The organism is Prevotella sp. C561 (assembly GCF_000224595.1).
GTDB lineage: Bacteria > Bacteroidota > Bacteroidia > Bacteroidales > Bacteroidaceae > Prevotella > Prevotella jejuni.
Genome location: NZ_JH114144.1, coordinates 126,593 through 184,263 on the forward strand (window position 1 = coordinate 126,593; position 57,671 = coordinate 184,263).

At 44.0% G+C, this 57,671-nt stretch carries 37 protein-coding genes (1 of these 37 cut by a window edge); 27 read left to right on the forward strand and 10 right to left on the reverse strand.

Features of this window, described 5'->3' with window-relative positions; genetic code table 11:
• Positions 1 to 317 precede the first annotated feature (317 nt).
• The 8 genes from HMPREF0666_RS07185 (at position 318) to HMPREF0666_RS07225 (ending at position 15,552) form a co-directional block, all read left to right on the forward strand.
• A complete protein-coding gene (locus tag HMPREF0666_RS07185) occupies positions 318 to 542 on the forward strand; it encodes a hypothetical protein (RefSeq protein WP_009011723.1) in 225 nt (74 codons plus the stop codon).
• 36 nt (positions 543 to 578) lie between these two features.
• A complete protein-coding gene (locus tag HMPREF0666_RS07190; protein ID WP_009011724.1) occupies positions 579 to 2,192 on the forward strand; it encodes a hypothetical protein in 1,614 nt (537 codons plus the stop codon).
• A 1,028-nt stretch (positions 2,193 to 3,220) separates the two neighbouring features.
• The gene (locus HMPREF0666_RS07200) at positions 3,221 to 6,487 is read left to right on the forward strand and encodes a SusC/RagA family TonB-linked outer membrane protein (RefSeq protein WP_009011726.1); all 3,267 of its coding nucleotides are present in this window, start codon (positions 3,221 to 3,223) and stop codon (positions 6,485 to 6,487) included.
• A 67-nt stretch (positions 6,488 to 6,554) separates the two neighbouring features.
• A complete protein-coding gene (locus HMPREF0666_RS07205) occupies positions 6,555 to 8,009 on the forward strand; it encodes a RagB/SusD family nutrient uptake outer membrane protein (RefSeq protein ID WP_009011727.1) in 1,455 nt (484 codons plus the stop codon).
• 21 nt (positions 8,010 to 8,030) lie between these two features.
• Entirely contained in the window at positions 8,031 to 8,747 is a 717-nt protein-coding gene (locus HMPREF0666_RS07210; protein WP_009011728.1) for a DUF4843 domain-containing protein, read from the forward strand.
• 139 nt (positions 8,748 to 8,886) lie between these two features.
• Positions 8,887 to 10,323 (forward strand): PKD-like family lipoprotein, encoded by a 1,437-nt coding sequence (locus HMPREF0666_RS07215; protein WP_009011729.1) that lies wholly within the window; start codon positions 8,887 to 8,889, stop codon positions 10,321 to 10,323.
• A gap of 52 nt (positions 10,324 to 10,375) precedes the next feature.
• Entirely contained in the window at positions 10,376 to 12,919 is a 2,544-nt protein-coding gene (locus HMPREF0666_RS07220; RefSeq protein WP_042856161.1) for a zinc-dependent metalloprotease, read from the forward strand.
• Positions 12,916 to 15,552, forward strand: a complete 2,637-nt coding sequence (locus HMPREF0666_RS07225) for a zinc-dependent metalloprotease (protein ID WP_009011731.1) — start codon at positions 12,916 to 12,918, stop codon at positions 15,550 to 15,552. Before HMPREF0666_RS07220 ends, HMPREF0666_RS07225 begins: the two co-directional genes overlap by 4 nt.
• 520 nt (positions 15,553 to 16,072) lie before the next feature.
• Here the strand turns inward: HMPREF0666_RS07225 and HMPREF0666_RS07230 are convergent.
• The 3 genes from HMPREF0666_RS07230 to HMPREF0666_RS07240 are packed head-to-tail and all read right to left on the reverse strand — an operon-like array spanning position 16,073 to position 16,968.
• Positions 16,073 to 16,384 (reverse strand): hypothetical protein, encoded by a 312-nt coding sequence (locus tag HMPREF0666_RS07230; RefSeq protein WP_009011732.1) that lies wholly within the window; start codon positions 16,382 to 16,384, stop codon positions 16,073 to 16,075.
• Between the two features lie 4 nt (positions 16,385 to 16,388).
• A complete protein-coding gene (locus tag HMPREF0666_RS07235) occupies positions 16,389 to 16,742 on the reverse strand; it encodes a phage holin family protein (protein WP_009011733.1) in 354 nt (117 codons plus the stop codon).
• Positions 16,743 to 16,752: 10 nt separating this feature from the next.
• Positions 16,753 to 16,968, reverse strand: a complete 216-nt coding sequence (locus HMPREF0666_RS07240) for a YtxH domain-containing protein (RefSeq protein WP_009011734.1) — start codon at positions 16,966 to 16,968, stop codon at positions 16,753 to 16,755.
• 227 nt (positions 16,969 to 17,195) lie between these two features.
• On the opposite strand from HMPREF0666_RS07240, the gene HMPREF0666_RS07245 reads away from it, so the two are divergent.
• From HMPREF0666_RS07245 to thrS, 5 genes are all read left to right on the forward strand, one after another.
• A complete protein-coding gene (locus HMPREF0666_RS07245) occupies positions 17,196 to 17,690 on the forward strand; it encodes an SPOR domain-containing protein (RefSeq protein ID WP_009011735.1) in 495 nt (164 codons plus the stop codon).
• Positions 17,691 to 18,110, forward strand: coding sequence for a Holliday junction resolvase RuvX (ruvX, locus tag HMPREF0666_RS07250; RefSeq protein ID WP_009011736.1), 420 nt, complete (start codon positions 17,691 to 17,693; stop codon positions 18,108 to 18,110).
• Between the two features lie 426 nt (positions 18,111 to 18,536).
• A complete protein-coding gene (def, locus tag HMPREF0666_RS07255) occupies positions 18,537 to 19,097 on the forward strand; it encodes a peptide deformylase (RefSeq protein ID WP_009011737.1) in 561 nt (186 codons plus the stop codon).
• Between the two features lie 2 nt (positions 19,098 to 19,099).
• Positions 19,100 to 19,735 (forward strand): tetratricopeptide repeat protein, encoded by a 636-nt coding sequence (locus tag HMPREF0666_RS07260; protein ID WP_009011738.1) that lies wholly within the window; start codon positions 19,100 to 19,102, stop codon positions 19,733 to 19,735.
• A 167-nt stretch (positions 19,736 to 19,902) separates the two neighbouring features.
• Positions 19,903 to 21,852, forward strand: a complete 1,950-nt coding sequence (gene thrS, locus HMPREF0666_RS07265; protein ID WP_009011739.1) for a threonine--tRNA ligase — start codon at positions 19,903 to 19,905, stop codon at positions 21,850 to 21,852.
• 1,043 nt (positions 21,853 to 22,895) lie between these two features.
• Here the strand turns inward: thrS and HMPREF0666_RS07270 are convergent.
• The 4 genes from HMPREF0666_RS07270 to HMPREF0666_RS07285 form a co-directional block, all read right to left on the reverse strand.
• Positions 22,896 to 24,476, reverse strand: a complete 1,581-nt coding sequence (locus HMPREF0666_RS07270; RefSeq protein WP_009011740.1) for a hypothetical protein — start codon at positions 24,474 to 24,476, stop codon at positions 22,896 to 22,898.
• Between the two features lie 45 nt (positions 24,477 to 24,521).
• The gene (locus HMPREF0666_RS07275) at positions 24,522 to 24,725 is read right to left on the reverse strand and encodes a hypothetical protein (protein ID WP_009011741.1); all 204 of its coding nucleotides are present in this window, start codon (positions 24,723 to 24,725) and stop codon (positions 24,522 to 24,524) included.
• 248 nt (positions 24,726 to 24,973) lie between these two features.
• On the reverse strand, positions 24,974 to 25,987 hold the full coding sequence (locus tag HMPREF0666_RS07280; RefSeq protein ID WP_009011742.1) for an iron ABC transporter permease: 1,014 nt from the start codon (positions 25,985 to 25,987) through the stop codon (positions 24,974 to 24,976).
• Between the two features lie 16 nt (positions 25,988 to 26,003).
• A complete protein-coding gene (locus tag HMPREF0666_RS07285) occupies positions 26,004 to 27,116 on the reverse strand; it encodes an ABC transporter substrate-binding protein (protein WP_009011743.1) in 1,113 nt (370 codons plus the stop codon).
• A gap of 127 nt (positions 27,117 to 27,243) precedes the next feature.
• Between HMPREF0666_RS07285 and HMPREF0666_RS07290 the strand changes: the two genes are divergently transcribed.
• The 5 genes from HMPREF0666_RS07290 to HMPREF0666_RS07310 all read left to right on the forward strand — a co-directional run bounded on the left by HMPREF0666_RS07290 (position 27,244) and on the right by HMPREF0666_RS07310 (position 36,799).
• Positions 27,244 to 28,707: a DASS family sodium-coupled anion symporter gene (locus HMPREF0666_RS07290; RefSeq protein WP_009011745.1), complete on the forward strand. Its 1,464-nt coding sequence runs from the start codon at positions 27,244 to 27,246 to the stop codon at positions 28,705 to 28,707.
• Positions 28,708 to 28,752: 45 nt separating this feature from the next.
• Complete coding sequence (locus tag HMPREF0666_RS07295; protein WP_009011746.1) at positions 28,753 to 29,451, forward strand: hypothetical protein; 699 nt, start codon at positions 28,753 to 28,755, stop codon at positions 29,449 to 29,451.
• Between the two features lie 1,319 nt (positions 29,452 to 30,770).
• The gene (locus HMPREF0666_RS07300) at positions 30,771 to 31,217 is read left to right on the forward strand and encodes a YhcH/YjgK/YiaL family protein (protein ID WP_009011747.1); all 447 of its coding nucleotides are present in this window, start codon (positions 30,771 to 30,773) and stop codon (positions 31,215 to 31,217) included.
• Positions 31,218 to 32,176: 959 nt separating this feature from the next.
• On the forward strand, positions 32,177 to 33,877 hold the full coding sequence (locus HMPREF0666_RS07305) for a thiol-activated cytolysin family protein (protein WP_009011748.1): 1,701 nt from the start codon (positions 32,177 to 32,179) through the stop codon (positions 33,875 to 33,877).
• Positions 33,878 to 33,973: 96 nt separating this feature from the next.
• Positions 33,974 to 36,799, forward strand: a complete 2,826-nt coding sequence (locus HMPREF0666_RS07310) for a C10 family peptidase (RefSeq protein ID WP_009011749.1) — start codon at positions 33,974 to 33,976, stop codon at positions 36,797 to 36,799.
• Positions 36,800 to 38,313: 1,514 nt separating this feature from the next.
• Here the strand turns inward: HMPREF0666_RS07310 and HMPREF0666_RS07315 are convergent.
• Positions 38,314 to 40,809 (reverse strand): TonB-dependent receptor, encoded by a 2,496-nt coding sequence (locus HMPREF0666_RS07315; RefSeq protein ID WP_009011750.1) that lies wholly within the window; start codon positions 40,807 to 40,809, stop codon positions 38,314 to 38,316.
• Positions 40,810 to 41,729: 920 nt separating this feature from the next.
• On the opposite strand from HMPREF0666_RS07315, the gene HMPREF0666_RS07320 reads away from it, so the two are divergent.
• The 3 genes from HMPREF0666_RS07320 to metA all read left to right on the forward strand — a co-directional run bounded on the left by HMPREF0666_RS07320 (position 41,730) and on the right by metA (position 47,846).
• Complete coding sequence (locus HMPREF0666_RS07320; protein WP_009011751.1) at positions 41,730 to 43,724, forward strand: ABC-F family ATP-binding cassette domain-containing protein; 1,995 nt, start codon at positions 41,730 to 41,732, stop codon at positions 43,722 to 43,724.
• An 815-nt stretch (positions 43,725 to 44,539) separates the two neighbouring features.
• The gene (locus tag HMPREF0666_RS07325) at positions 44,540 to 46,573 is read left to right on the forward strand and encodes a M13 family metallopeptidase (RefSeq protein ID WP_042856141.1); all 2,034 of its coding nucleotides are present in this window, start codon (positions 44,540 to 44,542) and stop codon (positions 46,571 to 46,573) included.
• A 382-nt stretch (positions 46,574 to 46,955) separates the two neighbouring features.
• Entirely contained in the window at positions 46,956 to 47,846 is an 891-nt protein-coding gene (gene metA, locus HMPREF0666_RS07330; protein ID WP_009011753.1) for a homoserine O-succinyltransferase, read from the forward strand.
• A 46-nt stretch (positions 47,847 to 47,892) separates the two neighbouring features.
• Here metA and HMPREF0666_RS07335 read toward each other — a convergent pair whose 3' ends face one another.
• Positions 47,893 to 48,201, reverse strand: coding sequence for a hypothetical protein (locus HMPREF0666_RS07335; protein WP_042856144.1), 309 nt, complete (start codon positions 48,199 to 48,201; stop codon positions 47,893 to 47,895).
• Here HMPREF0666_RS07335 and HMPREF0666_RS07340 point away from each other — a divergent pair.
• From HMPREF0666_RS07340 to HMPREF0666_RS07365, 6 genes are all read left to right on the forward strand, one after another.
• Positions 48,192 to 50,288, forward strand: a complete 2,097-nt coding sequence (locus HMPREF0666_RS07340) for a U32 family peptidase (RefSeq protein WP_042856145.1) — start codon at positions 48,192 to 48,194, stop codon at positions 50,286 to 50,288. The genes HMPREF0666_RS07335 and HMPREF0666_RS07340 overlap by 10 nt on opposite strands.
• Positions 50,289 to 50,414: 126 nt before the next feature.
• Positions 50,415 to 51,485, forward strand: a complete 1,071-nt coding sequence (locus HMPREF0666_RS07345; protein WP_042856147.1) for a zinc ribbon domain-containing protein — start codon at positions 50,415 to 50,417, stop codon at positions 51,483 to 51,485.
• A 691-nt stretch (positions 51,486 to 52,176) separates the two neighbouring features.
• Positions 52,177 to 52,857: a translation initiation factor IF-3 gene (gene infC, locus HMPREF0666_RS07350; protein WP_009011757.1), complete on the forward strand. Its 681-nt coding sequence runs from the start codon at positions 52,177 to 52,179 to the stop codon at positions 52,855 to 52,857.
• A 125-nt stretch (positions 52,858 to 52,982) separates the two neighbouring features.
• Complete coding sequence (rpmI, locus tag HMPREF0666_RS07355) at positions 52,983 to 53,180, forward strand: 50S ribosomal protein L35 (protein WP_004360280.1); 198 nt, start codon at positions 52,983 to 52,985, stop codon at positions 53,178 to 53,180.
• A 36-nt stretch (positions 53,181 to 53,216) separates the two neighbouring features.
• Positions 53,217 to 53,561, forward strand: coding sequence for a 50S ribosomal protein L20 (gene rplT, locus HMPREF0666_RS07360; protein ID WP_004383393.1), 345 nt, complete (start codon positions 53,217 to 53,219; stop codon positions 53,559 to 53,561).
• 1,971 nt (positions 53,562 to 55,532) lie between these two features.
• Positions 55,533 to 56,885: a sodium:alanine symporter family protein gene (locus HMPREF0666_RS07365; RefSeq protein WP_009011758.1), complete on the forward strand. Its 1,353-nt coding sequence runs from the start codon at positions 55,533 to 55,535 to the stop codon at positions 56,883 to 56,885.
• 603 nt (positions 56,886 to 57,488) lie between these two features.
• Here HMPREF0666_RS07365 and HMPREF0666_RS07370 read toward each other — a convergent pair.
• A protein-coding gene (locus tag HMPREF0666_RS07370) for an Lrp/AsnC family transcriptional regulator (protein WP_009011759.1) crosses the window boundary here: on the reverse strand, positions 57,489 to 57,671 show its 3' end. The gene runs 294 nt beyond the window's last position; 183 of the gene's 477 nt are visible here — the last part of the coding sequence; the start codon falls outside the window, past its right edge; it ends in the stop codon at positions 57,489 to 57,491.

Sequence of the window (57,671 nt, forward strand, 5' to 3'; positions counted from 1 at the left end):
AACTAAATTAGTTGTACTCTCTCTCTCTCTCTCTCTCTCTCTCTCATATAGGCCAGGCCTAACCTCCCCACTTCTTTCTTCATACGCGTGCGCGCGAGGAGCGCCGTGTGAACCCATGTAGACAAAGGAATTGTAGTGATTTCCCTTTGTCTTTTTTCGTGTGTTGTTTGCTTGATGTCTAACAATGATATAAGCAAACATCTTCCCTTGTTTTTGATAAGGATGGTGAGTACTTTGAGACAGGAATAGCACAGAACTCAAGTAAGACAGATTAAGCAGAGTAACGATAAGATATTATTAATTCAAATATTAAAAAAATGAATAAAGAAAGATGGGCTTACGTTAAGCCCGAATGTGAAGCGACTACATGTCAGACAGAATGTCATCTTCTCGATGCAAGCGGTAATGCTGGAACAATTGGAGGAGGTCCAACTTATGGTGAGGCAAAACGCCAAATACCTTGGGACGATGAAGAGGAAGAAGAGGAACCAGTAGAGGCAGTCTCTTTCTCAAGTAAAAGAGAGTTAAGTAACAGGTTCTAAATTGACACGCATACTAAAATTAAAAGAATGAAAACAATGAAGAATAAAACGGCTATCAGTTCGATGGTGCAGACGGCTTGCTATGCTTTTGCTGCCGTATTGCTTACAGCAAGTTGTGCTAACGACGACACAACACAGAACGAGAAAGAACAGAAGACGGAGGTTCCTGCTGGTACAACTGCTTTCAATGGCTTCTCTCAGCAGGGTAGTGCTACTCGTACAGCAATTGTCAATCATACCAAGGGGGCTGGTGCATCAGTCAATTGGAGCAATACTGACAAGATTTGGGTAAAGGATAATGCTGGTACATGGAATCAGAGTAACGCTGTTGCTTTCGCTACTTCAAACAAGGCACAGGGTACTTTTGCATTGAATGGTACTTATAGTCAGGCAACGCATGATGTTGTTTATACGAATAAGACTATTGCTGCTGGTGCACAGCCACAGGTAGAAATCAAGTCTGCGCAGACACAGTCAGCACCAAACAACTTTGACCATGCTGGTGAGTCAGGTGATTGTGGTATTGCCTCTGCAGCAAAGAATGGTAATGACTATACCTTCACACTTAATCACAAGGCAGCTTATCTCTGCTTAATCCCTCGTTCAAGCAATCCTTATGTGAACCGCAGTAAACTTATTAAAGTTGAAATCACGGCAGAAGATGATATCGCTGGTACTTATACCATCGGTGCTAATGGCGCTCTTACCCTTGCTTCTGGTGGTTCAAAGACTATTACCGTTACAACAGGCTCAGGCTTTGCTATCGACAATTCTTCTGACGACATGAGCAAGAACGCCACTTATGTTGTTGTTGCTCCAGGTAACCATAAGTTCCGTATCCGCTATTGGTTGAAGAATACAACAGACCACCCAGATGAAACAACTGCTGGCGTTATGACTCCTATTGAAGGAACTATTACAAGATATGTAGATATCAATTGTGTTGCAGGTATAATGACTGATGTTACCGCAAATCTAACATTGAAAAATTATGATGGACGCAACTACTATATGTGGGATGCACAGAATAATTACTGGTCTGGACATGAATGGAATAGTGCTGACCCTTGGCAGCCAACACTAACATCACAGCTTGCAAATTCAAATTACCCACAAGATGGTGATGTTTTTGGACGATATTTTAATAAATATTTCCCTGGTGCAAACATAAGGTATGATGCAACAACTCCGCTTTTCCAATCTTTACCAAATGCAAATGAATTGTCATGGTATTGCATAAAGGGAGAACCACGTTGGGATCAATATGAATTATGGACAACGATGAATCATCTTTATCAAGGTGGAATGTGGTTTAAGAAAAAGTCTGTTTTACAAGCAGAAGGTAATTATGATGTTAATGTTTCTGCGGATAGGGTAACAGATTTACGTGTTGCATATAAATACTATAATATAGTCCCTACTCAGACGCTTCCATCTGTAACTGATATAAATAATTACTTTTATCTTCCAGCCTCAGGAGGATATTACTATGGTAAATTGGAGCGTTTAGGCTGGGCGGGTGATAACTGGTCTTCAAATACTTATCCATTAGATAACAGTGGTGCATACCATTTGTATTTTGTAAGTAATAATGTGTATGTAGATAGTAATCGCCGCCATTATGGATTTACTGTCAATAAATTTGAATAAAATGTCTTACATGTTTTAGGACTATGTCCTGGATCTTCGGTAATTTAATTTTCGTTTTCTTGCCTCCTAACGTTCCTGTAGCGTTCAGGGGGCAAGTTTTTGTTATGTGGTATGAGTTGGTGATATCCAAAAGACTGATAGTGATAGACAAGGTTACTCTCGTCTTACAGTATTAAATAGGCTATAGAAATCTGTTACTCCGCCAAAAGGCGTTAACTCTGTTACTTTGTCTTCCCGTACCCTGTCTAAAATCCGTTCACCTTGTTACCCTGTCTCTTGCATACCCTGTCCTCGGTTAATACCGTCTTAACGATGCTATTCAGTCAAAACAAAGTTTCCTGTCATTTCTGTCAGCCTTGGTCTCCACATAACTCTTTAGTATACAGTAGGATTACACGAAATGTTAAAAGTGACAGCAAATAAGAATAAAACTTTTTCTTGTAGTAATGTGTAATAAATCCAGACTTGCATTGAAGGCTTTCTGCTCTATGCTCGAGAGAACTGAGAATAAATAGTTATGTTATTAGGGCAATAGATTACTTCTCCAGTCTTAGCTTGGTTATATACTTCTGTTACTCCAGTCAAAAGCGTTCACTTTGTTACTCTGTCTCCTTTATACCCTGTCTAAAATCGTTCACTTTGTTACCCTGTCTCCCCATATCCAGTCTAAAGCTGTTCAGCTTGTTACCCTGTCTTCCCATATCCTGTCTAAAATCGTTCACCTTGTTACTCTGTCTTTCTATACCCTGTCTAAAGCCGTTTATTCTGTCTTTTGTGTATTTTGTCCTTGTGTCCTGTGAGAGATTAACGGTAATACTCACGTACATGTATCACTTTTACTACAAAGTGCTGTAATATCATTCGAAATGTCGGATAATACACATAATTATTTGCAAGGTTTTTAATTTTTATGTATTTTTGCAAATTCGCTGTTAAAAAAGCGAGTAATGAAACCTTATTCTCACAATAAGCAATATTATTCTTTTTACTCACGAGAGTAAATCTAAACATTAAAGTACCAGAGAGAAATGAGAAAAGAAATGCAAAAAAGTAATCTTGTATTGCGTCTTTGGGCAGTACTGGCTCTGATGTTAATGCTTAGTATAGGGTCAACCGTCTCGGCACAAACGCAGGATGTCGATAAGATGGTAGTGACGCTGTCTATGAAGCAAACAGAATTAAAGACCTTCTTAGACGAGGTGTCTAAGCAAACGGGGTTGCAGTTTGATGTGGCTCCCGACCTCTTGTCTCAAGCGGAGAAAGTAAGCATTGAGGCGCAGGGACAGCCTGTTCGTGCCGTTTTAGGGCAAGTGTTCAATAAGTCAGGCTTCAGTTATAGTATTGAAGGCAACAATGTCAAACTTAGTCGTAAACCTACGCAGGAGAAGCGAAAGGGAGTGTATGGGCAGATAACCGATAAAGACGGTCTGCCTCTACCAGGTGTAACCATCCGAATGAAAGGTTTTAATGGTGGTTATATAACGAATTTAGATGGTCAGTATGAGATAAATACCGACCAGCCAGAGGTTACGCTCACCTTTAATTATATAGGATATAAACCTTTAGAGAAAAAGGTGAAGAACGGAACGGCAGGTAATTTCACCATGCAAGAAGACGTTGGTGAGTTAGGCGAAGTCGTTGTAACAGGTTTTGCTACAAAGAACAGAAATAGCTTTACGGGCTCACAAGTATCTATAAAGAAGGACGAGCTCTTGTCAGTGGGTACAAAGAATGTGCTTACAAGTTTGGCTAACTTTGTGCCAGGTCTTAGTGTGTTAGAAGACAACCTCGGCGGATCTGACCCAAATAAGATAGCTGATATCAATATTCGTGGACGCGCTACCTTTTCTGGTCAAGCCAACTTACCTGTATTCGTCGTTGACGGTTCGCAGGTAAAGGTAGACTATGTCAATGACATGGATATGAACGATATAGAGTCGATAACCGTACTCAAAGATGCCTCTGCCTCTGCCCTCTATGGTGCGAAGGCTTCTGCTGGTGTTATCGTTATCACAACAAAGGCGCTCAAGGGAGGTAAGTTGAGATTTAATTACAGCGGTACTATGCGTTTGTCAACCCCTGATTTGAGTGATTATAAGTTGCTGTCAGCATCACAAAAGCTTGAGTATGAGCGTTTAGCAGGTCTTTATACAGCAACCGACTTAGCTGAACTATATACATTACAAAACAAGTACGCATACTATTACAATCAGATTCAAGACGGTGTAACAACCGATTGGATTAAGAAACCATTGCGTAATGCGCTTTCTTCACAGCACAGTTTAAGTATTGATGGTGGTGACGAGCATGCACGTTATAATTTAGGTGTACGTTATGGAGACGAAGAAGGTGTAATGAAAGGTTCGAGTCGTGAGCGTTTGTCAACGAATTTCAAACTCTCCTATAACCTTTCTGGTAAGTTCTTTATCAGTAACACGGCTACCATCTCATCAGTGAAATCAAATCAATCACCATACGGTGACTTCTCTGATTGGGTGAAGCAGAATCCATACGAGTATCCATACGATGAATATGGAGCATTGAAACCAAAGTTGAACTACGACCTCTCTAACCCACTATATGAAGCGTCTTTAGGCAGTTTCAACAAAGGTAACACGCTTGATGTGTTAAACACAACTACATTACAGGTGTGGTTAGGCGAGAAATTCAGAATTGATGGCGATTTCTCTATACAAAAGACAAAATACGAGGGACGTAACTTTGTGTCACCTTTCTCAGCAGATCAGATTAAGAATGTGGCTGATGTGTCACGTAGGGGACGTCTGACAGAGACCTTCACCAGTACAACGACCTATCAAGGTAAGTTGATGGTGTCATACAACAACTACATATTTAGTAAGTTATTCCTCACAGCGATGGCCGGTACATCCATTGAGTCAAACTCAGTCGATGGTAGTATGTATGGTTCAGTAGGTTATTATTCAGATAATGTAGCCCACCCATTGTTGGCAGGCAACTATCCAACGGGTAAACCAGGTGGTGTTGACAATAAGTATAATGGTGCAGGTTTCTTCGTGAACCTCAACTCTATATGGGATAACCGTTATTTCTTAGATGTCATCTATCGTTATGAAGGATCGTCTAAGTTTGGTAAGAACTCACGTTTTGCACCTTTCTGGAGTGTGGGAACAGGATGGAATATTCACAATGAGAAGTTCCTTAAGGGTTCGCCATTTCAGCTGTTAAAACTCCGTGCAAGTGTGGGTTACCTTGGTAACATCTCCTTTGAGCCATATCAGGCGTTGACTATGTACACCAGCTTGGCAGGACTTAACTATATAAAAGGTATTGGTGCCATCCCAATGGGTATTGGAAACAAGAACCTTAAATGGGAGAGAACGCTCAGTGCGAACGTCGGTCTTGACCTCACAATGTTTAAGGGTCGTTGGGATTTCTCAGCTGATGTCTATAGAAAGAACACAGACAACCTATTGCTCGATATCACTAAGGCCCCATCATTGGGTATTACTACCTCCCGTGAGAATGTAGGAGAGGTAGAAAACCATGGTTTCGAGTTCCAGACACGTGTTATTCCTATCAAGAACAAGGACTGGGAGTGGTCGTTAAGTCTTAATTATGCTTACAACAAGAATAAGATTAAGAAGATCAGTAATGCTCTTCGTGAACAAAACGAGAAGAACCAAGCAAAGGGCGGTGTGGTCCCATTGCCTATCTATGAAGAAGGTCAGTCGTTGACCGCATTGAAGGTAGTCTCTTCAGCAGGTATCGACCCTATTACGGGTGATGAAGTCTTCATTAAGCGTGACGGTAGTCTTACATTCGTCTACGACCCTAACGATAAGGTCGTATATGGCGACACCACACCATTCGGTATGGGCTCAATCGGTTCTTACCTTACCTATAAGCAATTCTCAATGGGAATGTCTATGCGTTATTCCTTCGGTGGAGCTGTTTACAATCAGACATTGGCAACAAAGGTAGAGGGTGCCGACCCACGCTATAATGCTGACGAACGTGTATTTAGCAGCAGATGGAAAGAAGTAGGTCAGCAGGCTAAGTACAAGCGTATCAGCGATTCAAGTGTACCAATGCAGACCTCTCGATTTGTTGAGACAAATAATTATATCACGTTGAGCAGTCTCTCACTTGCCTACGAGGTACCATTGACATTGATACAAAGATATGGACTTAAGCGTTTACATCTTGAGATGTTGGCCAACGACCTCTTCTATCTCTCATCAGTAAAACGTGAGCGCGGATTAAGTTATCCATACGAACGTAGTGTAGAGTTATCAGTTAGACTTGGATTTTAAGCCGGTAGATAGCAGACACATTAATATAATGTAGAAAGACTATTAGGTAACAATAATAAAAAAGAAGATGAAGAAAATAACATATTACCCTAAACTGTTGATAAGTGCTGTGATGGTGCTGTTGGTGGTATCATGCAGTGACTTTATCAATGTTCAACCAGCAGGACAAGTCGATGAGGATGAGCAATTCTCATCAATCCGTGGTTTCCGTAATACGATGTATGGTGCTTATGGTAGCATGGCAACGTCAGACTTATATGGAGGAAACTTAGGCTTTGGTTTTGTTGACCAATTAGGACAAATGTTTGGTTACGATAACTCGTCAGAGACAAGCTACTTCGTAGGTCAATACGATTATATGCGTAGTGATGTACGTACTATTGTTGATGCCATTTGGGCAAAGCAATATCAAGCAATAGCATACGTCAATAATATAATTTATCATACAGAGAATGCTAAGTTTGAGCATGCAGAGCTGCCTTTGATGCGTGGTGAGTGCTATGGTTTACGTGCTTTTATGCACTTCGACCTCGTTCGTCTTTTTGCTGAAGACTATGGTCAAAGCAATGAGGCAACACGTGGTATTCCATACTCAACGACTTTCGACCTCAACAATAAGCAATTATTGACTTTGCATAAAACGTATGAAGCGATATTGTCCGACCTTGATAAAGCAGAAGAACTCCTCAAGAATGATAATGTAGTAAATGTTGAGACAACAGCTACCAGCGATTATCTAAAGGGACGTGCAGTGTTCTTTAATAAGTATGCTGTGGCCGCTACGAAGGCAAGAGTCTATTATTCTATGGGCGACGAGGCTAATGCAGCTAAGTATGCTAAGCAAGTAATCGACGCAACCAATAACTTCTCGCTGAAGAAATATAGTTCATTGAGCGATGTAAAACGCTTCCCAGCAGCAGGAGAGCTGATATTCGGCTTGTATAATAACACCCTTTCAAGCACTATCTCCACCCTTTTCCTGTCACAAACAGCACGTGGAACATTTACAGAAGGACGTAGAGACCTTGAGAATCTGTATGAGACATCAGCCTTCTCAGCCACAAGTACCGACCTACGCTATACAGCTTATTACAGACAGAATACCACATCAGACGGTTTGAAAAGCTACTCTTTTGTGAGATTCTTAGAGAGCGATGCGCAGGTAAGCAGTAATCCTTTACAAGGTTTGACACTCATCCGTCTGCCAGAGATGTATTATATCTTAAGTGAATGTACATACGATAGCGATAAGACAGAGGCTGTTAGACTACTCAATGAGGTAAGGAAGAGCCGTGGCTTGGAGGATGTTGACAGTGCTAAGGTAGCAACAAGAGAGGCTTTCAATAAGGAGATGTTGCGTGAGCGCATGCGTGAGATGCCTGGTGAAGGACAAACGTTCTATGCGTTGAAGCACTACAACAAACCATTTACCGACTTTAGAGGTATTACCACACGTCAGCCATCTAATTCCATCTTCGTCTTGCCTTGGCCAGATACGGAGAAAGAGTTCGGAGGACAGTAAGTAATTAAACACTTTATGAAGATGAAAAAAGCAATAAGAAATATACTACTTGTTTGCACTGGTGTGACCATGTTTGCAGCGTGCAGCAACGTTGACTATGATGGTGAGCACAGTTCTGACGGTATGTTTGAACCGACAAACCAAGTTCGTTTCTATTATGCACAGCCAGGCGATACCACTGTGAACTATTCATTTGGAGTGAAGCCTGTTGATACACTTACGCATGTCGTCTACCTCCCTGTGCAGCTCGTTGGTAATCTTTCTGCAGAGTCGCAAGCCTTCAGCGTAGAGGTAGGTAAAGGGACAACAGCTATTGCTGGAAAGCATTACACACTGAATGCTGACACCTTACATTTCGCTCCTAATGCCTATCGCACCTATGTCCCTGTGACGCTGATACGTGCTAACTTATCAGAAGATAAGGACGACTCAATCCGCTTAGTATTAAACTTAGTTGGAAAGGGGACGCTGGGTACACGACTCACCAAGAGTAACACGGTAAAGATAACCTTTAATAATGTACTTTCAAAGCCAGACTTCTGGGTGGTAATGGAGAGTTATTGGGGGTTAGGACCATTTACCAAAAACAAGTATCGTAAGCTCCTTTCGTATTATGATAGCAATGAGGCAACTATCAGAGATATCATTGAAGGCTCTGATGTTACGGCACAAGGCTATCTCTATCAGCATGTGCAAGAGGTTGTTGCCTATTTCGCAGCTCATCCAGATGAGCTATAAGGATAGGGTAGGAGACACTACTTGTGTTAAGGTCTGTCCTTTTATGTCATCATAAGGTTTATCAATAACCTTCGTGTGGATAACCTAAGACATACCTTATAATAATAGAATAATGGTAAACAGATAAATAAGCAATAAGATGATAAAGAAATATTTATATCTTCTCTTGGCACTCCCATTAGTGGTATTGTCATTTCAGTCATGCATAAAAGACGATTCTTACGGTCCTTCTGGCAATTCGTCAAAGTTATCATTGGCACAGGACTTACAGGAGAAATATACGCTCAATAGATGGGATACATTGAAGATCTCGCCTAATGTCGTACAGACAAATGAGCAAAAGAAAGTTGACTATGAATGGGAGATAAATGGTAAGGTCGTATCGACTGATGCCTCTCTTAAATATGTATGTAAGGACTTTGGCTCTTTTCCATGCCGATTAAAGGTGAGCAATGGAGACAATATTCAATATTACGAGTTCGGTCTTAACGTACAATACTCTTATGTTGACGGTCTTTACATATTAGCAAGTAATGGCGGAAAGACAATCGTCTCTTATCTGCCAGAGGCTGGTAGTACCAAGACTTTTGACTTAGACGTGCTGCAAAAGAACAATCCAAGCATTGATTTCACAGGCGAACCTAAGGGAATTGACTATGCTTTGGCTCGTGATAACAAGACTCCACTCTTGTTTGTAGCGGTGGGTAGTCCAAGTACTATTTATGAGTTTGATGGAAATCTGATGGTTAAGCGCTTCACAACTAACTGTACAGGCGACGTTTCATACCTTAGGAAGAGTGCCTTGACCTATCCTAAGTCAATGCTGACAATGGTTGATCATATTCCGAACCGATTGACACTCTCTGAGACAACACCCTTCAACTTAGGTAAGTCAATAAAGGATGCTTTAGGTTCAGACATCTCCTTGGCTGATGCTGCCACAGCTTGGAAGCAACAAGACCTACGTTATGTACAAGGCTACGTAATGTTTGATAATGCCGAAGGACGATTGGTAGCACAGAAGGTGCAAGCTACTGGTAAGGTACCTGTTGAGCTATTAAAAGGTAAGTTTACAGGTGAGACACTGGTTGGCATGGGCGCTGTAGACAACGAGCGTAACATCGTTTTGCTCACATGGAATGCTGCATCATCAAAGTTTAAGTGTTACTACATCTTCCCAGGTTTCTATCCTTCTACCGCTACAAAGGTTGAGGCTGCCGTTGTTAAAGACGAGGCTGTCGTACCAGCAACAGCAGGTTTGACCACACAGTCAGTAGTACGTGTGTCAGCAGAAAAGAACTTAGTTTACTATTCTGCAGGTAATAAGCTGTATGCTTATAATGTCTTGTCTGGTGGTAACTTCCCTCAGAATGCCTTGACAACATTTGGTGATGCAGGCGAGACCATCGCTGACATGCTTATCTCAGAAGGGAGCAATAAGCTTTATGTTGCCACAAACGCAGCTACAGGACAGCTTGTAGGAAGTATCTACTGCTACGATTTGAATGAAAACAAGCTACTCTGGCAGAAGAAGAATATTACCGGACGAATCAAGAGCATTACATACAGACAATAATGAAAGTGGCATGTAAGATGACTACATGCCACATTCAAACTATAATTCCAACATGAAAACAAACAATCTAATAGCTACCATACGCACAATAGGAATAGCCTTATTACTATTGTGCGTTAATGTTAAGACCTTTGCCGATGATAAGAAAGGCGACGAAGACAAGAAGGCTAAGAAGGAGACTAAATACGATAAACTATTCAAAGACAAGAAGAAAGAGACCGCAAGTAGTAAGTTTATCACTGTACATAAGTGTGATGGGAAACTCTACTTGGAGGTTCCTGTCAAATACTTGCATAAAGAGATGTTGTTAGGAGGTGGTATCTCTTCTACCACCGACCCAACTTATCTGACCATCGGTACCAAGAGCTTCACCCCTCTCCACTTCTTTTTTGAGGTACAAGACAGTAGTCTTGTGATGAAGACGCCTAACAGTGTCGTTTATTCAGATGGTAGTGCAAGTGCCGAGATGCAAGAGGCCTTGAAGATTAGCTACCGTGATCCAGTCTTGATGGGATTTAAGATAGCGGCTTACAACAACGACAGTACGGCTCTTGTAATTGATGTAACCGACCTCTTAGCACGCCCTAACAGTATGTTACCTGTTATCCCAAAGAAGTCGGGCGACTTGGCATTGAGCGCTTCACCTAAGAGTGAGATGTCTTTTGTCAGAGCAATTAAGAGCTTCGACAATAACATTGTTGTGAATGTTGATTTCAACTATCTACTCACAGCATCACTCATGTCCTTACCTGTAGCCAGTGAGATTCCGACAACCGTAGGAGTTACCTATAGTTTAGCATTGTTGCCAGATAGTAAGATGCGTCAGCGTATAACAGATTCGCGAGTAGGTATAGCATCCGTTTCAAAGCTCACCTTTAATAATAATATTGCTAAAAGTAAGCAGACCTTCATAGCACAACGTTGGAACCTTGTACCGCAGAGTATTAAGGCTTACGAGCAGGGAAAGCTCTCTAAACCAGTGAAGTCTATATGCTTTTATATCGATGATGCCTTCCCTGTAGAATGGAAGAATGCGATAAAGCAAGGGGTGGAGCTATGGAATAAAGCCTTCGAACAAGCGGGTTATCAAAAGGCTATTGAGGCCTTAGACTTCCCTAAGAATGATCGTAACTTTGATGCAGACGATATTGCTTATTCCTGTATTCGCTATGTGCCAAGTACTTCTGACAAGGTTAGCTCTTCTTTCTTGGCCAATCCACAGACAGGAGAGATTATCAATGCGTCGGTCTTTGTTCCGGCTAATGTAGGTAATCAGATTTATCGTTGGCTGTTCTTAGGATCAGCAGCATCCGATGCCTCCATGCGTACCTCCCATCTTCCACAAGACAAGTTCAACCAAGGATTGAAGTATCTTGTCGCACGTGAGGTGGGTAGAAGTCTTGGTTTGCTCGATAATATAGGGGCTTCTTATTCTTATCCAGTCGATTCTCTCCGTAACAGCACATTCACTCGTGCAAACAATCTTGCGGCTTCTATCATGGCTAACACACCTTTTAACTATGTTGCTCAACCGAGCGATAAGGGTGTTGTCTATATGCCCGAGAATATCGGACAGTATGACAAGCATGCTATTGAATGGGCTTATCGTTACTTTGACCCAGCAAAGACAAGTTTAAGCGAAGAGACCTCTACACTCGAAAAGATGGTAGATAAGCGTGTACAAAATCCTCGTTATCGTTTCTTCCGTACCTCTTCTTTGATTTGGGACCCACGTGTTCAGGAGGGGGCATTGGGTAATGACGCCATTAAAGCAAGTGAATACGGATTGCGTAACATGCAAATTGTTGAGAACAACCTTTATAACTGGGTGAAAGACGATGATGATAGTCGAATTAAAGAGAACCTGTATCTGACAATCTCTCAGCAGAGATACGCCTTCTTCAAGCGTGTACTAAGTAATGTCGGAGGTATCTTCCTGAACGACATGAAAGTCTCTTCGGGTGTTCCTCGCTATGAGGTCGTACCTAAGGCACGTCAGCGTCAGGCGATGTTATGGTGCTTAAACCAGGCAAAACACTTTAAGCAATATGCCAACCCAAGCTTTGAACGTAAGGGTTTCATGGCTATAAGCTATTATGACCAGCTGTTAGAGTTTATTGGCTATGACCTCTTTGGCGTTCGTACACGCTTGGCTGTAGCGTCACACCTGTCTGCACAGAGTTATAGTCAGAAGGAATACTTCGACGACCTCTTCTCTTCTCTCTTCCAGAGTGCACAATTATGCAAAGCACCATCACAGGAAGAGCGTGTGCTGCAACGTGCTTATCTTACTTATTCACGTGCGGTGATTGACAAAGCTAACAAACAAGGCGGCAACGGACCAGCAGCTCTTCAGTCTACAATGGTTACTGGTAATCAGACTAATAGTGCAGCCTTTGGTAATCCTACAGCATCACTCGCACCAACAGTGGATGCGGCCTTATTAGATGGTTCGGCTATCTATTTCTACACCTCACTGTTGAAGTTGAAGCCAATGTTAGAGGCGTGTGTCAAAGCAAAGCTCTCTCCTGAGGCACACTCACATTATTCTATGTTACTCTTTAAGGTGAATAAAGCTTTGGAGGATGGTCAATGAAATATTCATTAATAGCTAATAAGTTAATGCGTCGCATATTATTACTTCTACTTCTCTTCTCTATGGCAGCCACATCGGGGTCGGCTTTCCCGTTGATGAAACGTAAGAAGAAGGCACAGAGCAGTCAGACCGAAAAGAAATCAGCCTACGAACAGGCCCTTACTGAGCAACTAACGGAGTCAGTACGGGGTAGTTTCGTTTCGTTCCATAAGACAGATGGACGCTTGTTGATGGAGCTTCCGAAAGAGTCGTTGGGTCGTGACATGCTTATTGGCGTCACTATCTCGTCTGTCTCCAATCCAAAGATGGGCGACTTAGGCTTTAAGAACTCCAATTTAGTGCATGTACGCTTCATTGAGAAAGATAGTTCTGTGGTGATGCAGGTCGTCAACACCGATTTGTATGTGCCTAAGGACCAACCTTCAGCAAAGCTTGCTGCAAGATTGAATTACGATAATCTTGATTTCTTTTCATTCCCTATAAAGGCGCATAACGACTCCACTGGGGCTGTACTCTTCGATGCTTCGTCGTTTGTCCTCAAAGAGAACCGCTTCTTCCCAGTAATTGCTAAGAACGTGGGGTCGTACTCTGTGAACGCTTCGCTTAAAGAGAACCTTACGAGAGTGACGAAGTTAAAGGTGTTTGATACGAATGCCTGTGTCGGAATGGACAGACATTACATCATTAGCCTGTCTGGTAAAAAGGGCTCACCTATCACTAACTATCCTGTAACCATAGGCGTAAACTTCACGTTAGCACTGTTGCCTAACGACTTGATGACACCTCGTTTGAGTGATACACGTGTGGGGATGTTCCTAATGAATAAGGATGTCCTTAAGAAAGATGGGTCTGTTGATAAGGCAACATTCGTCAAGCGTTGGCGCCTTATACCGAAGGATACGACAGCTTACTTTGCTGGTGAACTATGCGAACCGACTAAGCCTATCGTCTATTATGTCGAGAACACGTTCCCTCCTCTTTGGAAACAAGCTATTAAAGCAGGTGTTCTATGGTGGAATAAGGCCTTCGAGAAGATTGGTTTTAAGAATGTTATGCAGGTGGCAGACTTCCCTACGAACGACCCTAATTTCGACCCAGATGACTTTAAGTATTCATGTATCAGATACCTACCTACAGATGTCGAGAATGCTATGGGACCTTCTTGGACCGATCCACGGACGGGAGAAGTGATCAACGCTACCGTACTTGTCTATAATGACGTTGTTAATACGATTAATAACTGGCGGTTTGTACAAACGGCACAGATTGACCCTCGTGCTCGAGGAGCACAAATGCCTGATAGTATAATAGAGGAGACATTGGAATACATCATTGCGCACGAGGTGGGTCACACGCTTGGTTTCATGCATAATATGGCGGCATCGGCGGCACTCCCTACCGACTCCTTGCGTTCTGTGGCCTTCACACAGCAGTATGGTACAACGGCTTCTATCATGGATTATGCTCGTTTCAATTACGTAGCACAACCTTCTGACCATGGCGTTAAACTTACTCCTCCACGTCTTGGGGTCTATGACTACTATGCTGTTGAGTGGGCTTATAAACTTTTCCCAGGCTCAAAGGGCTTCGAGGATGACGCTAAGCAGCTGCGCTTGTTGGCTGATAAGCATGAAGGCAACCCCTTCTATCGTTATGGCCTACAGCAGACGGGTACGAAGTATGACCCCTCAGCCATCGAGGAAGACCTTGGTGACGACCCTGTGAAGTCGTCTACTTATGGTATGCAGAACCTTAGGATGATTCTCAAGAACCTCGACCACTGGATTGGCGATGAGGATGGCGATAGCAGAAAAGCTGAGTTATACAATGAGATCTTGTCCCAAGCCATGCATTATGTGCGTAATGTCAGTGTCAACGTACCTGGTATCTATCTCTATCAGACAAGTGAGAAGTCGGGCTTGCCTCGCTATAAGGTTGTACCAAAGGCTAAACAAAAGGAGTCTGTGCAATGGCTTCTGAAGCAGGCCCGTACGTTTGCGACATTAGGTAACGATACGATTGAGAAGAAACTACCATTCGGAGCCAACAAGCCTTTTAAGATTTTAGCTCGTGATGTGCAGTCGCTTGCTATGATGGCAACGTCAAAGCTCGCTATTTCTTATTATCTTGACTCTACCTCTTATTCGCCAATTGAATATATGGAGGATGTTTATCAAGATGTCTTTGGTAAGACGATTGCAGGGAAGGAAGACCTCACTGTGGCCGACCTCTCCATGCAGCGTCTCTATGTCGACCTATTACAAGAGGGCGTCTCTGACATGAAGCAAGCACCTAATGTGCATAATCTTCAGTCGGGCGTGGTGTCGATTAATAATATTATTACCAATCTGTTACAGCAGAAAAAGGCTGACGAGGAACAGACGGCATGTTGTTATCTGACCGACAAGCAACGAGGTTTAAGTGAGGACACCCATTTTCTCAACTTTGGTAATGGCTATGGTGAACCAGAACCGCTGTGGGGAACAACGGTTAACCGCACTTCTGAGTTCCAATTAGAGTATGCGCAAAAGCTGCTGTCTCTGTTAGAAACGACCATTCCACATGTGTCTACACCCGACCTTAAAGCGCATTATATGCTTCTCGAAAAGCGTTTGAAAAAGTATTTGAAATAGTTAGTTCGTCGAACAAAAATCGTTCGCTCCCTATAAGTCTTCGGATTTGTAGGGAGTTTTTTATTTGTGACAATCCAATAAACTTTGTACTGTAAAGGTTTAGAAATATCTTTACAATAATCCTTTGTAGCATGTGCAAGATCGCCAAGGAGTAAGGTCTTTGTTTGTCTTCATAACTAATAGAGAGTCAGAAGGTTATGAAGAGCGTTTAAGAACATGCTTAGTAAGCTTCAAGAAGGGCGTTGTCAAGAGTGTTGATAAGGCCTTTCTTCAATGCAGTAAGGCGTCTTCTTGAATGGAGAAGGGCGTAGACTATAAAAGAGAATACGAAAAAAAAGGACATTGTCCCTTTAATCTTTCTGTCTTCTGAACCGTTGTGTCATTCGATAACTCCCCATAGAAGCTACCATCAGAAGCAGACTTAGAGGATGAACTAACGCAACCTCTAATCATAATTAAAGCGATAATGTCTATCAAAAAACGTTTGTCGACCTCCCAACTCGGCAAGTCGTCAACTCATCTATTTATTCTTCTTCTTTTTGAAAAAGCCAAATCTCTTGTTAAGTAGACCAGTAGGATACTTACCACCAAACATGCGATAGAGCTTCCAACTAAGGATAAGACCATCCAAGACCCCAGCTCCTGTGCTAAGAGCACCAGAGAATCTCTGGGTAGGAGAGTTCTTGTCTTTAGGCTTGTGCATAAGCTCGTTCCACAGTCCAGCTATCCTATTGCTATCCTTTGTGATGTCAGTAAGGAGCTGCGCCTTACGCAGTCTTATGTCGTCCAACGTCCTATAACGAGGTCCAAAGTGCGTAGTCTGTTCAGTCATAAGCTTATTTTGACATTAAAAGACTTCCCAAGAATCTTACCAATGGGCGTTCAATCAGTCTGTGACGCAGTAAGATAAAGATGAAGAGTAGTAGCAAATAGCCACCAGCAACAATGAGGAAAGCCCATATAAGTGAACCTACCAATGCCTGCAAAGCAAAGGCTGCAGCAAAGGAGAGGTAAATTAGGGAAATTAAGAGGATAGTACAGAACACTACCACGATAGTAATCACGGTCAGTAGTCGCACTACCTTCTCTATTACATCGAGCTTCACGTACTCTGACTGAAGCCCGATATAATGTTTTAGCACCTCTATTAAGTGTGCTATTGTTTCTACGTTCTTATCGTTCGAGAACATCCTCTATGATTTAGATAACGTCAGAAGCTGCGTCTTTGATGTCTTCTACGAACTCGTCAGTCTCCTTGCGACTGAGCTTGATGTCGTGCTTTTTGCAGAAATCATCAACTGCTTCAGAAATCTTAGAACGTGTGTCTGTACCCTTCTCTGGAGCCAAAAGCAAACCAAGAGTAGCGCCTGCAAGACCACCGCAGAGGAATGCGCCAATGTAACCTAATGTCTTCATAATCTCTTATTTTTAGTGAATACTTATATTCTTAATCATTGGCAAATATAGTCAAAGTTTCGCATACCACCAATAGATACGGTGTCTTTTTGTGTTAAAAATCTTTCAAATGCTTTATTTAACAAACTTTATTGGCCTTATTTTCTTGCTTCTTCGTATTATTTTGTAACTTCGCACGATAAAGACAAGTGTGGATTAAAAGTATAATAAATAAAAACTAAGGGATTATGAAGAAATTTATGGTGTTGAGTGCAGCGCTCTGTGTAGCGGTTGCGTTCACTGGCTGTAAGTCAAGCGAGAGTGCATACAAGAAGGCCTATGAGAAGGCTAAGTCTCAGGAGCAGGCTCCTTCAACTACAGATGAGACTACTACAACTCAAGAAGCAGCTGTTGTCGCTCCTGTAGAGTCTCAGCCTGTGACACAGGCGCCTGTTGTTGACAATTACGACAACGAACCTGTTCGCCGTGAGACAGTCTCTGTTGTGAATGGCGCAGGCTTGAAGGCTTATAGTGTTGTCGTTGGTTCTTTCGGCGTAAAGGCTAATGCTGAGGGCTTACAGCAGCGTTTGAAGAATGCTGGTTACGATGCACAAGTAGCTTACAATGCTGGTAATAATATGTATCGCGTTGTCGCTTCTACATACGATAGTAAGGCTTCTGCTGTCCAGAGTCGCAATCAGCTGCGCGCTACATACGCTGATGCTTGGTTGCTTTCTCGATAGATGGGAAGAATCTTAGCTATAGATTACGGAAAGAAACGAACCGGACTTGCAGTCACCGACCCATTGTGTATCATCGCCAATGGGTTGGCGACTGTTGCTACGTCTGAACTTTTCGACTTCTTAACACAGTATGTTGTGAAGGAATCGGTCAGTCAGCTTGTCATTGGAAAGCCTATGCAGCCCAATGGACAACCGAGTGAGAACCTCGCACGTGTCGAACAGTTTGTTAATCGTTGGCGTAAGGTGCATCCTGAACTGCCGATTGATTACTACGACGAGAGGTTTACTTCTGTCATTGCTCATCAAGCTATTCTTGCCGGAGGGGTGAAGAAGAAGACACGAAGGGAGGACAAAGGACTTGTTGACGAGATATCTGCAACGATTATACTTCAGGATTATATGCGGTCCAAAGGGCTTTGATACTATTCAATCATGCCCGTTGGACCAATGTCTTTAATGGTCACTATTTCCGTTGGTGATGAATCTTAACCAATGCGTTTGATGGTCATTATTTCCGTTGGTGATAATCTTAGCCAATGTGTTTGATGGTCATTATTTCCGTTGGTGATAATCTTAACCAATGCGTTTGATGGTCATTATTTCCGTTGGTGATAATCTTAACCAATGTGTTTGATGGTCATTATTTCCGTTGGTGGAAATCTTAACCAATGTGTTTGATGGTCATTACTCCCGTTGGTAGAAATCTTAACCAATGTGTTTAATGGTCATTACTCCCGTTGGTGGAAATCTTAACCAATGTGTTTAATGGTTATTACTCCCGTTGAGGATAGATATATAATAAGGAGAAGACCATTAAGACCAATACGTTTAATTAAATATTAGATTATGGTATTACCTATTTACACATACGGTCAGCCGGTGTTGCGTAAGGTAGCCGAGGATATTCCTCTTGACTATCCAGACCTCCAAGAGCTGATACAGAATATGTTTGAGACCAATACTGCCAGTGATGGCGTTGGATTGGCGGCCCCACAGATAGGCAAGTCTATCCGTGTCGTGGTCATTGACTTGGATGTTCTCTCTGACACCTTCCCAGAGTATAAGGGCTTCCGACATGCTTTCATTAATGGACATATCCTCGAATACGATGACTCTGAGACAGAGACTTTGGAAGAGGGATGCCTTTCTTTGCCTGGTGTTCACGAGAGTGTGACACGTGCAAAGCGCATTTATGTGAAGTATCTCGACGAGAACCTTGTTGAGCATGAAGAGTGGATTGATGGCTATCTGGCCCGTGTCATCCAGCATGAGTTCGACCATCTTGAGGGCAGAGTATTTACCGATCGTCTCTCACCCTTCCGTAAACAGATGATTAATAGTAAGTTGAAAGCCCTCTTGCAGGGTAAGGTTCGCTGCCATTATCGTGTGAAGGCTCCACGTAAGTAAGTATGTTGCGTGGTGTCGTAGTATCCTTGCTATGCCTATTGGCATTACCGTCTGCAGCCCAGTATAACATCAAGAAGATGATGGAGGAGGGTAGGCGGACGCTCGACCAGGGGTACTACGTTACCTCCATGCAGATTTTCTCCCGTATTGTTGGACTCAAACCAAACCTCTATGAGGCTTGGTATCTGATGGCATTATCGAAGTATCGACTCGAAGACTACAAGGGTGCGGATGATGATTGTCGTCGTGCTTTGAACTTGCAACCCTATATTGCTGACATCTACGAACTTTACGGCATGACAAACATTCGTCTTGAGCGTTATGACAGTGCGGTAACTGCCTACACCCATGCCATTGACATCATGCCTGATAACCGTGATTATTGGTTTAATCGGGCCTATTGTCTCTATCAGATAGGCGATAGTAAGACTGCTCTCCAACAGTTGGCATATATCTTGAAGCGCTGGAAATCGTTCGATGCAGCTGCCCAACTGCGTTCTGACATATTAGCAGGCAGAAAACCAAAGCAGCAGCCTGTGAAGTCGAACACCCCACCTATTTATCAGTTGCCATCCCTGCGCATTGATAATAACCAGAACCCCATGAAAAACAAGCCGATACTACGTTTGTCACAATAATCCGCTTTGTAGATTATTGTTAGTAACCCACATTCTTCCTTTCATTAGTTCTTATTCATCTATAAAACTTTGATAAATCGACACCAAAAGTTCTGGATAGATGATAGATTGTGAATTAAAAGTGTTACCTTTGCCGCAATATTTGATTTATAAAACTAATTTGTAGTATGGTTAAAATCACTTTCCCAGACGGTTCCGTTCGTGAATACGAGCAGGGCGTAACTGGTTATCAAATCGCCGAGAGCATTTCGCCGGCTCTCGCCCGTGACGTTGTATCTTGCGGTGTAAATGGCGAAACAACAGAACTCAATCGTCCTATCAATGAGGACGCTACCATCGCACTTTACAAGTTCGATGACGAAGAAGGTAAGCACACCTTCTGGCACACTTCTGCCCACCTCCTTGCTGAGGCTTTGCAGGAGCTTTACCCAGGCATTCAGTTCGGATTCGGACCAGCTGTTGAGAATGGTTTCTTCTATGACGTGATGCCTGCAGAGGGTCAGACAATCTCTGAGAATGACTTCCCAAAGATTGAAGAGAAGATGCGCGAACTTGCTAAGAAGAACGAGCAGGTCGTTCGTCGTGATGTCTCTAAGGCGGATGCTGTTAAGGAATTCACTGCCGATGGACAGGAATATAAGGTGGAGCACATCGTAGAGGACCTCGAAGATGGCACTATCTCAACATATTCGCAGGGTAACTTCACCGACCTTTGTCGTGGCCCGCACCTCGTTTCAACAGGTGCTATCAAGGCTGTCAAGATAACCAGCGTTGCTGGAGCTTTCTGGCGTGGCGATGCTAAGCGCGAGCAGATGACACGTATCTACGGTATCACCTTCCCTAAGAAGAAGATGCTTGATGAATACCTCGAGATGCTCGAAGAGGCTAAGAAGCGCGACCACAGAAAGATTGGTAAGGAAATGGAACTCTTTATGTTCTCTGACCGCGTCGGAAAGGGTCTTCCTATCTGGTTGCCAAAGGGAACACAGCTGCGCCTGCGCCTGCAGGAGCTCTTGCGTCGTCTCCTCCGTCCTTACAACTATCAGGAGGTAATCACACCGGGTATTGGTGGTAAGAACCTCTACGTAACTTCTGGTCACTATGCCCACTATGGCAAGGATGCTTTCCAGCCAATCCACACACCAGAGGAGGACGAAGAGTATATGCTCAAACCAATGAACTGTCCTCACCACTGTGAGATTTACGCTTACAAACCACGTTCTTACAAAGATCTTCCACTGCGTATCGCAGAGTTTGGAACCGTATTCCGCTACGAGAAGAGTGGTGAGCTTCACGGACTTACACGTGTTCGTACTTTCACGCAGGACGATGCGCATATCTTCGTACGTCCTGATCAGGTAAAGGCAGAGTTTGAGAACAATATCGATATCATCCTCAAGGTGTTCAAGACCTTCGGTTTCGATAACTACGAGGCACAAATTTCTCTCCGCGACCCAGAGGACAAGGAGAAGTATATCGGCTCTGACGAGGTATGGGAAGAGAGCGAAGCAGCCATTAAGGAAGCATGCGCAGAGAAGGGTCTCAACGCTCGTGTAGAGCTTGGTGAGGCAGCGTTCTATGGTCCTAAGCTCGACTTCATGGTGAAGGATGCTATCGGTCGTCGTTGGCAGCTCGGTACTATTCAGGTAGACTATAACCTGCCTAACCGCTTCAAGCTCGAATATACAGCAGAAGACAACTCTAAGAAGACACCAGTGATGGTTCACCGTGCACCATTCGGTTCACTCGAGCGCTTCACAGCCGTTCTCATCGAGCACACAGCAGGTCACTTCCCACTCTGGTTGACACCTGATCAGGTTGCTATCCTCCCAATCTCTGAGAAGTATAACGACTATGCTCAGAAGGTGAAGGCTTACTTCGATGCTCACGACGTACGTTCAATCATGGACGACCGTAATGAGAAGATTGGTCGCAAGATTCGCGACAACGAGCTCAAGCGTGTACCTTACATGGTTATCGTGGGTGAGAAGGAAGCTGCCGAAGGACTTGTCTCTATGCGCCAGCAGGGTGGTGGCGAGCAGGCTACTATGACTATGGAAGCCTTCGCAGACCGCATCAATGCTGAGGTTGCTGACCAACTTAAGGAGTTAGCTTAATCATTTATTTTCTCTATACAAAACCCTCTCCAGACTCGGAGAGGGTTTTCTTTTTTCTGTTCCTAACCCTCATCCTCTCTGATAGTTACTCATATCTCCCCTCGACTTATCCCTCCTCAACGACCAGTAAAACACATAGATAGAAGAATAGACATTATTGTCTCCTTTCCTCTTTACTCCCCTTTCATTCCTAACAAAGGTCGTATTCGCTGTTGTCTTAACTCCCTTTCACTCCTTATCACTCCTTAACTTCTCATACAACAACTCCCTTTCGCTCCCTTTCACTCCTTAAGTCCTTCACTCCTTGTCAACCCCTTGTAAACTATTTTCGCTCCTCTTGAATCGACTACATGCCCTTCAACGATGAAGAAGATGCCTTTCTCCATTCAAGAACATGCCCTTCTTGCATGAAGAAGACGCCCTTCTTGAGGCAAGAAAGGCGTCTTCTTCTTAGCTGTATATAACCTTCTGATTTCGTGTGGGTTATGTATTGCAAACTTCTATGTGCCATACCCTTTCCTTACCAGATGTTTACATGTGTTTTTGTAATAACTTTTCATAACTACGAATGACGCTAATTACTCGAATAAAGAATGGACATGACGGACCAAGGATGGACTGAATAAAACTACGAATTACCCGAATTTCTCGAATAGAAAAAGCGTAAAACGAGCGAAGAATAGATTGAACAGAACTACGAATGATGCTAATTAAGCGAATAAAGAATGTACATGACGGACCAAGGATGGACTGAATAAAACTACGAATTACCCGAATTTCTCGAATAGAAAAAGCGTAAAACGAACGAAGAATAGATTGTACAGAACTACGAATGACGCTAATTACTCGAATACGAAATGCGTAATACGGACCGAGGATGGACTGAACAAAACTACGAATGATGCGAATTTCTCGAATAGAAATACACCCCCACGTTCGTAGAAAAGCGTAGGGGTATCTCGGTAATCACTCCCCTCTCCATTCGGAGAGGGGTTGGGGGTGAGGCCGTATGTGGCTGGCTGTGAGGCCGTCGAGCCTATTGTCTATTCAAACGGACGGACAATCATACCGCTGGAAGGAGCAAGTTCTTGTAGAGTAGCTGTATTTTTATTAATTGTTAGAGCGTAACTACCCATTTGATTAGACGGTACTGCGCTTGAAGACCAGTAATAACCTGTCACACCAGCAGCATTGAATTTATAGTTATTCGGGCTTGTACTATAATAACCTAAGAGTGGAAGATAGAAATACTGGTCCATCTCTGTGGTGGCAGGGAGCGTATTCGAAACTGCTTTTAATAGTTTTTTAGTTGTGTTGCGTAGGTCGGTTGAAGCGTCATCAGGCTGATGACTATCAGAGAAGCCCGTGATATAAGCTCTCTTCTTAAACCATGTACCCCCTTTATAGAGGTAGCCCATAGTTGACCAAAGCTCATCAGCATCATAGCGTGGGTCGCCCTTCATCACATACCATGCCATCTCGTTAGCATTAGGGAGGGCTGCAAAGTGAGAGGTTGAGGCTTCAAGCGGACCAGCGGCTGTACGAGGACGATTATAACTATCGCTTCCTGGCTTTGGATAGTTCGTACTACTGGTTGTTAAGAACTTCGTTGGCTGCCATGGGTCAGCACTGTTCCATTCGTGCCCACTCCAATAGTTCGCCTTTGCATCCCACATATAATAGTCGGTACCACCGTAGTCATTGATAGAGAGGTTGGCGGTCACGTCATGAATAGAACCTGGAACAAAGGTGAGGGTAACATACTTAGTAACAGTACCATCGATAGTTTCTTTCGGATTATCAGCCGTATTGCGAAGCCAGTAACGGATGCGCAGACTATGCCTACCCGGTGCTATCACTGCGTAGGAGGCGTTCTTACTCATGTCAGCGGTCGTATTGTCGATAGCAAATCCACTCCCTGTCGTGAGTGTGATAGTCTTCGAACCACCCGAAGCAAGGGTGAGCGTACCATCAGAAGCAATGTTGTAAACACCTGCTATATTGTCTTCTGATGAAATCTCAATCTTGGTAATCTTACTATGCTGTACGTATGTATTACTTGAACGAGGGATGAGACAGATGAAAGAAGCCTTGTGCTCGAGTGTAAACTTATAGTCGCTCCCTACCTTTTGGGCAGTTGCAACACCGCAGTCACCCGACTCACCTGCATGGTCGAAGTTGTTAGGCGCAGTCTGAGTCTGTACCTTCTTTATCTCTACTTGTGGTTGTGAGCCTGTGAGCCCTTTATTGGTATAGACAACAGCATGCGTCGGACTGGTGTAGCTACCAGCAATGGTAAACACGGCATTCGACATCTTTGAGGGAATAGGGAAGGTGGCTGTTGCACTCTGTCGCCACTGACCAGCATTGTCTTTCACCAATATCTTGTCAGTATTTCTCCATATAACAGAGGCTCCGCTACCCTTGGTATGATCGTAGATAATCGTGCGTGTCGGTGCTTCTTCTTGAGAGACACCACTGAAGGTCATAGAGTCCTCCACAACACGATGGCTCTCCTTAGCGTTCTGCAGAAGGTCATCATTTGAGCAGCTCATCGTTACTGCTGCACCTATCAAAGCACAACCTACCCATGACGATAGTAATCGTAAAGTCTTTATAAACATATATATCTTGTTCGTTAAGTGTGGTTAACCTTATCTATAAAGCGTCTATTCGCTCCAATTCTGACTTACACTCGCTACGTCCTCATCGTCCCAGAAGAATGCTTTCTTTGCGTCTCCAGCACCTTCTCCAGCGTTGATTCCACCAGCGTTGCCGCTTGCATTGACCATAAGAGTCTCCGTATAAGTATTCAATAAATTACATTCTGGCTTAATGTACATGCTACGTACTAATTCTTTCTGCTTACTCATCAATCTAAACGAATTAATTGTTTTGCTCTTTCTTACTACGTTCTATCAACCAAACATACCTAAACTGTAGTTAATTATGACACGTTAGTGGCCGTTACATCACGTAGGGTATCATCGTAGTTTGAGTTTTCTGGGTTAATTCGGGTGCAAAGTTAAGAAAAAAGTTGATAACTAACAAAGAATAGAAAGGATTTAATACAAATGTAGAAAACTTACATCTCCTTGCTAATAGCCTATGAGTCTAACCGTTATCGACGCTGAATGATGACGTAGATGATTACCGGAGCACCGATAAGCGGGGTGACGGCATTCAGTGGGATGACACCCATCTCGCCTGGAAGGAAGCAGATAAAGTTACAGAGAAGGGCTATGGCAGCACCCGTCAAGACTGTCCCTGGAAGGAGTACCTGATGATTGTCTGTGCGGAAGAGAAGGCGCGCAATGTGTGGAATAGCTAAGCCGATAAACGAGATAGGACCACAGAATGCGGTTGTAATAGCCGTTAACAGACCTACGATAAGTAGTAGTAGGTTGCGTAGTCGACGTGTACTTATCCCTAAGCTCTCGGCATATTGGGGTCCTAAAAGGAGGATATTCAGGGGCTTAACCAATAGTAATGCGGCCGTGATACCCACTAAACAAAGGAGAGAGAATAGGGGAATATGACTCATTGAGACGCCTCCGAAGTTGCCCATACCCCATACCATATAACTCTTTACACCCTCTTCTGAGGCAAAGAAGTTCAAGAGGGAGACGGCTGAAGAGGAGACATAACCTACCATGATACCCACTATTAGCAATAAGACACTATTTCGCACTAAGGTAGAGAGGAACAGGATGAGGGCTGTAACAGTAATTGCTCCAAGGAAAGCAGCGGTGAGAATGGCAAGAAAACCAGACACTGTGAAGAGTGAAGTGGACACGGTTCCACCTAATAACAGCATTACTAAGGCTACTCCTAAGCCTGCTCCGGAGCTGATACCGAACACATCTGGACCTGCCAAAGGGTTTCGAAAGGCGGTCTGAAGCATTAGGCCGCAGACTGACAAGGATGCTCCGCAGAGTAGGGCAGTAAGGGCTTGGGGCAAGCGGTTCTCTAATATGATGTATTGCCAGCTCTCCTTTCCTGCAAAACGACCACAGAGAATATCCAAGACATCGGCAAAGGGTATCTGAACTGAACCTGTTGTAAGATTCAATCCGAACAGAAGTAGGATGCTAACTGCTATACCTATATATAAAAGGAGGGCTCGTCTCGTCATCTGGGGGCTGTGTTTATCATTCTTCTAACTTATGATAATAACGCAAAGGAGCGATGTGTAAGTCGGGATGGAAGAGTTGTATCAAGTCGGATAGCAGCCAGTCGGGACGCCAGCTGACCTCCTCGAAGTAGGGTTTACTATCCACTTTACAGCCATAAACCTCCTTTGTTTGATAAGGTTTAAGCTTTGCATAGCCTTGATATTCAGCCAACAAGCGTCGGAGATTGAACTCCCCATTATAACTCAACACCCAGAAGTCGCTTTGTCCGAACTTGTCTAAAATGGTCTCAAAAGGCATCGTAAGACTCCCACTGTGCTTATCGTTGGAATAAGCATACCGTCCATGTGCATCCTTATAAAGTAAGCCTATGCTGCTTTCTCCGCCTGGTAAATACCATACAGCACCCACCTTCCTGTCTGGCAGTATGCTACGTGTTATCTTACTGTGGCTTGCCTGCTTGCTTAAAGACTTATAGTTCTGTTCGACAACAGTAAATAATGAGTCGGCTTCGTGCTCCTTTCCATAGAGAAGACCATAGAATTTCATCCATTCAGCACGCCCTAAAGCAGAGGTCTCCATGTAGTCGGCACATTCTATGATAGGTACTCCTATCTGCTCTAAACGCCCATAACCACCGCTGTTCTCAAACGGAGAGAGTAGAATAGCGTCTGCTCTTAAGTCTATAATACGCTCTATATCAGGCTTCATAGCGTCACCACAGTCTACTATCCCCCCTTTTCTGTGGGCACGTCTTTGCACGTCTGGGATAATCATATACCTTAGGTCGGCCACACCTGCTATGGCTCTTGGTGCTTTTAGCATCTCAACAAGATTGGCATGGGCCGTCGTGAAGATAACACTCCTTTGTAGTGGGACAACAACCTTAGTACCATCATCGGGCACATTCACCTGCGTTCCACGCTTTACAAGATAGTAGGTATGTAGGATACTCCCCTCCTTCCATGGGTTTAAGAGGCGTACGGTCACATAATCTTTAGTATGCTCAATGGTAATATTGTGGGCATACTGCAGTTCTGATTGACTACCTTTAACGACTTGTTGTTTATGGGTGTTGCCACAAGACAAAAGTGTTAAAACAGAGAGAAGAAATACTATTAATGGGCGCATAAGCACAGTTTTATCATGCAAAAATACAAAAAAACACAGAATCCTTTGCTTGGTAACGATATTTTTTATACTTTCGTCCGCGAATCTATATTATTACCTACATTAATTAATCTAAACAACTAACACTATGGCAGCAGAACAGTCTAATAAACTTGGTAGCCATGTCGAGATGAAAAAGGTCTGGGAACTTTTAGTAATCATCGTGGTTACAGCCATTGTATGGAACTTACCCACCACGTGCTTTGGTATTGATGGGTTAACAGTAGTACAACAACGCATCATTGCAATCTTTGTCTTTGCTACTCTCTCGTGGCTAACAGAGTGTATCCCAGCGTGGGCAACCTCGCTGAGCATCATGTCTATCATGTGCGTCACCGTATCGAAGAACTCCTTCTGGATATTCAAAGGTGATGGAGTAGGGGAATTACTCGACTCGGAGGAGATAATGGCATCCTTTGCTGATCCAATCATTATGCTCTTCCTTGCGGGCTTTATTCTGGCCATTGCTGCGTCGAAGTCGGGACTTGACACACTATTGGCACGCAACCTTATCAAGCCTTTCGGTAACAAGAGTGAGAATGTTCTTTTGGGATTTCTACTTATCACAGGACTCTTCTCAATGTTCATCTCGAACACTGCCACAGCTGCTTTAATGCTTACCTTCCTAACTCCTGTCTTTGCAGCCCTGCCTGCTAATGGTAAAGGACGCATTGCTTTGACAATGTCTATCCCTGTTGCTGCCAACCTCGGAGGTATGGGAACACCGATTGGAACGCCTCCTAACCTCATAGCACTCAAGTATCTTAATGACCCTGCAGGCCTCGACATGAAGATTGACTTCATGCACTGGATGGCCTTCATGGCTCCGCTTGTAATCATCTTGCTCCTTCTCTCTTGGAGAATAATCCTCTATTTCTTCCCATTCACACAGAAGACTATCCATTTGAAGATTGATGGTGAGGTACACCGTGGATGGCGAATGTGGGTGGTAATCATTACCTTCATTGTCACAATCCTTCTATGGGTTATTCCAAAGAAGGTCACTGGTATTGATACTAACACAGTCTCCATGATTCCAATGGCAGTCTTTGCTATCACGGGAGTCATTACTGCTAAGGATATGCAAGATATAAATTGGAGTGTCATCTGGATGGTTGCTGGAGGCTTTGCCATTGGATTAGGTATGAACGGATCGGGCTTGGCTGATGCCGCTATTGAGAGTATTCCATTCCGCAATTGGAGTCCTATTGTCATCCTTGCTGTGTCTGGCTTGATTTGTTACTTCCTTTCTAACTTCATCTCAAACACTGCTACTGCAGCCTTGTTGGTACCTATCCTCGCTGTTGTCTGCCGTGGTATGGATCATAATCTCGATGGTATTGGTGGGACAAGTACGGTTCTCATTGGTATTGCCATAGCTGCCTCTACTGCTATGTGCCTCCCTATCTCTACGCCACCGAATGCTATTGCCTACTCAACAGGGCTTGTCAAGCAGAATGATATGCTGAAGGTGGGTCTGACATGTGGTGTCGTTTCCCTCGTATTGGGCTACGCGCTCCTTTATTTCATTGGTCAGGTACATTTCCTCTGATAAGGAGTTAGAATATTATAAACGCTAATCTAACAGGATGTTATTGTGAGATTAATCAGCTACTTTGTACTACTCTTGATGGGGGTGGTGCTCACGAGTTACCAACGCAAGCTTGCTGAGGCTAATGTTCAGAGGTGGATTCAATCTTTGACAAGGGAGAGTAAGAAGACAGTTGTTGACAATGATTTCTCAAACATACTGTTAGATAGGCGTGTCCCTTACGTTGGGTATATTGGAGCGAACTATCAGAAGCTCTCGATAACCTTTCAGAGAGTGCATCGAACGAGCGCCAACCGATATAGTGTCAGTGGTGTTACCATTGTCAAGAACAACCGTTGTAACTTCCGTGGGACTATCAACATCATTGATAATAGGCGGTTTATCCATCCTACGTATGGTGTAGACGACGCTATGAAGGGTCGGTTCAGACGACGTGGATGTAGTGTTGCAAAATACAAGTTGATGGAAGATACCCGTCAAAAGAGTAGTGGTGTGTTCTCTGGTTATCTGTTGTTTTATTGGTACGAGACTGTCGATGGCAGGATTGTCTATGACGACATTGATGACTATTCGGACTCCTTTTGCAACAACCAGTATGCTGGCTCATGGCGAAGTAACAGTACAAGGAAGGCAAAACCATGTGCGTGGGGACAATACCGAGTGCCGATCTGTGGGGATCTTGACATAGGGGCAGGGGAGTTCTCTGTCAATCCCAAGTATGCTAAATACGGCTGGGAAAAATAGTATCGGGCACGGATCAACCTCTGTATTGGCTCTGTGACGACTGATACAGCTTGTTCTGAATTCGTCATATAACGATGTGATGTAAGTCTGCAAGTCTCCTATAACAAGGGGGCACACGCTCTGTGTGCCCCTTTTTGTGGCTTTATCTCTATGATGCTCAAGCTCTTTATCCATGTTGACAACTATTCTCTGCTTCAAAGAAAGGCATGTCGTAATCTCGAACTTAAAGCTACAAACAACTTACACGAAGGTGTTTCGGCAATGTCTGGTGTGCTACTTGTGTGCATAGTCCTGTGTTACTCTGTGAGCGTTAAACGTATGCTATTGCTTTCGTCAGTTTCTCCATTCAATCATCTCGGCAATTACTCTACGCTTCAGAGTATGCTTTAAGCGCGTAAAAAATAATTACATAACATCAAGCAGAATACCCTCAAGATAGGAGTATAGCCTCACCTATAATCGAGTCTATAACTCACAAGCATCCAATATGTTACATACTGCGTTTGAGAACATGCCCTTCTTGCATGTAGAAGAGGCCCTTCTTGAGGCAAGAAGGGCATGTTCTTGAAGCAAGAAGGGCCTTCTCTTCAACGTTGTAGGGCGTGTACTGGATTCGAGAAGGGTGAAAATAATTTACAAGGAGATGGGGAGGAGTGAAGGAGTAGTTGTATAAGGAGTTAAGGAGTAGTTGTATAAGGAGTTAAGGAGTAGTTGTATAAGGAGTTAAGGAGTTAAGGAGTGAAAGGGAGATGTTGGATGAGGAGTTAAGGAGTGATAAGGAGTGAAAGGGAGTTAAGACAACAGCGACTACATCTTTTATAAGGAATGAATTTGATTGATACAATGCAGCCTTTTCTCTCTCTTTCTGTGTATTATGGCTCGTTGGGTGTCCCTTTCTCTCATAGTACGTCACGTAGATTAGCTTGCTCGGTGTCTCTTTCTGTCATAGAGTAATATGTCTCTTTACGCACAGAGGGAGTCCACAGGTAGGGAGGTTCACCCACGTTCCGTCTTTGGATGGATAAGATCGTGATTGTCGAAATAGTCTTATTTGATGCTAATAGAAGGCTAACACTAAGCGTGCAAACAGTCATGTAGGGGTAACCTCACTAATCATGCCCCTCCCTGTGGGAATGGAGTAGGGGGAGGGGGTAGCCGTTGTTTGGTGCTGGGCCAGCTGTTGTTTGATGGTGAACCAGCCGTAGTAGAGTGAGTGTCCACCATCTCATGAACGTTATTTACGGCTGTTCTCTTTGTTATCAGAAAATAAATACGTATGTTTGCAACTGTTTTCTATAACATTAAGTAAAGCTAAGAAGATGATAATAGCAGATTTAAGGGCATGCCATCGATACTATGGTCTGCATCCAAGGATGAAGGTGATGATGGATTATATCCTCCAACATGATTTCAGTCGGCTGATGGTGGGACGTATTACCCTCGATGGTGATGACTTGTTTATCAACTTAGATGAAGTGGAGTTGAAGCCTAAGGAGGAACAACGATTAGAGTTTCACAAGGACTATATAGACGTACAAGTTCCCTTGCTGCAGCCAGAAATGATGGGGTGGACTGCTTTGTCTGACTTGGGCAAGCCTGATATTGCCTACAACCCAACTACTGACTGTGGCTTCTATAAGCAAGCGGCAAAGGAATATCTCAAGGTAGAACCAGGACAATTCACCGTCTTCTTCCCTGAAGATGCACATGCGCCTATCATTGGAGAAGGACTGCAAAGGAAATTGGTGGGGAAGATTAGGATTTGAGACCTCCCCCGGCCCCTCCGAAGGAGGGGAGAGCCTAACGGAATGCTCGCTGCTGAAAGGTGGAATACATGAGGCACTTTGAGATGGAGAGAAATACTTCGCATACGCGGTTATGACGCTTGTTATATATGGTCATGGTGTTTGTTGTGTGTGGTCAAAACGCCCATGTGGTGTTGGTCATAATGCTCGGATGATGTGATAATAACGCTCCTTTAATTCGGTCATAACGCTTAGATGGTGGGATGATAACGGTTTGTGCGATTTCTGTTTTCGCTCTTCTTGTGGGATGGCGGGAGCTTTACACATTATTGTATAGGGATGTGACGAAAAGAATTGGGGGTTGAGGCGAAAGGAAGAGGTTGTTAGGATAAACTTACACCATCTGCAATATGAATTGACCTACAACTAAGGTGTGGTGATTACCCATCTTAGTTGTAGGTCGATTGCAGTTATATAAGTAGGTTGTGAACCACTCTTTCGGGTCTTTTTCTCGTCATTTGTGTTATGTTTACACACTCTTTAATCTAACAGGCCTTTATGTTAAGGGAAAGTGTTGTGACTTTTTAGGCAACTTTACTTTATTTAAGTAAAATGTGTAAAGAGGCTTAACTAATTAAGTTTGGTTTGTTAATATAAACATATCTTTATATTAAAAACGCTTGAATTTATCATTTTTTAAAATCTACAGAAGATTTCGTAATGAATTAATTACTAACTTTGCCGAACAATGTTGACATTTTGCGCAATCCCTGTTGAGCGAAAGAGGGACGTACATATACTATGAGGTTAATAAGATTTAGACGTGATATAATACCCGGGCACAAGTAAGAAGAATGACGGCTAACAGCTAATCCTATTTATACCATTTATTAGAACTTAAACTGACAGATGCCCATTCTGGCTGTGATAAGGCAGTCATGTATGTTAAACCGATTATTATAACCTAATTTTTAACGAAGATGAAGAAGTTTCTAATCAAGGCAGTATTGCCTGTTTCAATGGTAGTTTGTGCCGTTGCGGTTGCTTCCTGCTCACAAGATGAGCTTTTGACGCAAACCAAAGAACAAAGTGAAGAGAGTGTGTTGAATAACCCAAGGGAGATACGCAACTATCTGAAGACGTTGCCGTTAGCACCTATGATGACACGTGCTAATGGTCCGATAACTCCTGATAATGGTACTCCTCTACCTGTTGAGGAGGAAGACCCGGTTGTTGAGACGCAGGGTGTTCTCGATGGAATACCTGGTAATTGGGTGAAGACAACCCGACACTATAAGATTAAACAGACTTTCGATGAGAATTTCCTCTTTGATCCTACAAGCGATGTGGTTTATCCTGGATGCGTACTAAAGGGTGGTACGATAGCTAATGGTACTTATGCAATGATTACTTCACACAAGACTGGGGACGTGACCTTCTCTATCAGCTTGTCTCCTGCTGATCCAAGCAAGGCACACGAGACCTCTGCTACTGTTCCTAACATCCGTAAGAGCGAGTATCAAGAGGTATGGAATAAGTGGGCGACAATGGATTGGAAGGAGTCGCCAGTGACAACTATTCAGAGTGTGGAGAAGATTAACTCGCAGGAAGAACTTGTCACGAAGTTGGGTGTGGCAGTAACTGCTCCGGTTGCGAATGGCTCCATAAACCTCGGATTTAACTTCAATAAGAAGAAGAACCATATCTTAGCTCGTCTCATACAGAAGCACTTTACTGTCTCAACTGACGCTCCTAAGAAGGGTACTATCTTTGAGTCTATCGACAAAGATGCCCTCGACGGTTATCAGCCAGTCTACATCTCCAGCATTAACTACGGTCGTATCATCTATCTTTCAATTGAGACTGATGAGAAGGAACGCAACATCAATGAGGCTATTGAGTTCGCACTGAACAAAATTAAGGGTGTTGATGTTAACGTATCGGCTGACCAAGCAGTCAACTACCGTAAGATGTTGGCTAAAAGCGACGTACATATCACAGTTCTTGGAGGTGGGAAGACTATTCAGCAAGAGATTTTGAAGGGTGATATTGACTCTTTCCAGCGTTTCCTTGCGGCTGATATTCCAATGGAGCAGATGTACCCTATTAGTTTCTCTTTGCGTTATGCTGTTGATAATTCACAGGCCCGTGTAGTGTCAAGCAGCGAGTTCACCGTTACACAACGCGACTTCGTTCCTGTATTCAAGAAGGTTCGTATGCAGTTACAGGTGCTCGGCTTCTCAGGACAGCACAGTGGTCCACTTCCTAACTTAGATAAGGATGCTAACATATGGGGTAAGGTCATGGTAGGAGTCAATGGTCAAGAGCACGAGCTTGTAGGCATTGCTCAGTCTAATCCGTTCTGGTTTGACTATCGAGAGAAGGAAGAAACATTACATCCAATAGGCTTTGGTGGTATCGTCAATGTCGAGTTTGACAAAGATAAGAACGAGAGTTTAGAGGACTTTGTAGACCATCAGAAGATATCTTTCATCACTGATTTGCATACAGAAAACGGTATTTATAAGTATAATTATGGTCGAACACAATTCAACCACACCCTTGGTACCGTCTTCTCTAAGTATAAGAGTGATAACCCAGTTGTCGTCTTAGAAAGTAACTATAAGCATATTAAGATTCACACTTACGTAAAGATTCTGGACCTTAAGTTCTTTAATTAAAAGAGCCCTATCGCAGTTTTATCGGCGTCAACACTATGATGTCGATAAAAGCTGCAGTACATTTATTATCATAAAGTAGAATTTAAGACTATCAATATGAAAAGAGTTTCTACGCTTTTTGCCGTATTGTGCCTACTTTGTCAGCTCTCTATGGCTGGTCCAATAGACCAGGCTCGAGCGTTGAAGATTGCTTCAAACTTCTTTGGACAAGGCACCACAACACGCCAACTCAGTATGGCGTATAAGGCACCCTACAAGGCTTCCCGTACTGGAAAGGCTGAGGAGAACCTATACTATATCTTCAATCGTGGTAATGATCAGGGTTATGTTGTTGTTGCAGCAGACGATCGTGTCTCTCCTGTCATCGCTTTCTCTGATAAAGGAAGCCTCTCAGAGAGTGACATACAAGCGAACCCTTCTATCAAGTGGTTATATGATGAGTATCGCAATCAGATAAAGTGGGCCATCGAGAATACGCCTGACACACCCTCACCAGAGTTCATGCAGGCATCGACTGTGCGTGCAAGTAACTATCAGATAGAGATTAGTCCGCTTCTCGAATACGCTACTGACCGCAGGACAAGACTTGCAACACCTATCAGCTGGGGCCAGAGTTGGCCTTTCAACCAGTATGCGCCGAACTATCGTTACAATGGTCAGACCTACGAAACAGTGTCGGGTTGTGTGGCTACAGCCATCTGTACCGTTCTACGTTGGCATAAGTGGCCACGTAAAGCACATGGTTCAGTGAGTTACTATTGGAAGCGTAACTACATGTCATTGAACTTTGACGGTCAAGGATCAGAGAATGCAGCATACGATTGGAGCCAGATGCCAGCCGGAGTAGATAGCTATGGGCGCGATAGAGCAACTGGTCGTGGGCTTACGGCATTACAGGCTGATAACATCGGACGCCTTTTGCGCGACATTGGTTATGCTGTTCAGATGGACTATAATCCTGCTTTTGCTGGTGGGTCGGGTGCTTATGTCTACAATGCCCCAGCCGTTCTCACACGTAACTTCGGCTATAAGAGCAGCGTAAGGTTCCTCCAACGCAGCAACTACTACGAGCAGAGCTGGCTAAGAGAGATACATGATGAGTTGAGAGATTACGGTCCTGTTGTCTATGCAGGCTTCTCTGGCGGTGGTGGGCACTGTTTTGTACTCGATGGTTATGCGTCAAATGGCTTCGTACATGTCGATTGGGGATGGAACTACTCATCAAATGGTTGGCATAAGCTCAACGTGTTGCGCCCAGGACAAGAAGGTATTGGTGGCGGTAGTGGAGGCTATAGTTCTGATCAGCAGATGCTACGTTATCTGAAACCTGACCGTAACGATGACCCTGACCCAGAGCCTAATCCAAATCCAGAACCAAAGCCTGACCCACAGCCCGACGTTGAAACAGGTACTAACCTGTATATTGCTGCTAAGTGCGAACAGACCGCTTTAACACAGCAGAACTCTGTCCCAGTCACAATCACTATTGGTAATAAGAACAGCGAGTCAGCTTATTCAGGTCGATTAGCTCTTGCCCTCTATCAAGAGGAGAATGATGCTTACTCTACGATAATCTCTACAACGACGGCTTCTGTTGGTGCTGAGTCAACGAAGAAGGTGACTTTCTATGCCAACCTTGCCAACGTCAAGGCAGGAACCTATCATCTTACTGTCAATTACGCCAAAGGTTCTGGCTTCAAGGCCATCGATGCCGTTGCCGGAACAGTTGCCATTGGTAAGGCTGATCCAGACCCGGAACCAGAGCCAGACCCAGTTGTTAAGCAGCCTGAACTGTATGCTGTACAGCGTATAACGGAGTATGTTAAGAAGGGACAGAACACGAAGATTGTCTCAACTCTTGCCAATGAAGGTAATACCGACTATAATGGTAGCTTAAAACTCTACGCTCTTCCTGCTGAATCAAATGATGTTAAGGCAGCCACCCTCATCTCTGAAGGCAACGCAAAGATAGCCAGAGGCGAGCGTGTAACGTTCTCTTTCTATACGAACGACAACTTCGGACGCTTGGAGGTAGGCAAGTATAACCTGCTTGCAGGATATGATGTTGATGGTGAAGAGGTTGCTGTCAAGGTGAAAACAGATGCGAAAGTATGGAAGATAGGCGAACTAACCATCAATGCGGCTGATGATGATGATAACAACTCACAGACTGTTCATGATTTGAAGTTGCAGACTATCTATTTCTATCAGGGTAGTAGCTACCTTGGCTCAGACAATGCTTACGTGTCAACTGCCCACAGCAAGTTTACTGCTCGCGTTTACTTGAAGTCAGTGAATGGCTTTGAAGGTCGCGTGAAGTTCTATGTCACCAATGCACAGTTGAGTTCTAAGCCTCTCAATAGCAACATGACAGAGACACGAACCATCACGTTAAAGCCAAATAGTAACGGTTATATCGAGGTATCACTACCTACGAGATACCTATCGAAGGGGCGTTATTACATGAATATCCTCTATAACAATGGAGGTGCAACATGGCTTTATTACCCAACAGATGTCGTTCCTTTCAATGTCTATGCCGCTTTCAACCAACCTGACTCATCTTACTTATTCAGCAACAAACCAACACTTGGTCCAACCTTTGACTTTGACACCCCTCCATTCTATGGTGAACACTTCCAATCAATTGGTAATAAAGTTGATGGAGAAACTATCCCATTGGGTATTGACGAGGTTGCCGTTGGTGGTACAGAGCTGTCTGTTTCATCGGGCGTTGTGACGGATAACGTTATTCTCACAGCCGCAAAGGCTTGCACTGTAAGCATTTATAGCGTACAAGGAAAGCTTATCAGCAAGTATAACGTTAAGTTTGGCGACAATGTTATCAGCGTTGCCAATCTGCCAGCAGGTGTCTATCTCATCGGTACAGGTACAACAACTTGTAAGATAGTAAAGCGTTAATAGAATAGGACTGACATAATTAGGCGTATTAGTTGAATTCACATTGAGGACTCCCTCAGTGTGGATTCTTCGTGCTTTATAATTGTGATTTATGTCCTATCTCTCGTTCTTCTACGCTTCATGTTGTGATGCTTTCGAGTCTTGTATGGTTATTGTGGTTGACTTTTCAATGCTCATTTCTGGTGGCGGTAATGTTTCCTCCAAGTGGTGTTAACGCTGATATTAAGTGGTGTGAATGCTGATTTTAAGTGGCGTTAGTAGTCATTTTAAGTTGCGGAAACCTTTCTCTTCAGTTGTGCGAATGTCCCTCAACCCTTTCTCCATGTATTACCAGTTGTTGAGTAGTTCTTTTTCTTGTCAGTAGCACAGGTGATATAGATGTCTATTGGCACACATGTAAAGTCAACGAGGGGCCTCCGACCGACAGGTGTCACGGCACTTCTCTACCATCATTAGGCTTATAGTTTGTGAGTTCTTGCACCTAATGAGGTCTCTGTGCGTATGGGGATAATATGTTTTTCAGTGTTATGATGCAAGAAAAAGGACGCACCTTTTTATGTTTCTTAGTATGTTTATAGGAGTAATTCGGCAATCGCTTCACACAATATAAGGCTCTATAAGGCTGTGAAAAATCATTACATAGCAGAGCGTTAAACGCCCTCAACACAGGGGTATAATCTCTTCTATAATCGAGTTTGTAACCGTCAAGCAATCAGAGTGTTACAAATGGCGTTGAAGAACATGCCCTTCTTGGCCCAAGAAGGGCCTCTTCTACGTGCAAGAAGGGCATGTTCTCGAACGTAGAAGAGCGTCTTCTTCAATCATGAAGACCGTGTGGTGGAATTGAGGAGAGTTAAAAGTGAGGACCTCCCCCGGCCCCTCCGAAGGAGGGGAGAGCCTAACCTGCTATGAGAAAGCGTATGATATTAGTACTTGTTGGTAATCGTTGTTCAATGACTAACAGCTCTTCTTCACTATTTTACATTATTCACCTACCATCCTACAAAGCCCATCCTCAACACCTAACATTAAGCACCTACCATCCTCGCAAAGCACATCATCAACAACTAACATTCATCACCTACCACCCCACAAGCTCTTATTAGTCCATCTATCGGACGAGTAAAAGAAATGACCTACAACTAATGTGCGAGCTACGTCACATTAGTTGTAGGTCATGATATATACATATTGGTCCTCTAATAGAGATAAGTTCCTTATATTAATATAGATAACTGATAAGTAGCAGACAGCTATTTACAAGTCTTCGACTGATTTTTACGTCTCCACTAACTTGTATTTACGCCTTCACCAACTTATGTTTACGTCCCCACAGAACTTATATTCACATCCCCACAGAACTTATATTTAAGTATTCTTTCCTTATATTCTCGCCCAGTGAAAACGTCTTATTGGTGCGTTACGCCTTATCTATCCCCCCGCACCCAACCGTGTCCCGTTAGGCTCTCCCCTCCTTCGGAGGGGTCGGGGAGGTCCCCTTTACCCTTTTATCATTAGAAGTGTACCCTAAAGTCCACGCCCATTTGGAACGGATTACCAAGTTGTGCAAAGGTGTAGCGAGTACCAGTAGCAGCACTCTGAACGGCGAAACTGTTGTATTTAGTATCTGTTAAGTTACGCACCCAGAGGTTGACATGAAGCGGACCAAAGTCGGCATCGGCATGAGCACCTACTACTGCATAGAAATTCTGACCGATAGTGTTCTGCTCATCCCAGTAGGTCTTACCCTGTGCGGAGAGGTTCATTCCCACAGTGACACTACGCAAGTGGAAACGATTAGACGCATCGAGCAAGGCTGCAGGGTCAACATCTATACGATAGTCAGCATTGGCGCCGAGTGTATGTTGCGGTACAAAAGGTACACGCTTATCCTTATAATCAACCATACCAACGCCTGCGATAGAGTCTTTATACTCATCGAACTGTGCACTTGTAAAGCCATAGCTGAGTCCGTAGGTTAGTTTGTTGTCGAGTGCAACACCACGGAGTGTTGCCTCCAAGCCGCAAGAATGGCTACGACCTGCATTCGTCATTACACGACCAAAGCCATAGTTACCCGCCATCACAGAGAGCTGCTGATTGCGAATCTGCATATAGTAAGCAGCGAGGTCGAGGTGTACTTGATTGTTGAAGAGGTTTAGGTGTGCTCCCACCTCATAGTTCCAACTGGTCTCTGGTTTATACTCAATCGTCTTTGCGATACGCTCATAGTAAGCCTCATCATGTGCGATGTCGACATCAGCACGAGCCTTATTAGCCGCCTGAGAGGTCTCAGTCTGCAGCACATCAGAGAACATCTCGAAGTTATAACCGCCTGCTCGATAGCCTTTTGACCATGTTGCATAGACGTTACTACCGTTTTGAAGACGATAGGTCAGGCCCACTTTTGGGAGAAGTTGCTTGAAGCTGTCATGCTCGCTATGCTTCAGAGCAGAGGTGATAACAGGGTTGATGGTTACACCCATCACACTCTCCTGCAATGCAACACGTGCTGAAGTCTCGTAATCAATGTTTACACGTGAGTAATCATAGCGTAAACCAAGGGTCGCCATAAGGCGATCAGTGAGCTCAATGTTGCTCTCATGGTAGACACCCAAGTTGAGTGTTGGCGTATGGAAGACACCTGGGACAGGGTCCATCGTCATGTTGATGTTTACACCACCAGCCCCAGCAATCATTGCAGCGACGCTTGCTCGTGCCGTCTTGTTGGCGAGTTCCTCTGACATTCCGCCTGCTATCATCCTTTGAGCCACACGTGCAGCCATGGCGTTAAGCATTCCGTTGTAGGCATAGTCAGTAATCTTCTTAGACAGATAGCTGTTCATATCCTGATCAAAGTAGACAGGTGCCGTCGTCTTCAACCACTGGTAAGACCCGAAAGCACCGAAGGTCCAATGCCACTTACTATCATTTTTGCTCTTAACAGACAGCTCCTCCGTCACCGTGTTACCCAACTGATGCTGCGTAAGGTGCATGAAGTCTTGTGGACGATAGTCTATATCCATGAGCATGTAGTCGCGTAGGTACTGCCAAGAAGTCATCGAATTGATGTCAAATCCGTTTCCCGCATATTTGATGTCCAGTCCTGTGTTGATGATATTACGGCGATAATTACTCTGTCGATTTTGGTTAGGTGATTGTGTACCAGCCTTCAATCCATAGAGAGGAGAGGTGATGGTAGCAGCAGCAACTTCGTCTTCTGTGACCACCTGACCGTATGGGAAGCCGTTTTGGCGAGTATATTGATAGTCGGCGATGAGGTCGAAGTTCAGTCTGTCCGTTGGTTTCCACAGCAATCGTCCCTTACCTCCAAACTCATTGATAAGGTCGGCATGTGAGCCATCATACTGATTACGGAAGAACCCATTCTGCCCTCCATAGAAGCCAGCAACGGCAAATGCCATCTTATCATTGACTTTCTTATAGTGGCTTACCTCTGCTTTTCGATATAACTTCGAGCCGATAGAGAGTTGAACATCAGTCCCTTGATACTGGAAAGGATTACGACTATAAAGGCGAATCAGTCCCCCCTCGGTGTTCATACCATAGAGTGTACCCTGTGGACCATGCAGAACATCAACACGGTCGACGTCATACGTATGGAAATTAAAGGCACTCTTGTTCAAGATAGGCATACCATCTACATAAATACCCACGGCTGGTGAGTAGACACGTGAGCCTATTCCACGCATATAGATAGAAGAGGTATAACGGCTTCCATACTCTGGCATGGCAAATGAAGGTACGAAGACAGAGAGGTTACGCACGTCCTGTACGTTGAGGTTGCGTATCAAATCGCCATTAAAAGAGGTGCTACTCAATGGCTGCTGACGCAGGCGGAAAGCCTCCTTAGGCTGGTCTACGACGACAACCTCGTCTATGTCATAGACTCTGGAAGTATCTCCTTTCTCGATAATGTTATTGGCCTGTATTGCCATAGGCAAAGATGTCGCCATCAGAAGAGCAATACCAAATTTAGACTTAACCATATAATCTTATTTCTAATATTTTTGTATTTAATTAACGATGGCAAAGGTAGGAAGAAAAAAGACACGGCGCAATCCTCATTTATTAGGAATATTGCATACAAGCAGCTGATTATTAATGAATAAAAAGGAGCTTTCGACCAATGTAGACGTAATACTATAAGAAGCGAGCTTTGGGTGGTTAGGGGCAGATGGTAGGTTGATTTATCTTATTAAAGTTTGCTGGCTTCCCTCCTATGCGTTATGATTTCGTAACTAAATAGCCCTCTACTGATGACTGAAAAAAGCTGAGATGATAGCAAGTAAAACAAAATACTCCACATATCAGAAGACTCTATAAGAGCATGAAAAATAATTACATTGTAATGAGCTGAACACCCTCTGGATAGGTGTATGATACCTCTTATAATTAAGTCTGTAAACTTCAATAAATCAGTATGTTATGTTTAGCGTTGGAGAATATGCCCTTCTTTATGCTTGAAGGGCATGTTCTCCTTTGTTGTTTATAACCATCTGAATTACTGTTAGTTGTAAGCTTGATTATAGTGTGTGTTTGGCTTGCTGTTTACTGACTCTTATTTGGATTATTGTAAAATAATTTCAAGCGTTCGATAGACGTTGTGTAATAATAAAAGAAATCGTATTATGGCATGGTAGGATAGGAGTACATCGGTACAGAAAAGTAGTTTTAGCGAGAATGTTGTGTATTAATTCACCTTTTCATTGGTTTTTTAGTTTATTATTACTATCTTTGTCAAATTGCAAAAATAACATAGAAAAATAAACAAAATAGGTATATGCCGATAGGTCTTATGGGAGATGAGAGAGACGGAATAGCGTAACGAAATGTACAAAAGACGGACTTCTCTTATTGAAAATAAAATCTTATCTTTGCAAAGAACATTTAGGAAAGAGATTAGAACATGATATCAATAGACGGACTGACGGTGGAATTTGGCGTGAAGCCATTGTTTAAGGATGTTTCATTCGTCATCAATGAGCGAGACAGGATAGCCTTAGTGGGTAAGAACGGAGCAGGAAAGTCAACCATGCTGAAGATACTCTGTGGGATGCAGAAGCCTACGAGCGGGTCCGTTTCTGTACCGAATGATACGACAATAGGCTACCTGCCGCAGGTGATGAAGCTTTCTGACGATACGACCGTGAAGGAGGAAACGCGCAAGGCCTTCGCTGACAAGACGAAGATGGAGGCCAAACTCAAGGAGATGGAGCAGGAGATGGCTGAGCGCACCGACTATGAGAGTGACGGATATGCCGAACTCGTTGAGCGCTTTACGACGGAGCATGAACGCTATATGATGATGGGAGGTGAGAATTATGAGGCTGAGATAGAGCGTACACTGACGGGTCTTGGTTTTACGAGAGACGATTTCGACCGTCCTACCCGTGAGTTCTCTGGTGGATGGCGTATGCGTATTGAGTTAGCAAAGATACTCCTCCGCCGTCCAGACGTACTCTTACTTGATGAGCCAACGAACCACCTTGACATTGAGTCAATCCAATGGTTGGAGCAATTCCTTGCCCAGAGTGCTAAGGCTGTAGTATTGGTTAGTCACGACCGAGCGTTTGTTAATAATGTAACAAACCGTACGCTGGAAATAACCTGTGGCCATGTGGAAGACTATCGGGTGAAGTATGACGAGTATCTTGTCCTTAGGAAAGAACGTCGCGAACAGCAGCTTCGTGCCTATGAGAACCAACAGAAGGAGATTGCCGACACTAAGGCGTTTATCGAACGGTTCCGTTATCAGGCCACGAAAGCCGTACAGGTGCAGCAACGCATCCGTCAGTTGGAGAAGATAGTACCCATAGAAGTGGACGAGGTGGATAATTCGGCTATGCGTCTGAAATTCCCTCCGTGTCTGAGAAGTGGTGACTATCCTGTCATTGCAGAGGGCTTGGGGAAGACTTATCCAAGTAGACTGCATAGTGACGGACCGGGGCAGACGGTCTTTGAGGGTGTCGACCTTATTATTAAAAGAGGTGAGAAAGTAGCCTTCGTCGGTAAGAACGGTGAGGGAAAGTCTACCTTCGTGAAGTGTATCATGGGTGAGATACCATTTGACGGTACGCTGAAGATAGGGCATAACGTGCAAATTGGTTATTTCGCACAGAACCAGGCACAACTGTTAGACGAGAACCTTACGATTTATGAAACTATCGATAGGGTGGCTACAGGAGACATGCGTCTGAGGATAAACGACCTCCTCGGTGCATTTATGTTTGGTGGAGAGACGTCAGAGAAGTATGTTAAAGTACTCTCAGGAGGTGAGCGTTCGCGCTTAGCGATGATTAAGTTATTGCTTGAACCAGTAAACCTTCTTATCCTTGATGAGCCTACCAACCATCTTGACATAGCCTCAAAGGAAGTGTTGAAGGAGGCTATTAAGGCCTTTGATGGTACGGCAATCATCGTGAGCCACGACCGTGAGTTCCTCGATGGACTGGTAAGTAAGGTCTATGAGTTCGGTGGTGGTAAGGTGAGAGAACATTTAGGTGGTATCTACGATTGGCTTAGAAGCTCCAGTGAGTCCCTCCAACTTGCTCGAAAGGGAGAGGGTACTGAGACAGTGTCGCTGTCATCTGATAATAGTAGAAATGCTGCTCCCCTCCCTTCGGAAGGGTCGGCTGAAACCTCAGGTGAGACCTTGTCATACGCTGAACGTAAGGAACTGCAGAAGAAGATACGTAAGGCGCAACGCGCAGTGGACGACTCGGAAGCTAAGATAGCGAAGCTGGAAGCACGCAAGAGCGAACTCGATGAGCTCCTTATGGCACCAGAGAATGCCTCGAATATGGAACTCGTTGCGGAATATACCAACCTTCAGCGTGAACTTGATGAGGAGAACGACCGATGGCTCATACTGTCGGAAGAGCTGGAGGGGATGAAGGAGTAGGGGACCTCCCCCAGCCCCTCCGAAGGAGGGGAGCCGCAAACCTGCCATGGCAGGATAGGTCGGCTACTTGTGATGGGAATGTTATCTTTTTAATAGTTTGTGGGTGTTCCTCACGATAGTTTGTGGATGAGAAATTTTCTATATTACTCTCTGATAGAGGGTTAAAGTTATATATTAACTATGATGAGCAGGCCTGTTTCCTGCACTCCCCTCCTTCGGAGGGGTTGGGGGAGGTCCCAAACTTGCTATGGCAGGATAGGTCGGCTACTTGTGATGGGAATGTTATCTTTTTAATAGTTTGTGGGTGTTCCTCACGATAGTTTGTGGATGCTCCTCACGATAGTTTGTGGATGAGAAGTATTCTATTTTACTCTCTGTTAGAAGATTAAAGTTATGTGTTAACTACGTTAAGCAGAGCTGTTTTCTGCACTCCCCTCCTTCGGAGGGGTTGGGGGAGGTCCCAAACCAGCTATGTCTGGATAGGTCGGCTACTTGTGATAGGGATGTTAACTTCACATTAGTTTGTGGGTGTTCCTCACGATAGTTAGTGGATGATAAGTATTCTATATTACTCTCTGTTAGAAGATTAAAGTTATGTGTTAACTACGTTAAGCAGAGCTGTTTTCTGCACTCCCCTCCTTCGGAGGGGTTGGGGGAGGTCCTAAATCAACTACGGTAAGCAGGGCTGTTTCCTGCACTCCCCTCCTCGGAGGGGTTGGGGAGGTCCTAAATCAACTACGGTAATCAGGCCTGTTTCCTGCACTCCCCTCCTTCGGAGGGGTTGGGGGAGGTTATTATTAATTAAATATATTACTATGCGTATTAAATCACTTTTACCAATGATGCTCCTTGCATCTGCGCCCTTCACTGCTATGGCACAGGGTCAGGCAGGTATCAAGGCAGAGAATCTCGACAAGTCGGTACGCCCGGCTGACGACTTCTTTACGTTTGCCACGGGTGGATGGCAGAAGCTTAACCCGCTACCAGGAGCCTTCTCACGCTTTGGTTCGTTCGACCAGTTGCAAGAGAACAACAACAAGCGTATCAACACGATCCTCACTGACTTGCTCAAGAAACAGGGTAAGGAAGGGTCAACAGAGAGAAAGTTAGGCGACTTCTATAAGCTCGCCATGGACTCAGTGCGCCGTAACAAGGAGGGCGTAAGTCCGGTTAAACCGCTACTCAACGAGATGGAAAGTGCAAAGAGTCTGGCCGACCTTCGTGCCCTGCAGTTGAAGTATGCAAGTTTCGGTTATGGTGTTCCAATGGGTTATTCCTTTGAGGCTGATGAGAAGAATGCGAAGATGAATATCCTTCTTATCTATCAGGACGGATTGAGCCTTGGACAGAAAGAGTACTATCTCGATAATGACAAGGCTACGGCAGACATCCGTAATGCCTTCCGCCAGTTTATCGCTAATATGTTCCGCCTCTATGGTTTCTCTGATACACAGGCTGCGGCTAAGCGTGATGCTGTGATGCGTTATGAGACAATGTTGGCTTTGATCTCAAAGAGCCGTACGGAGTTACGTGACGTTGAGGCCAACTATAATAAGATGACACTCGGTGAGTTTAAGGAGAAATATCCTAATATCCCACTCGAGCAGTTGGCTAATGCCGAAGGTATTAAGAGCGAGTATATTCAGACGATGGTAGTGTGTCAGCCTGCTTTCCTTGCTGGCGTTGATAAGCTAACGGCTACAGAGAGTGCAGAGGAACTGCGTGCACGTATGGAGTGGAGCGCTATCCTTGCTTCAGCTAACTATCTGAGTGATGATATACGGGCAGAGTATTTCAATTTCTTCAGTAAGACGATGCGTGGTACGAAGGAAGATTATCCTCGTTGGAAACGTGCTACACAGCAGGTGGAGAAGCAGATGGGTGAGGCGCTTGGCCGAATCTATTGTGAGCGTTACTTCCCAGCTACAAGTAAGAAACGTATGGAAGACCTCATCAAGAATCTTGAGGTGAGTCTTGCTGAGCGTATTAAGGCACAAGACTGGATGAGTGAGGCTACTAAGAAGGCTGCTCTTGAGAAGCTCTCAACCTTCTATGTGAAGGTGGGTTACCCTAATAAGTGGAAGGACTTGAGCCAACTTAAGATAGACCCAACAAAGTCTTATTATGAGAACGTGCAGAACTGTCAGTTGTTCTGGGCTGAGGATGCTATCAAAGAGAAGGCTGGTAAGCCTGTTGATAAGGATAAGTGGCTGATGACACCACAGACCGTTAATGCCTATTATAATCCTACGACGAATGAAATCTGCTTCCCTGCAGGTATTCTTCAATACCCATTCTTTGAGCCGAAGGCGGATGATGCCTTTAATTATGGAGCCATTGGTGTGGTGATAGGACATGAGATGACACACGGATTCGATGACCAAGGACGCCATTACGACAAGGATGGTAATATGACAGACTGGTGGACTGAAGAGGATGGAAAGAACTTCGAGGCTCGTACTGGTAAGTATGCTGATTTCTTCAGTGCTATTAAGGTGTTGCCAGACCTCAATGCTAACGGTAAGCTCACATTAGGTGAGAACCTTGCTGACCATGGTGGTCTTGAGGTGGCTTTCAATGCTTTCGAGAAGACACCAGAGGCTAAGAAGGGTAAGGTCATTATGGGCTTCACACCAGAACAGCGTTTCTTCATCGCTTATGCAGGCGTATGGGCAAACAATATCACTGAGGCTGAAATCCGTAGTCGAGTGAAGAGTGACCCACACTCTCTCGGCGAGTGGCGTGTCAATGGTGCTCTTCCTCATATTAATGCGTGGTATAAGGCCTTCGGTGTGAAGGAGGGTGATAAGCTCTTCATCCCTGAGAATGAACGCCTGAAGCTGTGGTAATGGTTGGTGATGGGTGTTGAATATTGGGTGATGGGTGATGACTGTTGGGTGTTGATGGCTTGACTCTCAGTTGATTATCACATCTGTCGTTCGATATTTCCCATACCAATAAATCTATAAAATAAAAGGTTTACGACTAATCATTCTTATCAGATATGATGTTGATAGGAATGGTTAGCGTGAGCCTTTTGTGTTTATTCTTATAGAGGAGGATATTGTTGCAGGAAAGAAAGGTGGGGTGTCTATTCGTATTCGTTGTTATACTTTTGTGTAGATAAGACTTGTGCAATCTCTTATTAATTACTATCTTTGTAGCTTATTTATAGTAGAGAAAAGTAGGGTTGTATGCTTATACGACCATTAAAGATAAAGGAAACAGGATATGCCATTGATATTACCTGACGGACTTCCCGCCATTGATATGCTGAAGCGTGAGAATATCAACATAGAAGATATGCTTGCTAAGGAGGACAATAAACGTCCGCTTCGCATTGTCATACTCAATCTTATGCCGTTCAAGGCTACGACGGAGACTGATTTCATACGTCTTCTTTCTAATAGTCCACTACTGTTAGATATCAGATTCATGAAACTCAAGAGTCATGTCTCCCGCCATACTCCAGCGGAACACATCGACCGATTCTATCATACATTAGAGGAGCTAAGCAAGGAGAAGATTGATGGGTTGATAGTCACTGGAGCACCTGTTGAAGACATACCTTTCGAGGAGGTGGATTATTGGAAAGAGCTACAAGAGATATTCAATTGGGCTCGTGAGAATGTGCGTTCAACGCTTTATATCTGTTGGGCAGCACAGGCAGGACTCTATCATTTCTATGATATCCCTAAGTATCCATTGCCGAAGAAGATGTTTGGTATCTTCCCTACGATTCCTCTAAAGCCCGAACTGCCTATCTTCCGTGGTTTTGATGATGTCTTCCGTATGCCTCAGAGTCGTCATACAGAGATAAGGCGTGAGGATATTGAACGAGTCGCCGACCTCGAGATCGTAGCTGAATCAGCAGAGAGTGGTGTGTCTATTGTTAGGTCATGTAGTAGGCGAGAGTTCTTTATCACCGGTCATTTAGAGTATGCCCCAGACACCCTCGATACGGAGTATCACCGTGACTTTGGTAAGCGAGACGATGTAGAGGTCCCGAAACATTATTATCGTGATGACAAGCCAACGAATGGTCCGCTTGTCACCTGGCGTGCACATGCCAATTTACTATTTGTGAATTGGGTGGCTTGGGTGGTGAATGATGGGTGTTAGGTGTTGATGTGTAGGGTGTTAGATGTTGAATGTTAGGTGTTGAGGATTAGGGTGTTAGGTGTTGAATGTTAGGTGTTGAAGAATAGTAATTTTGCTTAGCATCTTTGTTCACCATAAATAGACGACATTGGTTGTTAATACCTTCAATCACCTCATCAAGCTCTAAACACTTTATCAGCACCCAACAATAATCACCCATCACCCGATGCTCATCATCCTCTAAACACTTCATCAATACCCAACAATAAACATCTATCACCCAACGTCCATCCTGTTCTATACATTTCATCAACACCCAACAATTACCACCCAACACCCAACAATTACCACCCATCACCCAACAATATGCAATCATCAACACCCAACACCCATCACCCATCACCCATTACTATAGAGCTCCTTGCGCCAGCCAAGAATCTTGAATGTGGAATGGCAGCTATTGACCACGGAGCAGATGCCGTATATATCGGTGCTTCTCGATTTGGAGCACGTCAGTCTGCAGGTAATAGTGTGGAGGATATTGGTAAGCTATGCGAATATGCTCATCGCTATGGTGCCACGGTTCATGTGACCATCAATACGATTATCTATAATGATGAGTTCGACGATACAATGGCCTTGGTGCGTGAGTTGGTGGACGTAGGGGTAGACGCCTTCCTTCTACAGGATATGGGGCTGATGAGTAAGGTGAGGGAGATAGTACCCGATACGGTAGCACTCCACGCCAGTACACAATGTGATACACGTACATGGGAGAAGGCTCAATGGCTGAGTCAGCAGGGGTTTGATCGTGTTGTACTTGCTCGTGAATTGTCTGCTGAAGAGATAAGCGATATTCATAAGCGGTTGCCAAACCTTGAGTTGGAAGCCTTCGTACATGGAGCATTATGTGTAAGTTATAGTGGTGTATGTTATGTTTCCCAGTATAGTTTCGGTCGTTCAGCCAATCGTGGTGCCTGTGCACAGTTCTGTCGATTGGCGTTTGATTTGAAGGATTCAGACGGAAAGACCATCGAACACCAGCGTCATCTTCTTTCATTGAAGGATATGAGTCAGATTGATAACCTTGAAACGCTGATGCGTTCTGGGGCTTGTGCCTTTAAGATTGAGGGGCGATTGAAGGATATAAACTATGTGAAGAATGTTGTGTCAGCTTATAGTAAGCGCATTGATGAGATAATCAGTAAGCATCCTGATGAGTTCCGTCGTGCTTCGTTGGGACGTGTCCGTTATTCGTTTACGCCAGATTTGAAGAAGACATTCAACCGTGGTTACACCAATTACTTCCTCAAAGGCAGGCAGGCAGATATCTTCTCTCCTGATACACCAAAGGCATTGGGTGAGTTTGTTGGTAGGGTAAAAGAGATAAGACGAGACAGCTTTAACGTGTCCAGTACAGCAAACTTTGCGAATGGTGACGGACTCTGTTTCCTTTCACGTGACCCAGTCAATCAGTCTACACGGTTGGAGGGATTTCGTGTGAACCGTGCTGTGGGTAATCGACTCTATCCGTTTAAGATGCCAAAAGGTCTAAAAGCAGGGATGAGTTTGTATCGTAATCAAGACCAAGCCTTTGATAAGGAGTTGAGCGGTAAGACTGCTGAACGTAAGATTAAGATAAAGATGTGGTTTGGAACCTCACCTGAGACCTCCCACAACCGCTCCGAAGGAGGGGAGTGCCTAACGGATTGTCGTGGGACAATATGGGCAAAAGCAGAGGTGATAGGAAGTGCTACTCCAAAGCAAACATCTAACAAACGAATATCCAACGAACATCCCGTTAGGCTCTCTCCTCCCCTTGGAGGGGATGGGGGAGGTCTCCAACTTGCCCAAAAGCCTCAACGCGATAACATCATACGCCAGCTCACTAAGTTGGGCAATACGGTATATGAATGTTCAGAGGTTGAGATAGTTGACGAGGCTGATAAGTACTTTATTCCAAGCAGTATTCTTGCAGAACTTCGCCGTATGGTGGTAGAGGAACTTGATAAACAGATACTGAATAGGCAGCGTATGACGATTCATAGGAAATCGGTGGATAAGGTGTCTGACCATAAGCCACATATAACAGTGGTAAATCCTGCCCAGTATCAGCAAATGCCTTATCTGTATAACATCTCCAATGATGTTGCCCGTAAGTTCTATGAGCAGCAGGGACTGACCAAAGCTGAGCCTGCTTTTGAAATTCAATATCCTTCTGTAGACAATGGTTCAGAGTCAACAGGAAAGTCGTTTTCTATCAGGGGGGATAAAGACGCCGTCTCTCATCTCTTGATGCAGTGTCGTCATTGTATTCGTTATTCGCTCGGCTATTGTGTGAAACGAGGTGGAAAGAAACCCACATGGCGTGAACCACTCTTCCTCGAACTACCAGATAAGCGACGTTTCCGTTTAGAGTTTGATTGTAAGAACTGTCAGATGAATGTTCGAAACGCTACTTAAATGAAAAGTCATTATTCATTACTAATCATTATGATTATGGATAAAGTGAACCTGAAAAGAGAGCCCCGTGTTGACTTTTCTACGAGAGAAAAGGCAAGTAGTTATACCCTACAACGATATGGGCTAATGGGGGTATTCCTTCTCTTCTTGCTTAGCTTTTTGCTAACAGGTTGTTATCATAAGAAGACGCCATCCTCCTTTCGTTTGCCAGACAGTATTCAAGAGGCACAAATCTCCCGACGAATAGAGGCTGGGGGCGACTCTATTTTAAAGGAGAAAGATACTGATAACATTGAATGGAGTGGTACACGAAGTAGGGTAGACTCCTTGTCTTTTCGTGTGAAACATCACTATTCACAAGGGTTTAACTTTATTGTAACAGCTGATTCTCTGATGCTTCTTCGTCAACAACCAGAGGAGGCTGTCAACAAGATGGAGACAGATTCCTTTGCTGTGAAGAAAGGAAAGGAGGTCGTTGTGGCTGATATTCGTATTCTTCCTAATGATAAGCAGGATTCGGTATGGGTGCAGATAGCTACGGAGGACTATGCCTTTGGGTGGGTTCATGAGAACCGTCTCTTAAAGCAGGTAGACCCAGCTGACCCTATTTCCCAGTTTATCTCTACATTCTCAAACATCCACTTGCTTATCTTCTTGATTGTTATCTCCATTATGGGAGTTGGCTATCTGGCCCGTAAGATATTGAAGAAGAACGCACATATCGTACATTTCAATGATATTAGTTCGCTTTATCCTACGCTGTTAGCCGTTATTGTGGCACTATCCGCAGCCTTCTATGCCAGTATACAGCTCTTTGCGCCAGAGACGTGGCGTGAGTTCTATTTCCATCCTTCGCTTAATCCTTTCTCGCAGCCTCCCCTACTTAATATCTTCTTAGTATTGGTATGGGCCATGCTCATTATTGGTATCGCAACGATTGATGACGTCCGAAGATTATTGAAATCAGGCGAAACCCTACTTTATCTTTGTGGGTTAGGAGCTGTGTGTGCCGTCAATTATATCGTTTTCTCCGTGCTCACCTTATATTATATAGGTTATCCACTTCTCATAGTTTATATCTATTACGCCTTCCGTGTCTATTTACGTAAGAGTAGTGAAACTTATTATTGTGGCAACTGTGGTGTTCGTCTCCATCGAAAAGGAAGGTGTCCGCATTGTGGTGCAATCAATGAATAAAGATACTTTTTGGCCCTTTCTGAATTAAGGATTGCCAGACCTTACGAAGGTATGGGGCTTTTTATTTAAGGAGGAACAAACCTTTTACTTACAGAAAGGCGTTGTTGAATAGATATGGTAGATCCGTACAATAACTAAGAGAACGATTGTATTTATAAATACACCTGTTAGGTAATAACGAGGTAGGTAGGTAGATTTGTTTGTTCGTATTGCCTTTGTGTTTTTTGCACATGTGTAAATACGGATAGATGCCATTATCCCTCTCTGCGAAAGGTGTTGCTCCCAAGGTGTATTGAAGTAGAGGAATGACAGATGTTCACTTACCTTATTTATAGGCTTAATACAGAACTTTTTTTTATTTTAGTTTGCTGTCACTTTTAACATTTCACGTAACCTCACTGGGAACTAATTAGTTATGTGCCCGTAATAGATGACAGATATGACAGGAAAATCAAAATCTCTTTGACGTCAGTCTTTGTGTTTTAGTTCGTTCGGTAGTTTGTTTTCGGGATTTGACGTTCGTTATGTCCATTAATAAGTAATGTTCATGAGTAGCTGAACTGATTAGCCTTTCGGATTAAGTTTTTTTCATGCTTCGATGATAAAAATATCGATAAAATCCTTGGTTAATCAGTTGTAAAATAGTAACTTTGCACTCGTTTAGCAAAATTATACTCTTTAAAATAGTTGAATGAAGAATGACAAAATGAAAATGAAGTACCGCGTGAACGAACAGATTCGCGTTCGGGAAGTACGTGTGGTAAGTGATGATGGAGCAGAAGTTATGCCTACGCGAAAAGCGTTAGAGCTGGCTCATCAAGCAGGAGTTGACCTTGTGGAGATTTCTCCTAATGCCCAGCCACCGGTTTGTCGTATCATCGACTATTCTAAGTTCCTCTACCAGCAGAAGAAGCATCAGAAGGAGATGAAGCAGAAGCAGGTGAAGCAGGAGGTGAAGGAGATTCGCTTTGGACCACAAACAGATGAGCATGATTATAAGTTCAAGCTCAAGCACGCACAAGAGTTCCTCAATGCAGGTAACAAGGTACGTGCATACGTATTCTTCCGTGGTCGTTCCATCCTGTTTAAGGAACAAGGAGAGGTTTTGTTGTTGCGTTTTGCCAATGACCTTGAAGAGCTCGCAAAGGTGGAGCAACTCCCAAAACTTGAGGGCAAGAAGATGTTCCTCTATCTTGCACCTAAGAAGGCTGGCGTTGCAAAGAAGAGCCAACAGAAGCGTGACCGTGAGGAGGCTGAGGCTGGTGTAAAGGCTGCTGCAGAGAAGGTCGTTGAAGAGACTGCAACCGACGGCGGACTGTTTGCCAATGCCAAGAATGGTGCAGACGCTTTGAAGAAGTTGAATATTGACTAACGCTTGTTGAGCCAGCTCTTTTCTGAAAGGATAGGGTAGGGGCAAGATGAGCAACCCTGTGCGTAACGTCCTGGTATATACGTTGCCACAGATGAATATAAATAACAATTTTAAAATTTACAAAAATGCCAAAACAGAAGACAAATTCCGGCGCAAAGAAGAGATTCACGTTCACCGGTACTGGTAAGATCAAACGTCATCACGCTTACCACAGTCACATTCTGACTAAGAAGACAAAGAAACAGAAGAGAAATCTTGTTCACCAGACGCTCGTGGATGGTACAAACTTGAAGCAGGTACGCGACTTGCTCAATCTCCGTTAATTCATTAGTCAAACAAATTAAAAGGAAAGAAAAACTATGCCAAGATCAGTCAATCATGTTGCTTCAAAAGCAAAGAGAACAAGAATTCTGAAGCAGACTAAGGGTTACTATGGTGCCCGTAAAAATGTTTGGACGGTAGCAAAGAATACCTATGAGAAGGGTTTGACTTATGCTTATCGTGACCGCCGTAACAAGAAGCGTAACTTCCGCGCATTGTGGATTCAGCGTATCAACGCTGCTGCTCGTCTTTATGATATGAGCTACAGCCAGTTGATGGGTGCATTGCACAAGGCTGGTATCGAGATTAACCGTAAGGTGCTCGCTGACCTCGCTGTTAACAATCAGGAAGCTTTCAAGGCTATTGTTGACAAAGTAAAGTAAATTTAGTGTCGCTCACCTTCGTGTGAGTACTCATTATAACGGAACAGAGCTGTCATCCTTTCGGGTGGCAGCTTTTTTGGTTTATGGGGGCGGCCTCCCCCCCCGACCCCAGCTGGCTCCTCCCCGTTCCCCTCCCCCGAAGGGAAGGGGAGTGATCACCGAGATACCCCTATGAGGAAGAGGCCCCTCCCCCTTCCCCTCCCCAGAAGGGAGGGGCGTAATCACCGAGATACCCCTATGGCTAATCATCAACACCTAACAACTATCACCCAACACCCTTCTTTAGCAGTAACGCTCTGTGAACTCTGTATGCCGGAGGCGTTCTGTGGACTCGAAACTGTGCGCAAAAAGGCTCTGTTAACTCTGTGAGCTCTGTGAGAGAAAAACCTCCCCAGCGTGTTGTTTGTGTGTCATCTCATAGAGTGGGTGTGTTCTTTTTCTCACAGAAGAACACAGAAGAACAGATCATACAAAGGCCCACAGAGACATTAAGTCAACCGATTTCACAGAACCTTACAGCCAAGTGAAGCCTCACCCCCAGCCCCTCTCCGAATGGAGAGGGGAGTGATCACCGAGATACCCCTCCTTCGCTGCTTGTGTCTTGATGGGAATATTGATTCACTCTGATGCCTCTTTGGCTAATCATCAACACCTAACACTCAACATCCAACACCTATCTTTGGCAGTAACGCTCTGTGATATCTGTATGCCGGAGGCGTTCTGTGGACTCGAAACGTTGGTGGAAAAGCTCTGTTACATCTGTGTGTTCTGTGAGAGAAAAACCTCCCCAGCGATTTGCATGAGTCTTATCTTATCAAGAGGGTGCGTTCTATTTCTCACAGAGTAACACAGAAGAACAGAACACACAAAGCTTCACAGAGACATTAAGTCAACCGATGACACAGAATCTTACAGCCAAGTGAAGCCTCACCCCCAGCCCCTTTCCGAATGGAGAAGGGAGTGATCACCGAGATACCCCTCCTTCGCTGCTTGTGTCTTGATGGGAATATAGATTCACTCTGATGCCTCTTTGGCTAATCATCAACACCTAACACTCAATATCCAATACCTATCTTTGGCAGTAACGCTCTGTGATATCTGTATGCCGAAGGCGTTCTGTGGGCTCGAAACGTTGGCGGAAAAGTTCTGTTACATCTGTGTGTTCTGTGAGAGAAAGAACTACCCAAGAGCCGAGTTGCAGACCAATAGGGGTAACGTCACATAACTAACAAACAATTGGCCCCTCCCCCTTCTCCTCCCCAAAAGGGAAGGGCGTAATCACCGAGATACCCCTATAAAAAGGATGTAGGCTTCGTTATGTTCTTTGTTGGCAGTCTTGTAGGGGTAACCTCACATATTATGCCCCTTCCTGTGGGGGAGAGGTTGGGGGAGGGACTACTCTCTCATGGGCTTGAACTGTGTACAAAAAACTCTGTTAAATCTGTGTGCTCTGTGAGAGAAAGGGTGTGTCCTTTATGAGAGAATGATTCTCACGTCCCATGTAAAGTAACCTGATAGATGTAATCTCACTAATCACACTCCTTCTTGCGGGAGAAGGAAGGGGGGAAGGGATCAGGCTGGTATGATGTGATGCTATCTTTTTGTTGTTGTTCAGTCCGACAGTGTTCTTTGCCTCTCCTAATATCTTTTGTACCGTAAAACACTGTAAGATAATGTGTAAACATGGTTTTTATAGGGATTATAATAGTATAAATCACAAGCAATCTATCCCTAAAAAATCACAAAAATGTAGTAAAATATTGCTTTAGTAGTTGCTTCATAAAAGATAAAAAACTATATTTGTGCCGAAAGAATAATCTAAACAGATTAAAAGGATATAATCTTATTAATACGAGTAAAGGGACATAACGGTCAATGACCGATAGTGAGATAAATATCTTACCTACAGCGAAACAATCTCAAGATGGAGTTATCCATCAATCTATTACTAATATCTAAACTATGTAGCCAATGAGTCCATTAGACTATGTAAAAGCGTTCAATGAGTTTCTGTGGAACAGTTTTCTCATGTATGCATTGTTAGGCGTAGGCATTTTCTACACTGTCTACCTTGGTTTCCCACAGCTTCGTCATCTAAATCTGGCGTTTAAGTATGCTTTTGGTCCGATATTTAAGAAGCGAAAGCCAGGTGAGACGAAAGTTAATTCTTTTCAGGCCTTGGCTACTGCCGTAGCTGCTCAGGTTGGTACAGGAAATATCGGTGGTGTGGCAACAGCCATTGCTACTGGTGGTTTAGGAGCTATCTTCTGGATGTGGGTGTCAGCCCTTTTGGGTATGAGTACCATCTTCTCCGAGGCTGTGCTTGCCCAAAAGTATAAGAAAGAATACCATGGCGAGACCGTTGGTGGCTCAGCTTACTATCTTTATTATGGTCTTGGTAGTAAGTGGCTTGCTGTTTTTTTCTCTATTGCCATTGTCCTTGCCTTAGGCTTTGTTGGCAACATGGTACAGGCCAATTCCATTTCTATCGCCTTGACCAATGCGTTCAACATCCCTTCATGGGTGATAGGTATTGTTTTAGCAGCCGTTGTGGCCGTTGTAGTCATTGGGGGACAGCGTCGTATCACTGCTCTTGCCGAGCTTTTAGTACCGTTCATGGCGATAGTCTATATCCTCGGTTCATTGATTATTATTTATATGTTTGCCGATCAGTTGCCGCATGTTCTCCGTACCATCTTTACTGATGCTTTCTCTTTGAAGTCTGCTGCAGGTGGTGCCGCAGGAACAGTGATGAAGTATGCCATCCGTTATGGTGTTGCACGTGGATTGTTCTCTAACGAGGCAGGTATGGGTTCCACTCCTCATGCTCATGCTTTAGCCGATGTCAAAGACCCATGCGAACAGGGCTTTGTGGCTATGGCAGGTGTGTTTGTAGATACCGTTCTCATCTGTACCTCAACGGCATTTGTCATCATGCTTACGGGTGTTTATAGTAACACAAGCTTAAAGTCTGTAGCTATCACACAACAAGGCTTTGAGATAGCATTTGGAGAAGGAGGTATCATCTTCCTTGCCATCAGTCTTATCTTCTTTGCTTTCACGACGATTATAGGCTGGTATATGTTTGCCGAGATGAACATCAAGTTCATGTTTGGTAAGAAGGGCGTTCGTTTCTATCGCCCCCTTGTAGTCCTCTTTGTCTTCTTGGGTTGTCTCTTTGCAGCCGACTTGGTATGGGAGTTAGCCGACTCCTTCAATGGTCTGATGGTCATCCCTAACCTTATTGGTATCATCTTCCTTGCTCCACAGGTGAAGAAGTTATACAAGAATTTCTTGGCTAACAGGAAGAAAAAGGAGGCTTAGAGAGGGGTGAGAGTAGCTTCCCCAGCTGGCCCCTCCCCCTTCCCCTCCCCCGCAGGGAAGGGGCGTGATCACCGAGATACCCCTATTGGGAGGATGTACGCTTCGTTCTATCCTCTTACTGGCTGACTTGTAGGGGTAACCTCACATATTACGCCCCTTTCCTGCGGGGGAGGGGATGGGGGAGGGGCCAATCCCTTATGGGGTCGAACAGTGCGCCAATATGCTCTGATAGATCTGTGCATTCTGTGAGAGAAAGAACTATCCTCCGTGAGAGAAAGAACTGTTCTCCGAGAGAGAAAACTATCCTCCGTGTGAGAATGAAATATCCTCTGTGCGAGAAAGAACTACCCAAGGATGCGAGCTGTGTGCCACTTTGTAAGAGAAAAAACACCCCAGCGAATTGTTTGTGTTTTATTTCATTGAGAGAGTGTATTCCTTCTCTCACCTAGTAACACTGATAACAACCAAGCACCGAGTAACACAGATAATTACCAAGATACTCCTGTGAAAAGGAGGCTCTCCCCAACCTCTCTAAGCAGGAGAAGAACTGGAAGAGAGATTGTTCGGCTGCGAGGAGAGTCAGGGCAGCTCTTAGACTTAGGCCTATTCCGTCACAGGAACCCCATGAGTGTTCTTTGTCTCGTCGATGACAAAGATACTATGAAGGCTACCAATACAATCAATCTTACCCAGCGTATTGAGCATGAACTGTTGATAACGCTTCATGTCGTGTGCATAAACCTTAATAAGAAAGTCATAGTCACCGCTGGTGTTATAACATTCAGT

Coding starts and splice junctions, on each gene's coding strand:
- HMPREF0666_RS07185 (WP_009011723.1), top strand. CDS start 318: ATGAATAAAGAAAGATGGGCTTACGTTAAGCCCGAATGTGAAGCGACT.
- HMPREF0666_RS07190 (WP_009011724.1), top strand. CDS start 579: ATGAAGAATAAAACGGCTATCAGTTCGATGGTGCAGACGGCTTGCTAT.
- HMPREF0666_RS07200 (WP_009011726.1), top strand. CDS start 3,221: ATGAGAAAAGAAATGCAAAAAAGTAATCTTGTATTGCGTCTTTGGGCA.
- HMPREF0666_RS07205 (WP_009011727.1), top strand. CDS start 6,555: ATGAAGAAAATAACATATTACCCTAAACTGTTGATAAGTGCTGTGATG.
- HMPREF0666_RS07210 (WP_009011728.1), top strand. CDS start 8,031: ATGAAAAAAGCAATAAGAAATATACTACTTGTTTGCACTGGTGTGACC.
- HMPREF0666_RS07215 (WP_009011729.1), top strand. CDS start 8,887: ATGATAAAGAAATATTTATATCTTCTCTTGGCACTCCCATTAGTGGTA.
- HMPREF0666_RS07220 (WP_042856161.1), top strand. CDS start 10,376: ATGAAAACAAACAATCTAATAGCTACCATACGCACAATAGGAATAGCC.
- HMPREF0666_RS07225 (WP_009011731.1), top strand. CDS start 12,916: ATGAAATATTCATTAATAGCTAATAAGTTAATGCGTCGCATATTATTA.
- HMPREF0666_RS07230 (WP_009011732.1), bottom strand. CDS start 16,384: ATGACTGAACAGACTACGCACTTTGGACCTCGTTATAGGACGTTGGAC.
- HMPREF0666_RS07235 (WP_009011733.1), bottom strand. CDS start 16,742: ATGTTCTCGAACGATAAGAACGTAGAAACAATAGCACACTTAATAGAG.
- HMPREF0666_RS07240 (WP_009011734.1), bottom strand. CDS start 16,968: ATGAAGACATTAGGTTACATTGGCGCATTCCTCTGCGGTGGTCTTGCA.
- HMPREF0666_RS07245 (WP_009011735.1), top strand. CDS start 17,196: ATGAAGAAATTTATGGTGTTGAGTGCAGCGCTCTGTGTAGCGGTTGCG.
- ruvX (WP_009011736.1), top strand. CDS start 17,691: ATGGGAAGAATCTTAGCTATAGATTACGGAAAGAAACGAACCGGACTT.
- def (WP_009011737.1), top strand. CDS start 18,537: ATGGTATTACCTATTTACACATACGGTCAGCCGGTGTTGCGTAAGGTA.
- HMPREF0666_RS07260 (WP_009011738.1), top strand. CDS start 19,100: ATGTTGCGTGGTGTCGTAGTATCCTTGCTATGCCTATTGGCATTACCG.
- thrS (WP_009011739.1), top strand. CDS start 19,903: ATGGTTAAAATCACTTTCCCAGACGGTTCCGTTCGTGAATACGAGCAG.
- HMPREF0666_RS07270 (WP_009011740.1), bottom strand. CDS start 24,476: ATGTTTATAAAGACTTTACGATTACTATCGTCATGGGTAGGTTGTGCT.
- HMPREF0666_RS07275 (WP_009011741.1), bottom strand. CDS start 24,725: ATGAGTAAGCAGAAAGAATTAGTACGTAGCATGTACATTAAGCCAGAA.
- HMPREF0666_RS07280 (WP_009011742.1), bottom strand. CDS start 25,987: ATGACGAGACGAGCCCTCCTTTTATATATAGGTATAGCAGTTAGCATC.
- HMPREF0666_RS07285 (WP_009011743.1), bottom strand. CDS start 27,116: ATGCGCCCATTAATAGTATTTCTTCTCTCTGTTTTAACACTTTTGTCT.
- HMPREF0666_RS07290 (WP_009011745.1), top strand. CDS start 27,244: ATGGCAGCAGAACAGTCTAATAAACTTGGTAGCCATGTCGAGATGAAA.
- HMPREF0666_RS07300 (WP_009011747.1), top strand. CDS start 30,771: ATGATAATAGCAGATTTAAGGGCATGCCATCGATACTATGGTCTGCAT.
- HMPREF0666_RS07305 (WP_009011748.1), top strand. CDS start 32,177: ATGAAGAAGTTTCTAATCAAGGCAGTATTGCCTGTTTCAATGGTAGTT.
- HMPREF0666_RS07310 (WP_009011749.1), top strand. CDS start 33,974: ATGAAAAGAGTTTCTACGCTTTTTGCCGTATTGTGCCTACTTTGTCAG.
- HMPREF0666_RS07315 (WP_009011750.1), bottom strand. CDS start 40,809: ATGGTTAAGTCTAAATTTGGTATTGCTCTTCTGATGGCGACATCTTTG.
- HMPREF0666_RS07320 (WP_009011751.1), top strand. CDS start 41,730: ATGATATCAATAGACGGACTGACGGTGGAATTTGGCGTGAAGCCATTG.
- HMPREF0666_RS07325 (WP_042856141.1), top strand. CDS start 44,540: ATGCGTATTAAATCACTTTTACCAATGATGCTCCTTGCATCTGCGCCC.
- metA (WP_009011753.1), top strand. CDS start 46,956: ATGCCATTGATATTACCTGACGGACTTCCCGCCATTGATATGCTGAAG.
- HMPREF0666_RS07340 (WP_042856145.1), top strand. CDS start 48,192: ATGCAATCATCAACACCCAACACCCATCACCCATCACCCATTACTATA.
- HMPREF0666_RS07335 (WP_042856144.1), bottom strand. CDS start 48,201: ATGATTGCATATTGTTGGGTGATGGGTGGTAATTGTTGGGTGTTGGGT.
- HMPREF0666_RS07345 (WP_042856147.1), top strand. CDS start 50,415: ATGGGGGTATTCCTTCTCTTCTTGCTTAGCTTTTTGCTAACAGGTTGT.
- infC (WP_009011757.1), top strand. CDS start 52,177: ATGAAGAATGACAAAATGAAAATGAAGTACCGCGTGAACGAACAGATT.
- rpmI (WP_004360280.1), top strand. CDS start 52,983: ATGCCAAAACAGAAGACAAATTCCGGCGCAAAGAAGAGATTCACGTTC.
- rplT (WP_004383393.1), top strand. CDS start 53,217: ATGCCAAGATCAGTCAATCATGTTGCTTCAAAAGCAAAGAGAACAAGA.
- HMPREF0666_RS07365 (WP_009011758.1), top strand. CDS start 55,533: ATGAGTCCATTAGACTATGTAAAAGCGTTCAATGAGTTTCTGTGGAAC.